The organism is Kitasatospora sp. UYEF31 (genome assembly GCF_057291755.1).
Genome location: NZ_JBXAWK010000014.1, coordinates 1 through 54,430, shown reverse-complemented (window position 1 = coordinate 54,430; position 54,430 = coordinate 1). Strand labels below are relative to the sequence as shown.

Genomic DNA, 54,430 nt, shown 5'->3' with positions numbered 1-54,430 from the left:
GCCGGGCCACCGACGTCCAGCCGAAGGACGACAGGACGACGATCAGCACCAGGCCCCGCTTCCACGAAGCGGTCTCCTCGTTCGCGGTGGTCATGAAGGACATGACCACCGGGGTGAAGGCGATGAAGAACAGGGTGTTCGGGAACGACAGCATCACGTCGATCACCCGGCTGATCACGAAGTCGGCCTTGCCGCCGAGGTAACCGGCGGTGACTCCGAGCAGCACCCCGACGACGGTGGTGATGACCACCACCGCCAGGGAGATCAGCAGCGAGGTACGGATGCCGTACGCGAGCTGGGTCAGCACGTCCCGGCCCAGTCCCGGCTCAAGGCCGAACCAGAATTCTCCGGACATGCCGCCGGCGTCGCCGACGGGGAAGCCGTAGTCGTTCAGCAGTCCGGGGGTGTTCTGTCCGTACGTGGCGTACGGGTCCTTGCCGTAGAGCTCCGACAGGAGCGGTGCGCCGAAGCCGATCAGGAAGAACAGGGCGACGACGACGCCGGCGGTGACACCGGTGCGGTCGCGGCGGAACCTTCGCCAGGCCAGTTGCGCGGGGGAGCGGCCGAGCAGTGCCTTTGCGACTGCGGGTTCCACAGAGGGTTCGGGCGGCGCTGCGGGCTCCGGCGCACTGGGGACGACAGGTTCCAGGGCAGCCCGGGATGGCGTGGTCATCGTGGGGGTTTCCCTGCGGGAGGTGGGGCTCAGCGGTTGTCGCCGAGCCGGTGATGGGACTGTGCGGCACAAGCTGACGCAGGGTCAAGAGTAAACGGCATCACATTTCGTGTGTGACATTGCATTTACTATCTCTTTAACATTCGACGTCGGCGCAGGACCGTCGCGCCGCGACCCGGTCACCTTGGATGGGCAGTGCCGACGGGAACAGCGCGCGGAGATGATCTGCCGTCAGATCTCTAGGCAAACCGCTCTGCCATGTGACATTGTACTGATGTGACTGGTACTCAGACATGCGATGTCGTCGTCATCGGCGCCGGCCTGGTCGGGGCCGCCTGCGCGCTGTACGCAGTGCGGGCGGGCCTGACCGTAACCCTCGTCGACCGGGGCTCCGTCGCCGGTGGCACAACCGGCGCGGGCGAGGGGAACATCCTCGTCTCCGACAAGGAGCCGGGCCCCGAACTGGATCTCGCCTTACTGTCCAACCGGCTGTGGCGCGAGCTGACGGAAGGCCGATCCTCCAGCCTTGAACGGCACAGCGCTGAGTCCCGCGGCGCTGAGTCCCGCGGCGCTGAGTCCCACAGTGTCGAATCCCGCGGCGTCGACCCCTGCGCCGTCGAATTCGAATCCAAGGGCGGCCTCGTCGTCGCCTCGGACGAACAGGGGCTCGACGCGCTGCGGAAGTTCGCCGCCCGGCAGCGGGGAGTGGAGACCATCCCCGTGGCCGCCGGCGAACTGCGCACGCTCGAACCCCACTTGGCCGAAGGACTGGCCGGCGGTGTCCTCTATCCACAGGACGCCCAGGTCCAGCCGATGCTCGCCGCGGCCCACTTCATCCGTGAGGCGCGGCGGACGATGCGGTTGACCGTCCTCACCGGGACCACGGTCACCGGCATCGGGACGACGAAGGACGGCCACGTACGGGAAGTGCTGACCGACCGTCAGCGCATCCCGACCGGCGCGGTGGTCAACGCAGCCGGGACCTGGGGCGGCGAGATCGCGAAGCTCGCCGGCGCACACCTGCCGGTGCTGCCCCGGCGCGGCTTCATCCTCGTCACCGAACCGCTGCCGCTCATCGTGCGGCGCAAGGTGTACGCGGCCGACTACGTCGCGGACGTCGCCAGCGACTCCGCCGACCTGCAGACCTCAGCCGTGGTCGAAGGCACGGCGGCCGGACCGGTCCTGATCGGTGCCAGCCGGGAGCGGACCGGCTTCGACCGGACGCTGTCGGTCCCGGTGCTGCAACGCCTCGCCGCCCAGGCGGTAGCGCTGTTCCCCGTACTCGACCAGGTCTCGGTCATGCGCGCCTACCGGGGCTTCCGCCCGTACATGCCCGACCACCTGCCGGCCATCGGTCCCGATCCACGGGTCCCCGGCCTGTTCCACGCGTGCGGTCACGAAGGCGCGGGCATCGGGCTCGCCCCGGCGACCGGGCACCTGATCGCGCAGAACCTCACAGGTGAGACCCCGGACCTCGATCTCACTCCCTTCCGTCCCGACCGCTTCCAGGAGGTGCCGGTGTGAACCCCCTTGAGTACGTCCACGCCGCACCGGGTAATCCGTACGAGATATCGATCGACGGCAGAGCCGTCGCCGTTCTGCCCGGTCAGACCGTCGCCGCCGCGCTGTGGAGCGCCGGGATCACGTCCTGGCGCAGCACCCGCCAGGACGCCCGGCCACGTGGGGTCTTTTGTGGCATAGGTGTCTGTTTCGACTGCCTGGTGACCGTCAACGACCGCCCCAACGTCCGGGCCTGCCTCGCCGAGGCCCGCCCCGGGGACGCCGTCCGCACCCAGGAGGGGACCGGGCATGACCACCTATGACCTCGCAGTCGTCGGGGCCGGACCGGCCGGGCTTTCGGCGGCGGTCACCGCTTCCGAGGCCGGGCTCTCCGTCGCCCTGATCGACGGCGCGGCCCGCCCCGGCGGGCAGTTCTACCGCACACCGGACCCCCGGCTCGGTGCGCGTCGTATCGATCGACTGCACCACGCGTGGTCGACGTACACCGGGCTCATGGCCCGCCTCGACCGCAGCACGGCCGACTGGCTGCCGGGCCGTCAGGTGTGGACCATCGAGCACGGGTTCACTGTGCGCACGCTGGTGGACGATGTCGAATTGACCGTCAGCGCACGGTCTGTACTGATCGCGACCGGGGCGTACGAGAAGCAACTCCCCTTCCCAGGTTGGACGTTGCCCGGAGTTGTCACCGCAGGTGGCGCACAGGCGATGCTCAAGGCCAATCTGTGCCTGCCCGGCGGGCACGTCGTGGTCGCGGGCACCGGGCCACTGCTGCTCACCGTCGCCGCCGGGCTCGCCGCTGCGGGCTCGAAGGTCGTCGGGGTCTACGAGGCCAACAGTGTCCTCGGCTACGCATCACACTTCCCCGCGATCGCAGCCAACCCCGGCAAGCTCCTCGAAGGAGCCGAATACGGTACGGGTCTGCTCAGGCACAAGGTCCCGCTCCGTACGCGGCACGCCGTTGTCGCCGCACACGGCGCGGACCGGCTCGAAGCCGTGACGGTGGCGAAACTGGACCGGGACTGGAACGTCGTTCCCGGCACCGCCCGCCGGATCGACTGCGATGCGCTGGCAGTCGGCTACGGTCTCACCGCGCAGCTCGACCTCGCGCTGGAACTCGGGTGCGCGACAACGGCCGACGGTGACGGTTCACCGGTCCTCGCCGTCGACGCGCAGCAGCGCACATCCGTCCCCGGAGTGTGGGCGGCAGGCGAGACGACCGGCATCGGCGGTGCGCAACTCTCCATCATTGAGGGCGAGTTGGCGGCCCAGTCGATCGCCGACCGGCAGCCCTCCGCCAAGGCTGTGCGCTCCCGCCGTCGCCTCAGAGCCTTCGGCGAGGCCTTGCACGCCGCGCATCCCGTACGCCCTGGCTGGACCTCCTGGCTGACGGACGACACCCTCGTCTGCCGCTGCGAGGAGGTCCCCGTATCAGCGGTCCGCGCGGCCGTCGAAGACCTGGGCGCGTCCGACGCGCGCTCGGTGAAACTGCTCACCCGCACCGGCATGGGCTGGTGCCAGGGCCGCATGTGCGGCACCGGCACCGCTTGCCTGACCGCGCACCTGTGCGGCCGGGAACCGACGCTCAGCGAGCTCACCGGCACCCGTCCGGTGGCCCAGCCCGTCCCCCTGGGCCTGCTCGCGTCCGCTCAGCCTGTGTCAGCTCACTCAGTTCACTCAGTTCAATCAGCCCGTTCAGCTCAGTCAGCTCAGTCAGCCCATTCAGATCTTGAGGAGTCACGATGACCACCACCTCCCGCAAGCCCTGGCACGGCGTCATGGTCGCCACCACACTGCCGCTGCGCGCCGACCTCTCCGTCGACTTCGACGCGTTCGGCGAGCATTGCCGGTGGCTGGTCGCCGAAGGCTGTGAAGGCGTAGTCCCGAACGGCTCCCTGGGCGAATACCAGGTGCTCACCGCCGAGGAGCGCGCGCAGGTCGTCCGTACGGCCGTCGAGGCCATCGGCGGGGACCGGGTCATGCCTGGCGTCGCCGCGTACGGCAGCGCGGAGGCCCGCCACTGGACCGAGCAGGCGGCCGAGGCCGGGTGCGCGTCGGTCATGCTGCTGCCGCCGAACACCTTCCGGGCCCCCGACGACGCCGTGGTCGCGCACTACCGCGAGGTGGCCGCCGCCGGGCTGCCGATCGTCGCGTACAACAACCCGATCGACACGAAGGTCGACCTGACGCCCGAGCTGCTCGCCGTGCTGCACGGGGAGGGGCTGATCCACGCGGTCAAGGAGTTCAGCGGCGACGTCCGCCGGGCCTACCGGATCGCCGAACTCGCCCCCGGTCTTGACCTGTTGATCGGCGCCGACGATGTACTGCTCGAACTGGCGATCGCCGGGGCCAAGGGCTGGGTGGCCGGCTACCCGAACGCGCTGCCGCGCACCTCGGTGGAGCTGTACAACGCGGCGGTGTCCGGTGACCTGACCACCGCGCTTCCGCTGTACCGCACCCTGCACGAACTCCTGCGCTGGGACTCGAAGTCCGAGTTCGTCCAGGCGATCAAGCTGTCGATGGACATCGTCGGCCGGCCCGGCGGACCGTGCAGGCCGCCGCGGCTGCCGCTGCCCGCGGCCACGGCGACGGCGGTCCGCCAGGCGACGGAGAAGGCCGTGGCCGAAGGCCTCACCTGACAAGTCCGGGGTGTGGGCGGGGTAACGCCCGCACCCCTCCCGCACGTCACAACTGCGAACCGGGGAAGGAACCCATGCGCACCCGCAACATCTTCCACGCCGTCGACTCGCACACCGAAGGCATGCCGACCCGCGTCATCACCGGCGGAGTAGGTGTGATCCCCGGGGCGACGATGTCCGAACGACGACTGCACTTCCTGGAACACATGGACAGTCTGCGCACCCTCCTGATGTACGAGCCGCGCGGGCACTCGGCCATGAGCGGCGCGATACTCCAGCCGCCGACCCGCCCCGACGCGGACTGGGGCGTCCTCTACATAGAGGTGTCCGGCTGTCTGCCGATGTGCGGGCACGGGACGATCGGCGTCGCGACGGTGCTGGTGGAGACCGGGATGGTGGAGGTGGTCGAGCCGGTCACGACGATCCGTCTCGACACTCCCGCGGGCCTGGTCATCGCGGAGGTGGCCGTCGAAGACGGTGCGGCCCGGTCGGTGACGATCCGTAACGTCCCGTCGTTCAGCCTGGGACTGGACCGCAGGGTGGACGTCCCCGGTCTGGGGGAGATCACCTACGACCTCGCCTTCGGCGGGAACTTCTACGCGATCCTGCCGCTGGACCGGGTGGGGCTGAAGTTCGACCGCGCGTACAAGCAGCAGATCCTGGACGCCGGGCTCGCACTGATGGACGCGGTCAACGAACACGACCGTCCCGTACACCCGACCGATCCGGCGATCGACGTGTGCCACCACGTGCAGTTCACCGCGCCGGGCTCGAACGCACAGGTGTCGCAGCACGCGATGGCGATCCACCCGGGCTGGTTCGACCGGTCGCCGTGCGGGACCGGGACCAGCGCCCGGATGGCGCAGCTGCACGCGCGCGGCGAGCTGGGCCTCGACACCGACTTCGTGAACGAGTCGTTCATCGGGACGCGGTTCACCGGGCGGCTGGTGGCGGAGACGGCTGTGGGCGGGCTGCCCGCGGTGATCCCCACGGTGACCGGGCGGGCGTGGCTGACCGGGACGGCACAGTACTTCCTGGATCCGGGCGACCCGTTCCCGGAGGGATTCCTGCTGTGACTGTTACTTCCATGTCCGACGCGCCCCCTGCCCCCGGAAGGCACCCCCGATGAACAGCACCAACCCAGCGGACCCCAGCGATGTAGTCCTCTCCTTCACGGCAGCGGGTGCGGAAGGCGTACGGTCCGCTGCCGCGCGGGCGCGCACCGCCCAGCGGGACTGGCTGGCCGCCGGTGCCGCCGCGCGCTCCGCCGCCCTCAGCTCCGCCGCCGACCGCGTCGCCGCCGCGTCCGACGAACTCACCGCCCTGGTCGTCCGTGAGGTCGGCAAGCCGACCGCCGAAGCCCGGGGCGAAGTCGCCCGTACGGTCGCCATCCTGCGTTACTACGCACAGACGGTGTACGACCCGGCCGGCTCCGTCCACGAGCCGGCCGCCGGGCCCGGACTGCTGTTCACCCGCCGCCGTCCGCACGGGGTGGCGGGACTGATCACTCCGTGGAACTTCCCGCTCGCCATCCCCGTGTGGAAGGCCGCCCCGGCGCTGGCCGCCGGGAACGCCGTACTGCTCAAGCCGTCCGAGGAGGCGACGGCGTGCGCGCTGCGCCTCGCCGAGCTGCTCGGGCTGCCGGACGGACTGTTCACCGTCGTCCCGGGCGGGGCCGCGGAAGGCTCCGCGATCGTCGGGGCCGCCGACGTGGTGTCGTTCACCGGCTCGACGGCGGTCGGCACGGTCGTGGTCGGGGCGGCGACCGGGCGCGGAATCCCCGTGCAGGCGGAGATGGGCGGGCAGAACGCGGCGATCGTGCTGCCGGACGCCGATGTGCACAAGACAGCGGAACAGCTCGTGGGCGCGGCGTTCGGCTTCGCCGGGCAGAAGTGCACGGCCACCAAGCGGATCATCGCCGTGGGCGACCCGGGCCCGCTGCGGGACGCACTGGTCAAGGCCGTCGGGAAGCTCGAAGCCACTCCGGTCATCACCGGGGCGGCCCGGCAGCGGGTCCTTGACGCGGTCGGCGGCACAGTTCTGACGGGTGGTCACGCGCCGGACCGACCCGGCTGGTTCGTGGAGCCGACCCTCGTCGAGGACGTTCCCGCCGGTCACGTCCTGGCCGGCGACGAAGTGTTCGGGCCGATCGCGCTGCTGTTGAGCGCGCCCGACCTGGACGCGGCGATCGACCTTGCCAATTCCGTACGACAGGGTCTGGTGTCGTCGATCCACACTGCGGACCTGAACGCGGCACTGGCCGCAGTTGACCGGTTGGACACCGGCCTGATCAAGGTGAACGCGCCGACGACCGGAGTTGACTTCCATTTGCCGTTCGGCGGCGAGAAGGTGTCCAGCCACGGCCCGCGCGAACAGGGGCGGGCCGCCCTCGACTTCTACACGAGCACCCGCACGGTTTCCCTGCTGCCGAGCGTCTAGTGCTTGATGAACACCCAGACCCCCGCCGTCCGGGAAGGGAAGCCTCCCCGGCATCAGCCCTCCCCGGGCGGCGGGCCCGATTCAGTCGGCGTCAGAAACAGGGACGGACTGAGCGGGTAAGGACCAGCCCCAGTCAAGACCGGCCCAGTCAAAACCGGCTCAGTCAAGAGGGGCTCAGTCAAGAGGGGCCCAATCAGAGACCAGCCCAATCAGTGACCAACCCAGTCGAGAACAGCTCCAGCCGAGAGCAGTCCAGGAGTCACCCCTGATGCAGACCGTCGAGAACGTCGACTACCACACCGTCGGCGAACCGTTCCGGATCGTCGCCGACGGCCTGCCGCCACTGCCCGGGAACACCGTCGCTGAGCGCCGGGTGAACCTGATCGGGCACCCGTACCACCCCGCGGACCAGATCCGGCGGTTGCTGTGCCACGAACCGCGGGGACACGCCGGCATGTACGGCGACTTCATCGTGCCCGCCGACGACGGCGGCGCGCACTACGCGAGCGTCGACGCCAGGACCCTGGGCATCCCGCTGGTCCCCGAACACCGCGACGACCTGATCCGCGCCGGACGGGAGACCAAGCGTGAACTGACCGATCTGCCGGAGGAACTGTACGGAGTGATCCTGTACGAGGAACGCCCCGACACCGCCGAAGGCCCCGCGCAGCGCAACGTCACCGTGTTCGCCGACGGCCAGGTCGACCGCTCGCCGTGCGGCTCGGGCACCTCGGCGCAGCTCGCGCTGCTGTACGCCGACGGGCTGATCAAACAGGGGCCGGCGCTGCGGCACGAGTCGATTATCAGAACGGTCTTCATCGGACGTGTTGTCGGTGATGGGCCCGACGGCGTGGAAACCGAAGTGGAGGGCACCGCGTTCCGCACCGGTGAGCACCGGTTCCTGCCCGACCCGTTCGACGACCTCGGTACGGGGTACACGCTGCGATGAGCCTCCCCTACGTGACCACCATGCCGGGCATGTCCGAGGCCATCGACACGATCGAGAAGATCCTCATCGACGGCTTCGACCCGGACTCCGACCCGGCCCGCACAATCACGGATGTGACGGCCGGGCAACTGCTGCTCATGCCGTCCGAGGCCGGGCCGTACGCCGGTGTCAAACTCGCCTCGGTCGCCCCGGGCAACCCCGCCAGGGACCTGCCGCGGATCACCGCGCTGTACGTCCTGTTCGACGCCGCGACACTCACCCCGATCGCGCTGCTCGACGGCACCGCGCTGACGTCCCTCCGGACACCTGCCGTATCCGCCGTGGCCGTGCGGCACCTGGCCACGGCCGACGCCTCCCACCTCGTGGTCTTCGGCACGGGACCGCAGGCGTGGCACCACATCGAGGCGCTGCGGGTCGTACGGCCGGTCACTGAGGTGACCGTGGTCGGCCGGGACGCGCGACGGACGGAGGAATTCGTACGGAGAGTGCGGGAAACCGACGTCGAGACCCGCGTCGGGACCCCCGCCGATGTGGCCCGCGCGGACCTGATCGCCTGCTGTACCACCGCCCGCGGCCCCCTGTTCGACGGAAGCCTCGTACCCGCCCACACGACCGTCGTCGCGGTCGGCTCGCACGAGCCCGATGCCCGGGAGACCGACACGGAACTCGTCCGGCGCGCTACCGTCGTGGTGGAATCAGTACCCGCCGCGCTGCGTGAAGCCGGGGATGTGCTGATTCCCCTGCGCGACCGCGCGATCAACCGTGATCATGTGGTCGGCTCGCTCGCCGACCTGGTGACGGGGCGTATCCCCGCAGCTCCCGCCCGTCCCCGCCTGTTCAAGAGCGTCGGCATGGCGTGGGAGGATCTTGCCGTCGCGGGGGCGGCGTACGAACGGGACCGGAGGTGAAGACGATCATGCGTCTGGGCGCTGGATCGGAAGCGGAACAGGGACAGATCCCGGCACTCACAGGGATGTCCGCACCCGGGCCGGCGATGCTCGGGCTCAAGGCCGTCGCCGAACGGCAGTCGCTGCGTGAACAGATCACGTACGCCCTGCGCGCCGCGCTCATCAGCGGCGAACTCCGGCCCGGGATCGTGTACTCCGCGCCCACGCTGGCCACCGAGTTCGGGGTGTCGGCGACTCCCGTGCGCGAGGCGATGCTGGACCTCGCGAAGGAGAACCTCGTCGAGGTCGTCCGCAACAAGGGCTTCCGGGTGACCGAGGTGTCCCCGCGCGACCTGGACGAGTACACCGCGATCCGGATGCTCATCGAGGTGCCGACGGTGGTGGCCGCGGCGAAGGCCGCGACGCCCGGGCAACTGGAGGCGCTGCGCCCGATCGCCCAGCTGATCGTGGCCGCCGCCGAACGCGGCGACCTGATCGGGTACATCGAGGCCGACCAGCGCTTCCACCTGGAGCTCCTCGCCCTGGCCGGCAACCGCCGGCTGGTCGAGGTCGTCGGCGACCTGCGCAGCCGCGCGCGGCTGTACGGCCTGCGCCAGCTGTCCGACCAGGGTTCGCTGGTGTCCTCCGCGCAGGAGCACGTGGCGATCGTGGACGCGCTGGTGGCGCGGGACGTCGAACGGGTGGGGGAGCTGATGCACGAGCACCTGACGCATGTGCGCTCGCTGTGGGCTGAGGACGCCAAGTAGGCGTTCGTGAACGGTCGTAGCCCGGCTTAGATCAGTCTCAGGCAGTCTCAGGCAGTCTCAGATCAGTCTTAGCCGGTCTAGATCAGTCTTAGTCGGTCTAGATCAGTCTTAGTCGGTCGTACGGAGAAGCCCCCGCCGAGTGCGGGGGCTTCTCCGTGTGCCGTGCGTTCCGGGTGCTACCAGGGCTTCAGCGGGCCCTCGCAGGTGTAGTTCGCGCTGGCCACGGTCCCCCAGTACAGCCGGGGCTTGTCGTAGTAGCAGTTCATGTCGGCCAGGTTGTCCTTCGCCTGACCGGCTCGCGTCAGGATGAAGTAGTCGGCGGTGGCCCGCAGGTCCTTGGCGACCTGGTCCGGGTTCGACGTGTCGGTGCCCGCCGAGAAGCCGCCCGTGCAGATGAACCGGGGGTTCGTGCCCTTGTAGGCCCAGTCGCACTTCGGGTTGTACTGGGTCGACTGGGCGAACTTGTCCTCGACCGTCTTGGCCACCGACGAGGAAAGCGTGGCGGGCGTCTTGTACTTGGTGTCGGGCACGAACAGCGTGTCGACCTTGGCGATCTGCTCGTCGAGGTAGGTGTTGAACGCGGCCTGGAGCGCCGGGTCGGCGCTCAGCCGGTTGCGGAAGGCGTCGAAGCCGGCCACGTCGTTCGCCCGGAGGTAGCCGTACATCTCCGTCAGCAGCGCGGGCCGGTCACGGCCGAGCATCGCCCAGAACGAGCCGGAGTAGGAGTAGTAGCGGAAGAACGACGTGTCTTCGGTGTACCGCCAGTGCAACGTGTCGTACAGCGACGGACGGCCGTTGGTGCGCTGGTCGGAGATGACCGACCGGATGAGCTCCTTGCGCTGCTTGACGCCCTCGTCGCGGGTGGACCCGGCCAGGTACTCGGCCATGCCCTCGTCGAAGGCCTCGCTGCGCCCGGGGGTGCCCCACGCTCCGACGCCCCAGCTGCCGGGGATCGCCCAGCGTCCGTTGAGGTAGTGGGTGTACTCGTGGCGGAACAGCTCCTCCAGACTCAGCGAGGAGTCGATGCCCACGCGCCGCTGGAAGGTGTAGAAGGTGGCTCCCTGCTCGATGTACATGCCGCCGTTGTTGGTCCCGTAGCCGTACAGGTAGGTCTGGTACTGCTTGTAGTCGGCCTTCGTCCCGTACACCTTGATGTTCAGGACTGCATTGGGGTCGTCCGGCACCGGCTGGTCGGTACCCAGGAGGCGCAGGAACTGCGTCTTGACCTGCTTGGACGCGTAGTACATCTGCTCGATCTCGGCCCGCGACAGCGCGGTGCGGACGAGGATCTTCCCGTCGTCGAAGCTGTAGCTGTTGGGGAAGACCCTGGCTTCGAGGTCGGCCTTGCAGGCGTTGAACTGCGCGCACATGCCCAGGTAGTCCAGCCAGCCGGCGGGGGCGGTCCAGACGTAGGACCACTTTCCGTACAGCTGCTCGGTCTTGGGCAGGAGCTCGACCAGTCCGGCGACAATCTGCGGCTTGAGATCGTCGATCCAGATCAGCCGGCCGTACTCGTTGAGTGTGTCGTGGATGACCCAGGCCTGGCCGATGTCGGCCAGGTGCTTGTAGTCGGCCACGGCCTTGAGCTGGGCGACGTACGCGGGGGTCGCCTTGACGGCCTGCTGGAAGGCCGGGTCGAGGTAGCCCCGGAAGTTGATGTTGAGAGCGTCCAGGGCCAGGTTGCGGCGGCCGCTGTCCTTGTACTGGTCGGTGGTGCCGTCCATGTTCTTCAGCAGCTGGCTGTACAGGCCCATGTGCTTCTCGCGGATGCCCTTCTCATCCAGCACGATCATGAACTCGTGGGCGACCCACGCCGCCGCACTGGTCTGGGCCAGCGCGTTGGGGCTGGCGAGGAACGCGTCGACCGCGCCGTTGACGGCGTTGAGGGTGTCCGTGTCGTGCAGGCCGAAGACGTCGCGCCCCCACGAGTGGTACTCGACGACGTGCAGGTAGTACCAGAGCTCGTACATCCGCTTGGAGTTCGTGCCGTCGTACGTGGCGGAGTCCGCGGCGATGCGGTTGGCGACGGCGATGGTGTTCTGCTTGGTGATGTACTTCCCAGCCTCGGCGTCACCGGACGTCCACATCAGCGGGCCCAGACACGTGAAGGCGTCGGGGTGTGCGGGGTCCGTGAGCCAGGCGATCAGTTTGTCGGGGGTGTTGAGCCCGAGCAGCGTCGCGCGGTCGCAGTCGGTGGCGACTGCGGCGCGGAGCCGGGGCGCGCCCTGTGCCTGGGCCGCCGGCTCGGGGGTGGGGGAGCCGGTCTTCTTTCCGTTGAGGGCGGTCTTCTGCTTGTCGCCGCCGGGGCCGACGTCGAGGGGACTGTTGGGAAGTGCGGCCCGGCGTTCGGTGTGCTCCGCGGCTTCGTCGGCTGCGCCGGCGGAGGCCGCGGCCGGGTTGGGAGCGGCCTGGAAGGCCGCCGGTATGCGCTGTTCGGGGGCCGCGTTCGCGCTGGCCGCGAGATTCGGCAGGAGACCTGCGCCGAGGGCGAGGGCCGCGATGGACGCGGCGGTGAGGGTGCGCCGACGACGGGTGACAGCAGCAGACATCCATGCCCTCCAGGGCATCTGGGGCCCGCCGGGGGGAGACGGGTCCTTGGGTGGATGGCCAGTACTGTGTTACATGTCACGCATGGGACAACAGGGACTTTAAGTCAAGAGAGAGCAAAGCTGTCGTGTCCGCGACATGAAATCCTGACGAATCGTCAGCAACAGGGCGACAAAAAGGCGCGGCCCGTACGGGGCCGCGCCTTCTCAGGTCCTTACAGCAGTCAGATTGTTAAATCGGCGGAGTCACAGTCGACCGGGCAGCGAGACCGCCTCCTCATTCCCGCCCACGACCGGCCCCGGGGTGGTCAGGTGCTTCACAATCCGCTCATGCGCCGCCTCGGCAGCACCGTCAATCCGTACGGGTGACCCCGTGACGACGTACGACTCGTCGGCGCCGGTGTACATCACCCGCACGTCGGCTTTGTGGTTGTGGTGCAGCGTGCTCGTGACGTCCACTTCGCCGGTGATCGCGCCGACGTCGTCGGTCATGATCCCGCCGTCTGTGGTGGTGACTGTGCTGGTCTGCTTCGGCATGGGGGTGCTCCGATCACAAGGGTTCCTGGGGTTCCTGGGGTTCCTGGGTTTCCTGTCGACCGGGAGCGGGGTTCTGAAACCGGGCGCGGGAAACCGTTCAGCGCAACAGCCGCTGCTCCGTCGCCGCCGCGACGGCCGCCGTGCGCGTGTCCACGCCGAGTTTGTCGAAGATCCGGCCCAGATGCGTCTTCACCGTGGCCTCGCTGATGAACAGCGCGCGGGCGATCTCCCGGTTGCCCAGGCCGAGTGCGAGCTGCCGCAGGATGTCGGTCTCCCGGGCGGTCAGGGACGGCCGGGGGGTGCGCAGTCGCGCCATCACCCGGCCCGCGACCGGTGGGGAGAGGGTGGTGTGCCCCTGTGCCGCCGCGTGCACGGCCGTGAAGAGTTCCTCCGGCTGCTCGGCCTTGAGCAGATAGCCCGTCGCCCCTGCCTCGATGGCGCGGGTGATGTCGGCGTCGGTGTCGTACGTGGTCAGGACCAGGACGTAGGGCGCGCCGGGCAGGGCGGTGATCCGCCGGGTTGCCTCGATCCCGTCGATGCCGTTGCCGAGCTGGAGGTCCATCAGGACCACCTGGGGGCGCAGTTTGGCGGCCATCGCGACGGCCTCCTCGCCGGTGCCGGCCTCACCGACCACCTCGATGTCGTCGGCGCTGGCCAGGAGCGCGAGCAGCCCGGCGCGGACGACCGCGTGGTCGTCGCAGACGAGGATCTGAACCGGCATGTCAACTCTCCAGGGGTACGGAAGCGGAGACCGCGGTGCCTTCGCCCGGGGCGCTCTCGACGGTCAGGGTTCCGCCGAGCTGGTGCAGCCGGGCGCGCATCGCGGACAGTCCGTGACCCCGTGGTGTGGCCGGTTCGTCCGGTGTGGGCCGTACGGCTGGCGTTCCTTGGTCTGTGACCGTGAACCCCCGGCCGTTGTCGGCGATGTCGAGGGCCACCTGGTCGCCGAGGTAGGACAGCGTCACGGTCACGCTGGACGCCCCCGCGTGCTCGCGGACGTTGGCCAGCGCACCCTGTGCGATGCGCAGGAGCGCCGACTGCACGGGGCCGGGAAGGCGTTCGGACTGGCCGTCGGTGGCGAAGCGGACCGTCAGGCCGGTCCCGGCGCTTTCCGCGCTTTCGGCGTTCTCCCGGGTGGCGAGTGTGCGCAGGGCTTCGTCCAGGCTTCCGCCGTCGGCGAGTTCGGCCGGGGCGAGGTCGTGCACGAAACGGCGGGCCTCGGCGAGGTTGCGGGCGGCGATGTCGGCGGCGGTGTGGACGTGTCTGCGCGCTGTGTCCGGGTCGGATTCCCACGTACGGTCCGCTGCCTGGAGAAGCATGCGCTGACTGGACAGGCCCTGGGCGAGGGTGTCGTGGATCTCCATCGAGAGCCGCTGCCGCTCCAGGAAGATGCCCGCGCGCCGCTCGATGGCGGCCAGCTCACGGCGGGTGCTGACGAGGTCGTCGATCAGGGCGCGCTGCCGCACACTCTGCCGCTGCATGTGCAGGAACACCGCGGTGGCCAGCGCCGCGACGGCGGGCGGGGCGAGCAGGAGGTTCGGGTCGAACCCGTCGGACAGTTGCAACTGCGCGGCGACGACGAACACGGTCAGCAGACCGACGAGCGCAACGGCCGTACGGGGTGGGAGCGTGCGCAGCGCGGTGTAGAGCAGCGGCACCGCGCACCACGCGAAACTCGGGGCCAGGACCACCAGGGCGACCCACACGCCGACGACCGCGGGGAGCCGGGCCCGGTGCGCTCCGGCGGCGGTCTCCCACAGGTGCAGCAGCGCGAGGGCGATGCTGAGCCCGATGATCCACGGGGTGCGTTGGTCGCCCGGGTGCCGGATCAGGAAGCGGCTGAGCGACGCGGCGAGCAGCAGGAAGAACGCGGTGTGCGCGACCACGCCCAGCCAGCGTTCGTCGGGGGCGGGTCGCACGTGGGACATCTCCTTGTTGATCAGGTCTTTTGCGTACATCCTGACCTGTCGGGGCGATGCCCGCATCAACCGATCGGCCGACACCACCCTCAGCCGCCCGGTGAGCCGGGACCAGCCGGTCCGCTGAGGGGCCAGTGCCGGTTCCGGACCCAGGATTGGGAGCAGAGCCGGAAGCACCCCGCTTCCCCGTCGCCCCGAAGGACCCACCATGAAGAAGATGTCCGTCCGCACCCGCATCGTCACCGGTGTCGCCGCCGCAGCAGCCCTCGGCGCAGGCACCTTCGGGATGGTCTCGGCCAACGCCGCGACTCCGGCCGCGTCGGCCGCCCCCGCTCCTGCCGCTGCGCAGGCGGCCGACGCCCGGCACGGCGACAACGTGATCGACACTCCTGTGCTCAGCATCGACGCCGCGACGAAGGCCGCGCAGGCCGCCCTCGACGCCGCTGAGAAGGAGGGCCAGAAGGTCACCGTCGCCGTGGTGGACCGCAACGGCATCACCCGGGTGTTGCTGAAGGGTGACGGTTCGGGCCCGCAGTCGCCGGAGTCTGCCGAGCGCAAGGCCTACACGGCCGTGTCGTGGAACGCCCCGACCTCCGAGCTGGTCAAGCGGCTGACGCAGACGCCGAACCTGAAGGACATCCCCGGCACGCTGTTCCTCGCCGGTGGTGCCCCGGTGGCGGCCAAGGGCGCCCCGATCGCGGGCATCGGCGTGGCCGGCGCGCCGAGCGGCGACCTGGACGAGAAGTTCGCCCAGGCGGGCGTGGCGGCGCTGGGCCGCTGAGCCCCGGGCACGCGTGTGACGGGCCCGGGCCTTCAGAGAACCGGGCCCGTCGCAGCTTCGCCCGTCAGCCCTTGGGGATGTCTTGCGTCGACGGGATGACCGCGTCGATCAGGCCGTACTCCGTGGCCTCCTCCGCCGAGAACCAGCGGTCCCGGTCGGCGTCCTTGGTCACTTGTTCGAAGCTCTGTCCGCAGTGCTGGGCGGTGATCTCCGCGATCTTCCGCTTGCTGCGGATCAACCAGTCCGCCTGGATGCGGATGTCCGTCGCCGAGCCACCCAGACCCGCCGACGGCTGGTGCATCATGATCTCCGCGTTCGGTAGCGCGAACCGCTTGCCCGCCGCGCCGCCGGTCAGCAGGAACTGTCCCATCGACGCGCACATGCCCATACCCACGGTCACCACGTCACTGGCGATGTACTGCATGGTGTCGTACACCGCCATGCCCGCGGTGACCGAACCGCCCGGTGAGTTGATGTGCAGGTAGATGTCCTGGTCCGACTCGGCGGCAAGGAGCAGCAGCTGTGCGGAGATCTTGTTCGAGATCTCGTCGTCCACCTCCTGCCCGAGGAAGACGATCCGTTCGTTCAGCAGCCGGTTGTAGACCTGGTCACTGAGACCGTATTCATTCGCCATCGTGTCTCCGTATCGCATCGCGGGCCGGTAGGTATTCCCGAAGATAACTCCCGTTTCCTGCACGTCAGTTCGGATTACGCTCTGAGCAACATCCGCTCTGAGCGAAGGTCCGCGGACGCGCGCTGCCCCGACGCGCGGAGCTCTAACCGCTTCCTGACAACATCCGTCAGCAATACGCCCTACCGTCTCGACCATGCTCACCCTCAGACAGCTCAACCGCGCCACGCTCGATCGGCAGCTGCTGCTGCGCCGTCATACCCGTTCCGTCGAAAGCACGTTGGAACACCTGGTCGGGATGCAGGCCCAGGCGGTCGACCCGCCGTACTACGGCCTGTGGACCAGACTTGAACAATTCCGTACGGACGATCTCGCTTCCATGCTGAGCGACCGGACGGCCGTGCGTATCGCGCTCCACCGCTCCACCATCCACCTCGTGACCGCGCGGGACTGCCTCGCCCTGCGGCCTCCGCTACAGGTGGTGAGCGAGCGCGGGCTGCGCGGTTCGTACGGTCGGCAGCTTGAGGGCGTCGACCGCTACAAGCTGTTCGCGTTCGGCCGGGCGCTGCTCGACGAGGAGCCGCGGTCGTTCGCCGCACTCCAGCCGCTGCTTGAAGAGCAGTTCCCCGACTGGGACGGGCGGGCCCTGGCGATGGCCGTCCGGGTGGGGGTTCCGCTGGTGCAGATCCCCCCGCGCGGGCTGTGGCGGACCCCGGGCGCGCCCGTGGTCACCTCCGCCGAGTCGTGGCTTGAGGCAACCTTCACCGCGTCGGCCGCCCCCGACGCGCTGATCCCGCGCTACCTCGCCGCGTTCGGCCCCGCGTCCGTCCGCGACATGCAGGCCTGGTCAGGGCTGACCGGTCTGCGGGAGGTCGTCCGCCGGCTGGACCTCCGTACGGAGACGTCCTTCGACGGCCAGGAACTCTTCGACCTGCCCGATGCGGTGCTCCCCGATCCCGATGTGGAAGCACCCGTCCGTTTCCTGCCGGAATTCGACAACATCCTTCTGTCGTATGCCGACCGGACGCGCATCATCGCCGACGAACACCGGTCAGGTCTGGTGACCCGGAACGGAATTGTCGCGGCGACTGTCCTGGTGGACGGCTTCGTCCGGGGAATGTGGCGCATCAAGCGCACAAAGGAATCAGCGGTGCTGCACATCAAACTCCTTGAACCACTCGCCGACCGCACCGCAGTGATGGCGGAAGGGGAGCGGCTTCTGCAATTCGCCGCACCGGAGTTGACGGAGTCAGACATCGTTTTTGACTTGTTGTCCGATAGCTGACCCGGCAACCAGGCGGGGTGGCAGAGCACCGCCGCTTTCCCCAGGGCACCTGCGCACAGGCCCCCGCGGCGGCTAACCTTTGGCGCCACGTTCAACGGGGGAGCGCGTATGGAGCCATGGAACGCAGCAGATCCGGACGGTCGGGGCCCTGGGTCGCCGCCGCCCCGACCTGCCTTTCCGCCGACAGTGGGGGGAGCGATTCCCCCGCCACCGGCCCGTCGGCCGGCGGTCGGGCCGATCCCGCCGCCGCCGGGGAAGCCACCGAAACCACCTGCGGTGAACCGCCGCCGGTTCCTGGCCGCGGCCGGGACCGGCGTTGTCGCGGTCGGCGGTGGAGTGGGCGCCTGGCTGGCTCTCCGGTCCGACGGCGGCGACCCGGTTGCGGCGCCCTCGCCGACCCCGGTGCCGGTGGTTCCCGGACCGGTGACGCGGCCCCGCCCGGTGTACAGGATCGGCGTCCAGGCCGGGATGACCGGTTCGAGCCCGGAGATCGGGGTCAGTGTGGCCGACGGCGTAGCGCTGGCCGTCGAGGAGGCGCGGGCCCGCGGCGGCCTCCCGTTCGACCTCGACGTACGGACCGCCGACGACATGTCGGCACAGCCGCAGGCCACCCTCGCCGCCCAGCTGCTGCGCGACGACCCCTCGGTGCTGGCGGTGGTCGGCCCGGTCTTCGCCGGCCCCGCGCAGGCGGCGCTGCCGCTGTACGCGGGGGCTGGACTCGCTGCGGTGTCCCCCTCCGCGACCAACCCGGCACTCACCGAACCGTCCGCCGGGAACACCTCGTTCCTCCAGGCCGTGGCCGATGACACCGCACAGAGCACAGCCATCGCCCGGCACCTGACCGGGAACCTCAAGCCCGCGAGTGTGCACCTGGTGGACGACAAAAGCGTTTACGGCGTACGGATGGTCGGCACCGTGAAGCGGCTGCTCGACCAGGTCGGGATCCCTACCGTCTCCCACAGCGTCCCGGCCGGTAGCGGCGCGTTCGGGCCGGTCGCCCAGGTGGTCCGCGACGCCGTCGTCTACGGCGGTTTCTACCCCGACACGGTGAAGTTCGCCCAGGCACTCGCCGCCGTCGGATTCACCGGCCACCGGTTGTCGGGCGATGGCAGCGCCGACCCGGTGTTCGCCCAGCAGGCAGGTCCGGCGGCCGAAGGCTGGGTGATGACCCTGACGACGGCGGACGCCGCCGGCACACCCGCAAAACCCGGGGTGGACGCGTTCGCCGCGGCCTACCGGAGCAGGTTCGGCCGGCCGGCCGGGGCCTACAGTGCCGAGGCGTACGACGTCACCAACCTGATCATCGACCGGATGCGCGGATCCGACACTCCGGTGACCCGGGCCGGTCTGCTCCAGTCGCTGCGGGGCGCGGACTTCGCCGGCGTGACCAAGACCTACCGGTTCGACGGGCAGGGCAGGCTCGCCACCGCAGGAGTGTTCCTGTACGAGGTCACCGGCGGGCGGATGGTCTGCCGGGGGCTCGTCGACTCCGCGGGCGTCTGACAGGGCTGCGTGGAACTCGGGGTTCCCCCACCGCAGACATCTGCGGCGGGGGAACCGGGGCGGGCTTGCAGTCAGCCGGTGGGCGTCGGCACCGTCGCGATCCCCAGCGTGCTCTCCAGCGGCAGCAGCCCGGAGTTGAACGCGGCGCCCAGCATCAGCCCGTTCAGCTGCGCGAACCGCTCACACGCCTCAGCTCCCAGCAACTGCCAGGGCGCCAGGGCGAGTTCATCGGTCAGCCGCTCGATGTTGTCGCGCTCCTTACGGCCCTTCCCGGTGGCCTGGCCTTCGGCGTCGAGCCAGCCGCGGGCCGTCAGCCGCTCCTGCGCGGCGGCCCACTCCTGCGCCGTCCAGCCGCGCCCGGCGAAGTTCTCCAGCGGTGCCGCGCCGATCCCGGCGAAGGAAACCAGCGCCTCACACCCGTCGAGACCCGCGGTGAGCAGCGCCGCCAGGTGTCCGTCCCCGCGGTGCTCCCGCAGGACCGTGGCGGCCTGCCACAGCACCAGGTGCGGCTCGTCGGGCCAGGGGAGTGCCGCGTTCGCCGCGGCCATCGGCCGGCCTGCGGTGTCGACGGACTCCGCCGCCCGGCGGGCAAGCCGCGCCGCTTCGGCGATCTCCTTGCTGCCGAGTTCGTCGCCGAGGAGTGTCCGGTAGAGCCGGTCCATCGCCCGCAGCCGCGCGTCGAGCACAGTTTCCGGTGCGGCGGTCGTCCACACGTTCCCGGTGTTCCGCTCGATCATGCGGGGGCTGAAACTGTAGAACGCCGCTGTGATGACTCCGGCGCCTACGGCCCCAAGCGGGGAACTCCGCAGGGCGCAGTAGCTGGGCCAGCGTTCCTGCACGTCGTACCCCAGTGTGGCGGCCTCCTCCAGCGCTTCCGGGGCGAAGTAGAGCAGTGCGTGCACCGGCTCGACCTGGTGCCACATGCGACGGGCGAGTGCGGAATCCTGGGACATGGTGTGCCTTTCGGTACGGCCAGGGTTGTCCGGGGGAGTATGACCCGGATCCAGCCGTCTGGGGAAGGTGTCACGTCCCGCAGGTGGGTGCCGCCGGGAAGCCTGGTGCCCCACCGCACCTGCCACCTAAGGTTTCCGACGCAACAGGCGGAGTCGAACAGGCGGGGAGCCACATGAGCGCGGGCGGGCTGGCCACGGCGCGGGCGCAGCGCGTCCAGGAGGCCGGGCTGATCGTCGTCTCCGTCACCCTGGCCCAGATCCGCGACAGCGGACCGCAGTTGATCGCGCACCTCACGGGGATCCTCCGGCAGGCTGAGGGCAGGGGGTCGCCCGGCCTGCCGGTCCGTCCGGCTGCGGCTGGGAAGTGACCGTTGAGCTCGACGCCGACTGGCTGCCGCCCGGTGCCGCCATCGCGCGATCTTGAGTGGCGGGTGACGCCCAGCCGTCACCCGCCACTCAAGATCCAAACGCGCACGCCAGACTGGGACGCCCCGAGGACAGGTGGCCCCATGAGCAGCACGCCCCGCCCCCGGTTCGCCTCCCCGCGCCGAGTCCGACTTCCGCTTCGCGTACGAGACTGCACTCGCCCAGTGGCCCGTGCAGGCTGAGCCCGTCGAACTGGAGTCGGAGTACGGGACGACCCGCGTCAACGCCTGCGGGCCAGCGGACGGGACGCCACTGGTGCTGCTGGCCGGGGGTGGAGCCACGTCCACCGTGTGGCTGGCCAACGTGGAGGAACTGAGCCGTACCCACCGGGTGTACGCGGTCGACCTCATCGGGGACGTGGGCGCGAGCGTCGCGTACGGAAAACCCGTCAGGACCGCCGACGACCTGACGGCCTGGCTGACGACTGTCCTGGACGGGCTCGGGATCACTGAGGCGCAGCTGTGCGGGCACTCGTACGGGGCCTGGATCGCGCTCGACTACGCCCTGCGCTCCCCGGACCGCGTGGAGCGGCTGGCGCTGATCGACCCGACACAGTGCTTCAGCCGGATGAGTCTGAACTACCTGTTCCACGCGGCCCCGGTACTCGCCCGGCCCAGCAGGCGGACGTGGCTGGACTTCCTGCGCTGGGAGACCGCCGGAGCCGGCCTCAGCTCAGGCTGGCTGGAGCTCACCTCGCTCGGCGCAGAGCACTTCCCGAAGTCCAAGACCATCGTGGCGACGCGCCCGGCACCGGAGCGACTCCGTACGCTCACCGCCCCGACGCTGGTCCTGCTCGCCGGACGGAGCCGGGTGCACAACGTGGAGAAGACGAAGGCCGGCGTACGGAACCTGCTGCCGCACGCGGTCACCACCATGGTGCCGGGAGCCACCCACCACTCGCTGCCGCTGCACAACGCGGACCAGCTCAACCGCGAACTGTCCGAGTTTTTCTGAACGGGTTGGATAGACGGGTTGGATAGACGGGTTGGTTAATGAGTCAGTCGCCCTTAACGCCGTCCACCAGCTCGCGCAGGATGTCGAGGTGCCCGTTGTGCCGGGCGGTCTCCTCCGTCAGGTGCAGCAGGACCCACCGCAGCGTGACGTGCCGGCCGTCGCGGATTGTCCGCTTGGTGAGCGAGTCGAAGTCGTGCGACGTGAGCATTTCCCGGTACCGGGCCGCCTGCTCCTCGTAGTCCCGCACGACATCGGCGATCGGCCGCTGTGCGCCGAGGGTGTATTCGGCGTCGGGGTCCTCGTCGGTCCACGGGTACTCCGGGTCCTCGCCGAGGAAGACCGACTCGATCCACCAGCGCTCGACGTAGTGGAGATGGCTGATCAGTCCGCCGAGCGTCATCAGCGGCGACGTCGGCAGCGGGGCCTGGTGCGCGCCCTCGTCGCTGACGCCCTCGCACTTCAGGACGGCGGTGGCGCGGGCGTAGTCGAGCATGGCGAGAATGCTCGAGCGTTCGTCCCACGCGGACGGAATGTCAGTTCGTGTCATGCGCGGATCATGTTCTACCTACCCGGGCGGGTTCAAATGGTTAACGCAGATGGTTAACGCAGATGGTTAACGCAGATGGTTAACGCAGATGGTTAACGCAGATGGTTAACGCAGACGGTTAACGCAGACGGTTGTCGCAACGGTTGTCGCCGTAGCCCGCCTGGCTGAGCGTGCGGCCTGGCTGAGCGCGGAGCCCCGCGCGTCACTCCGAAGCGATCCCGCGCATCCTCCTATGGTTGCTTCAGGTGATCATTTGATTACCTGAGGTGATCGATTGCGGTGTTTTCTGAAACACTCACCGCAGCCAACCCCAAGGAGTCCTCCAGTGCGTGTCCGTACGCTGTCGTCCCTCCTCCTGTCCGCCGTCTTCACCGTCGTCGCCGCGACACCCGCGCACGCGGTCGCCGTGACCTCCGAGGCGAAGAACGCCTGCGGAAGCAGCGGCTACCGCGTGGTGGACGGGCCGCATTTCCTGGGCACCAACGCCAAGGCGGTCCTGCTGTTCAACGGCAGTCACTACTGCGCCGCGTCGGTGAAGACCGCCGACCGGGGTGACAAGACGGATCTCATGGCGGCCCTGCGGATCGGCGACGGCCCCACGGCGCAGGACCTCGGCCACTTCAAAAAGTGGGCCGCCGCCAAGATCGCCTCGACGAACCCGAACGCGTGCGTGATCTGGAACGGCTGGGACGGCAGCATCACCGCGCACGAGTTCAGCACGCCCAACGCATGTCAGTGAGGGCTTGTACGGTCGGCCCACCTGCTGCCTGATGGAGTCACCGTGGACCTGACCGACGCCGACGTGCGCCGTATCGCCCTCTCACTGCCCGAGACGACGGAGAAGACCACGTGGGGCATGCCCACGTTCCGCGTCCGCAACAAGATCTTCGTCGCGCTGGGGGAGGACGACACCACAATCGGGATGAAGTGCCCGGTCGAGGAGCGCGGCGAGCTGATCGCCGCCGAGCCGGAGAAGTTCTTCATGAACGACGGTCACGACACGAACTTCGCCTGGATCAGGGTGCGGCTCGCCGCCGTCGAGGACGAAGGCGAGCTGCGCGCGATGCTGACGGACGCCTGGCGGCTGACCGCGCCGAAGCGGCTGGCGGCCGGGTTCGACGCGGCTGCCTGACAAGGCACCCGTTCAGCTGTACGCGGTCTCGGTGAACGTCCGCCCGGTCCGCTCCGCGGTCGCCTGCCCGTCCGTCAGTTCGGCCAGGCGACCGCCGAAGGCCTCAATCGAAGACTCCGGGACACACACCTGGAGCCGTACGTCCGCCCCGTACTCAACACCCCGCACTTCGTAGTTCAGGCCCCGCAGGTCGTTCTCCAGACGTCCGGCGCGCAGGTGGTCGACCGCGACCGTCATGACGAGTACGGGGTTACGCCGCACGATGCCGACGTCGTCAACCGCCGTTCCGACAGCGGAGCCGTAGGCGCGGATCAGCCCGCCGCCGCCGAGTTTCACCCCACCGAAGTAGCGGGTGACCACTGCGGTGACGTCGGTCAGGCCGCGGTGGCGCAGGACCTCCAGCATCGGCATCCCGGCGGTCCCGGACGGTTCCCCGTCGTCATTGGTCTTCTGCCGCTGCCCGCCCTCGCCGACGACGTACGCCGTGCAGTTGTGCGTCGCGGTCTTGTGCAGCGCCCGCCGCTGCGCGATGAAGGCCCGCGCCTCCTCCTCGGTCTCCGTGCGGGCGAGCGCGCACAGGAAACGCGAGCGGCGGACCTCGGTCTCGGTTTCGCCGCCGTGCGTGATGGTGAGGTAGGGGGTGGACATGCGCCCGAGCTTAATCGGGACGTACGGGACGGCTCCGGTCCGGCACCGCGGAAGGCCAACCGGAGAGAACCACCGGGGCTGCCGGGTCAAGACCCGGCAGGCCGACAATCCCGACCGCTGTCTCCGCTGCGTCCAGCACAATCCGGAAGCGGGAGAACCCGTCGAACACGCCACACACATTGGCCAGTCCGACGACTTGGTCCGGCCCGAACAGTTCGACCAATCGCGTACGGTCGGCATCCGTGACCGCCGCCGGGTCCAGGACAAACTGCTCGGCGAACAGCAGGCGCGCCTGGTCGACCCGGTTGAACCCGATGTCGTCGGAGCCCCTCTGTCGCCGGTCAGGGGTGGTCACCCTAGGGACCAGCCGACGACGTATCAAGAGAGCCGCCCCTTGTTCCTTGTCTCGGCTTCTGCCATACATACCCCCTGATCAACACCCACGAGGGAGCACTGGCATGGCGGATCGACAGCTCGGCATCGCAGTCATCGGGACGGGTTTCGGGTGCCTGACCCACGTGCCCGCGTTCCGCGATGCGGGATTCGACATACGGGTGCTCATCGGACGCGACCCGGTGCGTACGGCGGAGCGGGCCGCGCGGTTCGGCATCCCGCACGCGGCGACGTCGATAGCCGAGGCGCTGACACTGGCCGAACTCGACGCCGTATCGATCGCGACCCCGCCGCACACCCACGCCGCGCTGGCCAAAGAGGCCGTCGGGGCCGGGCTGCACGTCGTGTGCGAGAAGCCCTTCGCCGCGAACGCCGCCGAGGCGAAGACCATGCTGGACGCCGCCGAGAAGGCCGGTGTCGTCCACCTGATCGGTACCGAGTTCCGTTGGTCGACTGAGCAGGCGTTGCTCGCCCGGACGATCGCCTCCGGCGCGATCGGCGAGCCCCGGCTCGCCACGTGGATGCTGCACATCCCCGTCCTCGCCGATCCCGCTGCCGAGACCCCCGCGTGGTGGACCCGGGCCGAAGACGGCGGCGGCTGGCTGGGCGCGCACGCGTCGCACTGGATCGACCAGATCCGGCACACGCTGGGTGAGTTCGAATCGGTCAGTGCGGGGCTGCCGCGCCTGTCCGACCGGGGGCAGACCGCCGAGGACTCCTTCATCGTGCACTTCCGCCTGGTCACGGGCGTGGAGGGTGTCATGCAGAGCACCGCGGGGGACTGGGGTCCGATCGCGATGACCACCCGGATCGCGGGCACGCTCGGCACGGCGTGGATCGCCGGGGATGTGGTGTGGGTGGGGGACGCCGACGGCGAACGGCGCATCCCCGTACCCGACGACCTGGCCAACCCCGCCCCCGAACCGCCGCCCGGGGACCTCCTGCACACGGCCTACGACCTGCTGCACTCCATGGGCATCGACCGCGCGCCCTACGCGAAGCTCGCCGAAACGTTCCGCAGGCTGGTCCTCGGCCTGGACGTCCCCGCCCACCCGGTTCCGGCGACGTTCGCCGACGGCGTGGCCGGACAGGCGGTCCTGGACGCGATCCGGCAGTCGGCCACCGAGCGCAGGTCGATTGCCGTACAAGCACCTGTAATTTAGGTGCAACTAACACCTACGTACGGAGCGCCATGAGCGCCACGACCGTCCACGGGCCTAAGGACATCCGCGTCAAGACTGTTCCGGACGCGGTGGTCCAGATGCCCTACGACGCGGTGGTTCGGGTGACTGTCGCGTGTATCTGCGGCAGTGACCTGTGGCCGTACCGGGGTGTCGCCGCGCGCTGAAGGCTCTCATCCGGATGTAGTCGGCCTCCGCCGCGTCGATCATGTACAAAATTCCCCTCTAGAGCTCGTTGAGGGGCTTTTTGTACATGATCGACGCGCTGTTTCCCGACTATTTCCCGAGCAGCTCCACCAGCTTGCCGACCGTCCGCCAGTTGCGCATGGTCACCGCCACCCCGAGCTGCTTCTCCCAGCCGGCCTTGGCCAGCGGCGACGCGAGGATGCCCTCGGGACACCACATGTAGACGTACCGGCCGACCACCCGGACCCAGTCGGGCTCAAAGTCGATCGCGTTGACCGCACAGACCCCCGCCGGGTCCGGGTCACCCTCAAGGAACCCGACCATGTACCGGGAGGGGTCCTTCATGTCCGCAAGGCGCGGCGCCCCTGCGGCGGCGGCTTCGAACTCCGCCGCGCTGCGCACGATGACCGCGCACTCGACCTTCAGCTCCCGGGAGACGGCCAGCCGGATGTCCTCGGCCGCCGTCCGCGCCTCGGTCGGGGTGCCGCTGAACACGGCGTTGCCGCTCTGGAGGTAAGTCGTGACGTCGGTGTAGCCCAGTCCGGCGAGGAGGCCACGCAACTGCGCCATCCCGACCCGCTTGTTGCGGCCGACATTGATGCCGCGGAGCAGGGCCACCATCCGGATCGTCATAGGGCGCAGCCTGCCAGATCTTGAGGTGCGGGGGCGAAGAAACGGCAATGCCGGGCAGGGATGCGACCGTTCGGCGGGGGGGTCCGCGGGCAGCCGCGACCGCTTGACGGGGTACGGGCGGGCAGCGCTGGGTTGGGGACATGCCCCTGGGTGACGACGGAGCCCGGCCGGACCCGACGTCGCACCGGATGGATTCACCAGGTAGCCGTGGTCGCCTGATGATGGGCGGCCAGGACGTCCAGGCGGAGCCGGCTCTCCGGCGGGATACGTAGCGGTTTTCCGTCCAGCTCCTCGTAGATGGCGTGCCCGGCCAGTCTGGGAGCGATGTGGACGATCAGGTCGTCCGGGCTGACGGACAACAACCCTTTGTCGAACAGACGGTGGATGTCCGACCGGAGCAACAGCCCTTCCTCAGCCCGATGCTCCCCGGTGATGGCAAAAGAACAGATGTGCGCTGCATCCAGGACTTCCGCCGGTGCGGGCCCGGTGACGGCACAAATCAGTCCGTACCTGTGAATCAGCGCCTTCCGGAAGGCGTCCTGCCCGCGGCGGACGGTCACCTCGGCACGTCGGTGGCCTCCGGTCAGTTCCGCGGGAGGGCTGGTCAGTTCCGCGGGAGGTCCTGTCGGTTCGGCAGGACGTCCGTTGTCGACCTCAGACGCCGGTCCAGGCCGGGGAAGGCGGACGCCCTTCGACGTCATTGCTGTGAGAGTCCCCGTAAGGTGCATGGCTCTGATCGACTGCTGCTCGGAGTTGCCCATACTGAGTTCGGACAGGTCGCCCTTGTCGAAGCAGCCGTCGAGGGCCTGCCAGGTCCGTCCGTAGTGGGCCTTGTACGCGGTTACTAGGATGGTTTCTTCGGTCGGCTGGTCAAACTTGTTCTTGCACTGGGTGCAGTGGTAGCGCGGTGTCATAGTCGTGCGTTTTTTGTAGCCCGTGTTCCTACAGTGCGGGCATCTGCTCCGTGTTTTGGGCCGGTTGTGGGAAAACTCCAGCCGCTCGATGTAACCGGTGCCCAGTGCCTCACGGCTGTTGCGAACGATCACCAGGTCGCCGACCGCCACTCTGCGGTAGTTGCCCACAGTGTTGTCGAAGGTGTACGACTCCTCCGGGACATCGGCGTACCCGTCGTTCCCTTGGAACTGACGCTCGTCACCGGCGACCAGGAATGACCACGCCGACCGCACGACACCCTCGGCAGTCTTTTCTTCATACATATTCAGAAGCGTAAGCGTTGACGCCGACAACGATCCGATATGGACAAGGAGTCGCACGGTACGCGCCGCGGTGTCGTGTGATCCGGGGAGATCCGATCCCGCCAAGCGCAAAACCCCTGGAGCACCTGCCGAGTTCGCCCGGGAACAACGCACCGTTGACTGCAACCCACAGTCACCGCAGACCGGTGAACCACCCCAGCGTCGCCGCGATGTCCGTTGTCACCTCGTCAGCCAAGACGTCGTACGGAGTCGGTTCCGCGTTGGCGATCACCAGTCGCGCGCCGGACTGAACGGCGAGTGCGCACAGGCCCGCAGCCGGTTCGACCCGGAGCGAACTCCCCAGCCCCAGCAGGAGATCACAGCCACGCACGAGATTGGCCGCGCGACCGTACACATCCCGGTTGAGGTGCTCGCCGAACAGGATCGCGGCCGGTTTGAGGATGCCGCCGCAGGCAATACAGGGTGGGTCCTCCTGCGGTCGCGAGAGAACATCGGCGGTCGCAGACCGAGCCCCACAGCGCAGACAGACCACCTCGGCGAGCGTGCCGTGGAGCTCCAGGACGTTCGCCGAACCGGCCTGCTGGTGGAGCCCGTCCACGTTCTGCGTGAGCACGCCGGCCAGCAGACCCGAACGCTCCAGTTTCCGCCAACGCGCGGTGGGCAGCCGTCGGTTGCACAGCTGCCATACCGTACGCCCTGAGAGTTTTCCAGAAGGTCACCCGCACAGCCCGGTCGCCGACGAAATGCTTGCGGTGGAAGAGCCGTTCACTGTCCGGATCGCGCGTCCAGATGCCGTCGGGGCCGCGGAAGTCCAGGATGCCCGCGGCGGTTGAGGTGCCCGCGCCGGTCAGCGCGACGATGCGGGTGGCGTTCTTGGCCCAGCCTGGAGTGGTCACAAACGGACGTTAGAGGTCGGGCCGAGTCGGTAGCGAGCGAATTACCGCGGGTGGGATCCGCCCTGGGAGAAGCGGATCCCACCCACCGCTATCAGTGCTGCATGCCGGACATACTCGGCATCGGCATCGGCGTCCGCACGGGCGACGCCGCCCCGCCCAGCAGCTGCTTCATCTGTGCGACCTCAGCCGCCTGTGAGGTCTTGATCTGCTCGGCGAGCTTGCGGGCGTCCGTGTTGGTGCCCTTCTTCAGCTCGGCGTCGGCCATGGTGATCGCGCCGTTGTGGTGGGCGATCATCATGGTGAGGAACTGCTTGTCGAACTCCGCGCCCGTGGACGCCTTGAACTTGGCCATGTCGGCGTCGGACATCATGCCGTCGCCGGCGGGATTCATCGAATGCGGCATCGCACCGGACATCGCGGCGGGCTTGCCCCAGGCCGTGAGCCAGCCCTTCATCTGCGCGATCTCCGGCGCCTGCGCGGCCTCGATCTTCGCGGCGAGCTTCTTGACATCGTCGCTCTTAGCCTTGGCCGGGGCTTCCTTGGCCATGTCCACGGCCTGCTCGTGGTGGGGAATCATCATCTGTGCGAACACGACGTCCGAGTCGTTGAAGGCCGCGGCCGAAGAGGCGGCCGACGGGGGAGCGGACGGCGAGTTCATCGCGCCGACGTCGTGCTTCTTCCCTCCATCGTCGCCGCACGCGGCGAGCAGGAACGTGGCGGCGACGGCGAACGCGAACGTACGCGGGACATGCTTCATGAGGTTGTCTCCAAAGGTGTGTTGCGACGCGGGACGGCAGAGCGGAACGCCGTCGTTCTAAATGCGCAGCACCTGGAGAGCGGCGCGGCCAGGCGGTCGCGGTGGTGACAGCCCCGAAGCGAAGCACCGGCCCCACACCGGCAGTTCGGAAAATGCCCGGTCGGTACGGGAGACCCACAGCGCAGCGGCGATCAGCAGGTAGCCGACCCCGGTGGCCAGCACCGCGAGGCACATGGCCGACGGGTCGGTGCCGTGGCCGGAGCCGTGGTCGTCCGCCGGCGGCATGTCGTGCGTCCCGTGCGCCATGGACGTGTTCGACATCGGCTTGTCCTGCGGGTGCCCGAGCGTGTGCATGCCCACGACCCCCAGCGTCAGGAGCATGAGCAGCACCAGGCGGGCGAGCGTTCTCTGCGTACGGCTGATGACTGTTCACCTCCCTTCCACCAAACACCCTAACCCCCTATAGGTACGGGAGGGCGAGAACGCGCCAGGACGTCGTTTTCCAGCCGACCACCGTCGACCTCTTGGGAATTAATACCCACTAGGGGTATGTTCAGCCAGCCAGATACCCCCTCCCCGTATGGAGTGATCGCGATGTCCCAGCTTGAGACACCACTTAATCCGCGCCGCTGGACAGCGCTCGCACTGATCGCGATGGCCCAGTTCATCGTCATCATGGACACCTCGATCATCGGCGTGGCACTCCCCGAAATGCAGACCGACCTGGGCTTCTCGCAGGGGAACCTGTCCTGGGTCTTCAACGCGTACGTTGTCGCCTTCGGCGGACTGCTCCTCCTCGGCGGCCGGCTGTCCGACCTCTTCGGCGCCAAGCGGCTGTTCAGCACCGGCTGGGCGGTCCTGGCGGTCGGCTCCCTGGCGGCGGGCCTGGCGAACGAGGTGTGGATCGAACTGGTCGGCCGCGCCGTCCAGGGCATCGGCGCCGCACTGATCGCACCAGCCGCGCTCACCCTGCTGATGATGCTGTTCGGCAATAGCCCGAAGGAGCTGACCAAAGCGTTCGCGCTGTACGGGGCGGCCGCACCGGCCGGCGGCACCGCGGGCGTGTTCCTCGGCGGCCTGATCACCCAGTACGCCAGCTGGCCCTGGGTCTTCTACATCAACATCCCGGTCGCGCTGATCGCCATCATCGCCACCCCGTCGCTGATGCCGGACGCCCCGGCCCGGCGTGGATCGGTCGACATCTTCGGCGCGATCACCGTCACGGCCGGTCTGGGCACCACGGTCTTCGCCGTCGTCCGGGCCCCCGAGACCGGCTGGGGTTCGGCTGAAACGTTGCTCACCCTGGCCGCCGGGATCGCGCTGACCGCACTGTTCGTCGGCATCCAGGCCAAACGCAGCGAGCCGCTGATGCGGCTGAGCATCCTGCGTACGCCGAACCTCGCCGGCGCCAACCTCGCGCAGCTGCTGATGGCCGCGGCGTGGATCCCGATGTGGTTCTTCCTCAACCTCTACCTCCAGCAGGTCCTCGGCCTGGGGGCGTTCGCCTCCGGTTCGGCGCTGCTGCCGATGACCGCGACCATCATGGTGATGATGCTGGTGCTGGCGCCGCGCCTGATCGCCCGGTTCGGGACGAAGCCGCTCATCGTCACTGGTCTGGCCACGCTCGCCGCCGGGATGGTGTGGCTGTCCTTTATCCGCGCCGACGGCAACTTCTGGGTGGACGTCCTGCCCGCGTCGCTGCTCGCCGCGGTCGGGATGTCGCTGGCCTTCATTCCGTCCCTGGGCACCGCGATCTCCAGCGCCCGGCCGGAAGAAGGCGGCCTCGCCTCGGGGATGGTCAACACCAGCTACCAGATCGGCTCCGCGCTCGGCCTGGCCGCGATGACGGCGATCGCCGCCGCGCACGGCGCGGACAAGCTGGGGGACCCCGGCGCGCTGACGGACGGTTTCTCGGCCGCGTTCCTGGGGGCCGCGGGAGTCGCCGCGGCCGGTGCGCTGCTCGCAGCGGTGACACTGTGGACCAGGAAGCCGGCGGCGGACTCCGAGCTGGTCTCCAACTGACGGACCGGCTCCTCCTGTTGCCGCAGGAGGGGCTTTTCAATCTCTGCGAATCGGGAGTTCACATGAACGTCCGCCGGACTCTGGACCACCCCGCCGTCCGTTGCCTGCTTGCCTGCCTGCTGGCGGCGGCCGCACGACGGCTCCACGGACCGCCCTAGCCCGAAGATCGACATCCCCAGAATGGTGACCATCTGTCAACAATGGTCACCATTCTGGGGATATCGATCTTCAGAGCGTTCAGCGCATCGCCGCCAACTGCCCGCGCAGCCACCCGAACGACATCTTCGGCGAGCGCTCCTGCGTCCCGAAGTCCACGTGCACCAGCCCGAACCGCTGGTGGTAGCCCTCGGCCCACTCGAAGTTGTCGAGCAGTGACCATACGAAGTAGCCCCGTACGTCGACCCCGGCCCCGATGGCGGCGTGCACGGCGCGGATGTGCCCGTCGAGGAAGTCGATGCGCTCCTGGTCCTCGTGCACCTCGGGGTACGAGCAGCCGTTCTCCGTGATGTGGACCGGCGGCAGCGCCGACCCGTACTCCTCCTTCAAACCGACCAGCAGTGCCGTCAGACCTGCGGGGACAACGGGCCAGTCGAATGCCGTACGGGTGACCCCGTAGATCCCGGCGTCGAGGAAGGGGAGCGGAGCCCCCGCTTCCGGCGCGGCGATGCGGGTCGGGTTGTAGTAGTTGACACCGAGGGCGTCGAGCGGCGCGGCGATGATCTCCAGGTCACCGTCGAGCACGAACGGCATCTCAGCGATCCCGTACGCGCTCATATCGGGGTAGGTCCCCCGCAGTAGCGGCTCCATGAACAGCTTGTTGTGCAGCGTGTCGTACGCGTCCGCCGCGGCCGTGTCCTCGGCGCTGCCCGACGCTGCCTGTACCGGCGTCAGGTTGTTGGCGATCATCACCGAAGCGCCGGACTCCCGCAGCTGCCACGCAGCCAGGCCGTGCCCGAGCAGCTGGTGGTGCGCGGCCGGCAGCGCGTCCATCATGAGTGCCCTGCCCGGCGCGTGGATGCCCATCGCGTAGCCGAACGCCATGTGGATGAACGGCTCGTTGAGCGTGATCCACTCGTGCACCCGGTCACCGAGCCGCGCGGAAACGACCTGCGCGTAGTCGGCGAAGCGGTAGGCCGTGTCGCGGTTGAGCCAGCCGCCCTCGTCTTCGAGCGCCTGCGGCAGGTCCCAGTGGAACAGCGTCGGCACGGGGGTGATGCCGCGTGCGAGAAGTCCGTCCACCAGGCGGTCGTAGAAGTCGAGCCCGGCCTTGTTGACCCGGCCGCCGGGCATTACACGGGGCCAGGCGACCGAGAAGCGGTACGCGTCCACTCCCAGGTCGGCCAGCAGCCCGATGTCCTCGGCGTACCGGTGGTAGTGGTCGCAGGCGACCTCGCCGGTCTGCCCGTCGCGTACGCGCCCGGGCTCCGCGCAGAAGGTGTCCCAGACCGACGGGGCGCGGCCGTCTTCCCGTACAGCCCCTTCGATCTGGTAGGCGGCGGTGGACGTTCCCCATCGGAACCCGTCGGGGAAGCGGGGGAGCTGAGTCGGCATCGGGCCATGGTCGGGGAGGCGGGGGGAGAAGTCCACGGGTGGAAGGTGGAATTCCCCTCCGGCCGCGTCGAGCATGCTCGGAATGTCATAGATTGATCTTCATCCACGACATTCCGGGCATGCTCGACGCGGGCCTCAGCGCCAGGCCCGCATCGCCATCTCCACGACAGACTCCAGTACGGCCCGGCTCACCCCGTCCCGCGCCTGCTGCGACAACCCTTGGAGGACCGCGCCGGCCCAGTGCCCGGTGGTGGTCGCGTCAGTCCCAGCGGGAAGCAACCCCGCATCGATGTCTGTCTGAACCCGCCGCACGATGACCTTGACGCTCTCGTTGCGCAGGGCGCGCATCGCCTGTTCCACATCCGCCGACGCGGCGGTGCAGTTGGTCGCGGCGCTGATCGCCAGGCAGCCGCGTGGACGCCCCGGGGTCGTGAACCGGACCGCTGCTTCACTCAGGATCCGCTCGACGGCCTGACGGGCCGTCGGCTCAGTCAGGGCGTCCGTGACGGACGCCCCGTACTGCTCCCCGTAGTGCTGCACAACCTCGCTGAACAGCTTCTTCTTGTCCCCGAAGGCCGCGTAGAGGCTGGGCGCGCCGATGCCCATGACGCGGGTGAGGTCGGCGATGGACGTCGTCTCGTAGCCGTGCTCCCAGAAGGCCAGGGTCGCCAGCTCAAGCGCCGCCTCGCGGTCGAAGGAGCGGGGCCGTCCGGGCACTTTCTTTGCCGGACCGGCCACCTTCTCCGTCGAACGCTGGCTCTGGCTCTGGCTCTGACTCTGCATGTCGCCAATTCTATAGCGCTCGCTAGAGAACCTGCTAGCGTTCCTTCTGTAGCGACCGATACAGAATCTTTCGGGGAGAAAACCATGAGCGTTCTTACAGGTAGGACGGCACTTGTCACCGGCGGCAGCCGAGGTATCGGGCGCGGGATCGCCGAGCGGCTCGGCCGTGACGGCGCACTCGTCGCCGTGCACTACGGCAACAACGAGGCGGCGGCCAAGGACGTCGTCTCCACGATCGAGTCATCCGGCGGCCAGGCGTTCGCCTTCCGTACAGAACTCGGGGTCCCGGGCGACGCCGAAACGCTGTGGACCGCATTCGACGAGCGGATCGGGGAGTTCACCGACCGGCCCGGACTCGACATCCTGGTCAACAACGCGGGGATCGGCCTCATGGCCCAGATACAGGACGTCGGAGAGCCCGCGTACGACGAGGTCTTCGCGGTCAACGTGAAGGCGCCGTTCTTCATCATCAAGCACGGCCTGACCCGGCTGCGGGACGGCGGACGCATCATCAACATCTCATCCGGGGTCACCCGCATCGCGTTCCCGATCACCGTCGCGTACTCGATGACCAAGGGCGCGCTCAACACCCTCACACTGACGCTCGCCCAGGACCTCGGAGCACGCGGCATCACCGTGAACTCCGTCGCCCCGGGAATCGTCGACACGGACATGAACGCCTGGCTGGCGGATCCGGAGGAGCGCAAGGGGGCCGCCGCCTACTCCGCCTTCAACCGGGTGGGCGAGGCGAGCGACATCGCCGACGTGGTCGGCTTCCTCGCGTCGGACGACGCGCGGTGGGTGACGGGGCAGAACATCGACGCGACCGGTGGCTCCAGCTTCGGAGTGTGAGCCCGAGCGCATCATGACCGCCGGGTGCCGGGCGCCTCTTTCCCGGCACCCGGCACCCGGCACCCGTCGGTCACGGCTTGTCCGGCCGGCCTCCAGGCTCCGGCTTCGTGGTTGGCTCCGCGCCCGGCTCCGGTGCCATCGGCACCAGGAAGTCCTTCAGCAGCCGGTCCGCGTCCCGCACCAGCGGCCGGAACACCTTGTACTTCGACAGCGACATCGCCCGCGCCACCATCGGCGTCGTGCGTTCCACGAACTGGCGGGTGCGCTTCGATCCGGGCGTACGGTCGTACACCCAGAACAGCACGATCCCCATCTGGTGCAGCCACAGAAGCTCAGGCAGCTTCTCCCGCAGCTCCAGGTCCACCTTCAGGCCGGAGCCGGCCAGCACGTCACGGTAGACGTTCACCACGGTCGAACGCACCGGCAGCGACTCGGCGGAGAACGGACTGAGCGGGCTGTCCGGGTCGGCGGCGTTGCGGAAGAACTGGGTGGAGAAGTGGTGGTAAGGCTCCGCGACGTCCAACCAGGTCAGCAGCGTGATCCGCAGCCGGTCGCCGAAGTCGCGGTGCCCGACCAGGGCTTTGTGCGTGGCCTCGACGTGCGCGTGGGCGATCTGGTCGTAGAAACCCTGGATCAGATGCTCTTTCGAGCCGAAGTAGTAGTAGGCGTTACCGACCGAAACCCCGGCCTCCTGGGCGATGGCGCGCATCGTCGTCTTGTCGTAGCCGCGTTCGCTGAACAGCCGCATCGCGGTGTCCAGGATCGCGGCCCGGGTCTGCTCACCCTTGCTCAGGGCCGGCTGCTCGGAGTCGGGCTGCTCGGAGTCGGGCTGTGCGGAGCCGGGCTGTGCGGAGCCGGGCCGCGCCGACCCGGGTAGTACGGAGTTCGGCGGTTCTGGGGTCTCGGTCGGTTCGTCCACGTCCTGCACCTTAACCAGCGGGCTGGCAGCGGGCGTCACAGACATCCCCGGGAGCGGCGTACGGGTCGTCGGCGCGGGTGCGCAGTTTCGCCGCGGCGAGCACCGCGGCCTTGGCGAACGGCATCCCGGCGGGAGTCGCGAGCCGGTGTGCGGTGGCGCGGTGCCCGCGCAGCGCCCACAGGCAGGTGATCCACGCGCCCGCTCCGGTGTAGACCTCGCCGCTGCCGCCCACGACCGTGATCTCGTCGAACGTCGCCTCGTGGTTGAGTTCCGGGTAGCGGTTGCGGGCCCGCGCAGAACCGGCCGCGATGAGGTCGACGCGGATGTATGAGGACTGTCCCGCGATCCAGGTGGCGGCCCGCCGGCAGAGCGGGCACTTCGCGTCGTACAGCACGGTGATCCGGGTGAGCGGGGGCCGTTGTACAGCGGCGGTCATGGTCAGACCCCGACAGCCGGGCTGGTCCAGCCCTGCGGCGGGAGCGGCGGCAGGACCTCGCGGTCGTCCATGCCCCGGCGGCGCATGCGGTTGAGTACGTACACGTTGCCCAGGTGCAGGACGCCCAGGACCAGCAGGACCGTACCGACCTTCATGGACAGTGCCTCGAAGGTGCCGCGCACGTTCTCCACTTCACTGCCGAGCTTCAGGTAGAGCGCGACGAACCCGAAGTTGACCAGGTAGAAGCCGACCACGAGCAGGTGGTTGACGGCTTCGGCGAGCTTCTCGTTGCCCTTCAGCACGTCGGCCAGGAAGATCTGGCCGTTCCGGCTGAGGGTCCGGGCGACCCAGACGGTCAGCCCGATGCTGATGACCAGATAGACGGCGTACGTGACAACGGTCAGGTCCATGAGACACCTCTTGTCGACACCGGCACAGTATGGGTCCGGCATAATTTGAACGCGTTCAACTGACTGCGCACGGATGACGGTAGACCTGTTTTTGAACACGTTCAACTGTGTGTGCCAACACCATCTAAGAAGGCACGACCCCGCTCGGAGCGCCCTCCGCCCCGCCCCTCCCCGCAGCCGACGGCAGCGCCATCGACGGACTGCGCCGCAGCGTGTGCCGCTTCAGCAACGGCCCCGAACACACCCGCCGCCGCGCGATCGTGGAACGGGAACTCGCCCACCTGGACCCCGCGCGACTGCGCGAAGCAGCCCGGGAACTGACCCTCCACACGGGGTGCGCCGACATCCCCCGCACCGTCCCCCTGTCCGTCCTCGGCGCGGCGCTCGGCGTCAAGGACGAAGATCTGCCGATCCTTGTCCGTACGGTCCGCGTCATCGGCCCGGTATACCTCCCAGGCGGCGAGAAGGACTCTCCCGCAGTCGAGGGCGCCATCCGGGAACTCGCCGCCCTGTTCGCCGGCGCGGACGAGCAGACCACCACCGCCAGGATCTGCGTCCTCGCCCAGGCCGGTGAATCAACGGCCGCGCTGATCCGCAACACCCTCCGCCACACAGCGGCGCACAAGGCGTCGTCCGACGCCCTCGTACGGGAGACCCCGCGCTTCGACCCGCCCGTCCCCGCCATGCGCCGCAAGTCACCCGACGGGAACATCTCCGTACTCGACCTGGTTTCCGCCAACCGGGACCCGGACGTGTTCAACGATCCCGACCGCTTCGACGAGGACCGCTTCCCCGTACCGCATCTGACTTTCGGTCAGGGCCAACGCCCCTGTCCAGGTTCGGACTTCGCATTGGCCCTAGCCTGCGGTGTACTTGACGTCCTGCTCACATCGCCGGAGGCTTCCGCATGAACAGCACGAACAGCACGAACAGCAAAGAGAGTTCGAGCCGTTTCGAACAGTTCCGCGCCCTGCACCACGCCGAAGAACCATTGTTCCTGCCCAACGCCTGGGACCACGCGTCCGCCGCCGCGCTCGTCGAGCGCGGCTTCACCGCCGTCGGCACGACCAGTCTCGGCGTAGCCGTCGCCGCGGGGCTGCCCGACGGGACCGGTGCGACCAGGGACGAGACAATGCGTCTCGCCCTCGGCCTGGTCCGGCTGCCCGCGCTGATCAGCGTCGACATAGAGGGCGGCTTCAGCGAGGACCCGGACGAAGTCGCCGCGTACACCGCCGAACTCGCGCGGGCCGGGGTCGTCGGCATCAACATCGAGGACGGGCGGGACGACGGGTCGATGGTCCCGGTGAAACACCAGTACGACGTGATCCGGGCGATCAAAGCCGCCGCACCCGAGCTGTTCGTCAACGCGCGCACCGACGCCTACTGGCTCCCGGACAGCACCGATGCGCCGAACGAGGCGACCCGGGAGCGCGCCACGGCCTATCTCCAGGCGGGCGCCGACTGCATCTTCGTGCCCGGCGTCACCGACGCCTCCACCATCTCCTCGCTGGTCAACGACATCGACGGCCCGCTGAACATCCTGTTCAGCACCCAGGGGAGGCACAGCCGCCAGGTCCTGGCAGGCCTCGGCGTACGACGGATCAGCACCGGCTCGCTGCTGTTCCGCGCAGCCGTGAACTGCGCGGTCGAGCTCGCCTTCAGCCTGGCGAACGACAACGAGCACGGCCCGACCGACGTCCCGACCTACAACGAGACGCAGGACCTCTCGACGGCCTTCACCCCGGACGGTGGCCCGGAACGATGAGCACCGCGCCGTGCGCGGATCCCGCGACGGCCTTCACGCCCGACGGTGACCCAGAACGTTGACCACCCTGCCGTTGGGGTCGAGGACGAAGAAGCGGCGTACGCCCCACTCCTCATCGGTGAGCGGGTGGACGACCTCGGCCCCGGCCGCGGTCATCGCGGCGTACGCCGCGTCCACGTCGTCGACCTCGATGCTCATGTCGGGCGTGACCGGGCCGGTCGTGTCGTCGCCCATCAGCGTGATCTGCGCGGTGGGGTTGCCGGGTGCGGCCAGAGTGACGACCCAGCCCTGGTCCATCACCTTCTCGAAGCCGAGCCGCTCGTAGAACTCACAACTCTCGGCGACGGCACCGGACTTGATGTCCGGCACGACACGACGGATTCCCATGGAGGTGGACCCCTTCTCTACGAAGACACTCGCGCAAGGAGTCAACACCCTCCCGCCGACACCCTTGATGTCCGTGGCGTCGCCACCTAGGCTCCTCAGCTGAGACAGCAGTCGACAACTTGTTCCATTCCCTCGGGTCCTGACCCTGCGGTCATGACCCTGTACGGAAGGCACATGCGCGATGCCAGCTGAAGCACCCGTCCTCTTCGAGAGGCACGGCCGTACGGCACTCATCACGCTCAACCGGCCCGAGGCCCTGAACGCCGTCAACCCCGAGCTCGCCGGGGCACTCGGCGCGGCCCTTGAGGAACTGACCCAGGACGACGACCTGTGGGTCGGTGTGGTCACCGGTGCCGGCCGGGCGTTCTGCGCCGGGGCCGACCTCAAGGCCATCGCCGCCCGTCGACGCCTGGACGCGCCCGACCACCCGGAGTGGGGGTTCGGCGGCTTCGTCCGTCACTATGTCGACAAGCCCATCATCGCCGCAGTCAACGGCATCGCCTTCGGCGGCGGTGCGGAGATAGTGCTGAGCAGCGACCTCGCCATCGCCGACGAGCACGCGCAGTTCGGCATCCCCGAGGTGAAGCGCGGGCTGATCGCCGGAGCCGGCGGGGTCATCCGGCTGCCCCGGCAGATCCCGAACAAGATCGCGGCCCGGCTCGCGTTCACCGGCGAACCCGTCACCGCGGTCGAGGCCGCCCACTGGGGCCTGGTGAACGACGTCGCCCCCGCAGGCACCTGCGTGGAGGCTTCACTCGCGCTGGCCGAGCAGATCTGCCGGAACGCCCCCCTGGCCGTCCGGGCCAGCAAGCGCATCATCCAGCACGGCGCAGCCCTGGGCGGCGACTGGGAACCGGCGGTCTGGGACTACAACGACGACCAGTTCCGCCAGGTGCTGCGCAGCGAGGACGCGAAGGAGGGCCCGCGGGCCTTCGCCGAGAAGCGCGACCCCAAGTGGCAAGGTCACTAACTGGCCTGCCCACCTGCGTCGATCATGGACAAAATGCCCTTCAACGATCGCCAGAGGGCACCTTTGTACATGATCGACGCGATGGATTCCGAGGAGACGAAATGACCAACGCAGTCATCGTGGACGCCGTCCGTACGGCCTCCGGCAAAGGAAAGCCCGGCGGCGCGCTGTCCGGGATCCACCCGGTCGACTTGCTCGCCCAGACGCTCAAACAGCTGGTGGAACGCACCGGCATCGATCCGGCGGGCATCGACGATGTGATCACCGGCTGCGTTTCGCAGGCGGGGGAGCAGGCGCTCAACATCTCCCGGAACGCGGTGCTCGCCGCCGGGCTGCCCGAGTCGGTGCCGGCGACTACCGTCGACCGGCAGTGCGGTTCCTCGCAGCAGGCCGCGCACTTCGCCGCGCAGGGTGTGATCGCGGGCGCGTACGACATCGTCATCGCGGCGGGCGTCGAGATGATGAGCCGGGTGCCGATGGGGTTCAGCGCCAAGGGCGCCGATCCGTTCGGCAGCATGATCGGCGAGCGGTATCCCGAGGGGCTGATCCCGCAGGGCTATTCGGCTGAGATCATCGCGGGCCGCTGGAAGCTGGACCGTACGGCCCTGGACCGCTTCTCCGCGCGCTCGCACGAGCTGGCCGCGCACGCCGCCGAGCGCGGTGAGTTCGCCAACGAGATCGTCCCGGTCACACTCCCCGACGGGACCGCGCACACCAAAGACGAGACCGTACGGGCGACCACCACGGTCGACGGACTCGCCGGTCTCAAGCCGGCGTTCTACAACGAGGCCATGGGGCAGCGGTTCCCGGAGATCGACTGGCGGATCACGCCCGGCAACTCCTCACCGCTGACCGACGGCGCGTCGGCGATGCTCATCATGAGCGAGGAGCGCGCCGCCCAGCTGGGGCTGACGCCGCGGGCCCGCTTCCACGCGTTCTCCGTCGCCGGTGACGACCCGGTCATGATGCTGACCGGTGTCATCCCGGCCACCCGCAAGGTCCTGGCCAAGGCCGGGCTCAGCATCGACGACATCGACGTGTTCGAGGTCAACGAGGCGTTCGCGCCGGTCCCGCTGGCCTGGGCGCAGGACGTGGGCGCGGACCTGGACCGCACCAACATCCGCGGCGGCGCGATCGCGCTCGGCCACCCGCTGGGCGCGTCGGGCGGGCGGCTGACGGCGACGATGCTGAACATCCTGGAGTCCACCGGCGGTCGGTACGGCCTCCAGACGATGTGTGAGGGCGGCGGGATGGCCAACGCGTTCATCCTCGAACGACTGTAAAGCGATGATCTTGGAGTTTGCAGGTCGGCCCGTGGTGTTCACAGTGGCCTGGAAACTCCAAGATCATTACAGCGGATCCGACGCCCCATCATCCGGAAAGGATCCTGATGCGCCCCCTGGACGGCTTCCGCGTACTCGACTTCACCATGAACGTCGCCGGCCCCCTCGCCGGGCAGATCCTCGCCGACCTGGGTGCGGAGGTCATCAAGATCGAATCGCCGCAGGGGGAGGCGTCCCGCCGGATCACCTCCACAAAACCGGGCCTGGAACACCTCCAGCCCTATTTCCTCCCGAACAACCGTGGCAAGAAGTCCGTGGTCCTGGACCTGACAACTGATGAGGGCGTACGGAACGCTCTTGCGCTCGTCGACTCTGCGGACGTGTTGCTGGAGGGCTTCCGTCCCGGCGTGATGACCCGCCTCGGTCTGGGTTCCGAAGCCGTGCAGAGCCGGAACCCGCGCTGCGTTTACGCGTCCCTCTCGGCCTACGCGGACAGCGGACGGCCGGGTATCGACGTCATCGTGCAGGCCGAAGCCGGCTGTCTCACCGGCCTCCAGGACGCGGACGGCACACCGCGGTTCATCAACTTCCAACTCATCGACGGCGCGAGCGGACACGTGTTCGCGCAGGCCGTACTCGCCGCGCTGCTCCAGCGCGAACGCCACGGAGTCGCCGAAAAAGTCGACGTAGCGATGTACGACGTGGCCTGCAGCCTCCAGTCGAACCACCTCACACACCGCCTCAACGGCGCGCCGACCAGGAAGCGCCCACCGGGCAAGCCGGTGACCAAGAGCATCGCCGTCGAACCCTCCGGCGCCTACCGGGCCGCCGACGGGCATGTGGTCATCGCCGCGTACGTCCCCAAGCACTGGCAGGCCCTCACCGCCGTACTCGGCCGCCCCGACCTCGCCGCGGACCCGCGCTTCGCGGACCAGCGCTCCCGTACGGTCCACTCGGTCGAACTACGCGCCGAACTGGAGAAGGAGTTCGCCGCCCGGCCGGTGGCCGACTGGATCGGGGTCATCCAGGCCGCGGGGTTGATGGCCACCCAGGCCAACACCTGGTCTGACGTCGTGCGCACACCGGTCTTCGCGGCCAGCGGCCTCACTGTCGAAACCGAATACGAAGGCCGTACGGTCACCACGCTGCGCACCCCGGCCCGCTTCTCCGGCTTCGACGCGATAGCCGACGGACCGGTGCCGGGGCTGGGGGAGCACACAGAAGAAGTGCTGGGAGCAGTCGGCGACAGGTAGGGGGCCGCAAGCCCTCAGTCGCCGAACACCGAGCTCACGATCGCCCTGCTCGTCTCCCCGTACGGCGGCGCGAAAGCGTCGATCAGGTCATCCGCCCCCCGGACGAACACCCCGCGCGGGTTGGTGAACTCCCCGAACCCGTCGATGCCGCGGTGCCGGCCCGTACCGCTGCGGCATCCGCCGCTCAAGCCGGTCCACCGTGCCGACCTTCTCCAGGTCGACCACCTCGCACCCGGCTTCCCGCGTCTCGTCGAACAGACCGGTGAACAGGCCAGGGTGGACGGCGAAGTCGGCGGTCATGGACTCTCCAAGCGGGAAGTGGCGTCACAGGTCCGTACCGGCCGACGGTTGTGCCCGGCCGCCCGAAACCGTCCGCGCTCGGAGCACGGACGTACAGCGGGGAATCAGGGACACCGTCGTCCGGTGCGCAGCCTTGACCTGCCGCCCTGACGAGTCAAGGGAGTTCCCGGACGTCACCGGCCCTTGACGGTGATCCCCATCTCGGCTGCCAGCATCGGCGCGATCTCCATCAGCTGGAGGTCGCTGATCACCACACCCCGCAGGGCGTCGTAGCCGGCCTTGATGCCCAGCCGCGCCCCGCGCAGGTCGACCTTCTTCAGCACCGACTTGGTGAAGTCCACATCGCTGAGCTTCGAACCGCTGAAGCTGACCTTGGTGAGTCTGGCCCCGCCGAAGTCGACGTCGCGGAGCACGCAGTCCTCGAACACCACGTCGGTGAACGAGCAGTTGCGGAAGTTCACCGAGTCGAGTTTGCAGCCGGAGAACACCACCCGCTCGAACCCGCTGTCGAACATCTGCACACCCGCGGCGATGCCGCCGAGCACGGTGGCGTCCCGCCAGCGCGTCCGGGCCATGTCGGGGCCGACGAGCCGCACCTCCTGCATCCAGGTGTCGACGAACCCCGCGCCCCGGAACTTCCCGCCCTCGATCGACCCGCCGGTGAACGCGCACTCCATGAAGGTGCTGCCGATGGCCGACTCGTCGACGAGGTCGATCCGGTCGAAGTGCAGCAGGTCGTAGTTCTCGTCGCCCGCCAGGAACGCGGCCCCGGCCCGCAGGTCGGCGGCGTACGGGAGTTCGGCGAGGGTGGTGGGGTGGTTTGGCATGGTCCTCAGGAATCCGTCGGGTGCGGGGGTTGTGCCACGCTACCCCGCGGCACCGACACGGATCTTCAGCCCGATCGCAGCAGCATCCGCAGCAGCCGGACGGTACGGTCGCCGACCACCGGGTCTGCCCGGTCGAGCAGCCCGTCGAGCCCGTCCCGGCCGCCTTCCGCCACCGTCGCAGGCCGCCAGGAGTCCACCGCGCTGAAGGCACGCGCCCTGATCTTCGGCTCGGGATCGTGCAGCCCCGTCAGCGCGGCCCTGAGCTGGACGATGCTCTGCTGCCCGTTGAGCAGCCTGAACGCGGCGATCCGGTGGTGCCTGGGTTGATTGGCGGACAGCAGCAGCAGAAGTCGGTGCTCCGGGATCTGCGGCGCGAACGGCAGCAAGGCGGTGGAGACCTGCCGGACGACCGCCGACGAAGGATCGTCGATCATCCGTACGAGACGGCCCACCGGGACCGCGTCCAGGATCCGCAGCGCTTTGACCGCCGCCGCGCGGACTGCGGGCCGCTTCGCTGACCGGTCGGGCCCAGTCGGCGCACCGGATGATCAGCAGGGGAAGCAACTCGTCGGGGGCCTTCCGCAGCGCCCGTTCACGCACCCGCCCGTCCGGGTGGCACAACGCCAGGACGACACCCAGGCGGGTCGGCTCGCCCGCCGCCGGGGTTTCGTCCGGCTGGGACCGCCGGTACCAGAGGTGATCCCGTACGGCTGAATCAATGGTGATCCAGATACCCGGACCGGCAGCTGACAACAACCGCATCGCCTCGTCAGCCAGAGTCGCGTCAGTTGCCGCGCGGAGCAGTGCGACGTTCAGGTCGTCATGGGAACCGCCGGTTTTCACGGCTGCGGCGATCAAGGACGCCAAGGAGTCCGGTGTGTCCGTCCCGGTCATCGCTCCCCCTCCGGATAGAACGACCGCACCACTTCGACGCGCCCCACGATGTGCGCGTTGAACTCCGCCAACTCCTCAGCCGGGACCCACAGTTCGAGGATCTCCCGGCCGCCGGCCCGCTGGACCGGGTAGCGGGACAGGAACCCGGAGTCCACCTCGAAGCGGGTCACAAAACCCGAGCCCGACGCCGGTACGTTCCACTCCTCCGCGATGCGTACCGCGTACGCCTCGTTCAGCACGGGGTAGAAGATCGGCTGGTCGGGGAGCCTCGGCGGCCAGGCGCGCCAGTCGGCGGCCTCGACCAGCGCCAACTCCTCCGGTCCGGTGGGGCGCCACAGGGTGGTGGTGTCGGTCATAGCGGGAAGAATCCTTGATCGGATGTTCGGGCGGGGCTCTGAATGCTGCCACTCGGCAGGGCTGAGGGCATCCGGATTTAGGGCCTGTTCTGGGTTTCCCGCCGGGGCCGCGCCGCCCGGCACCACCACTCGCGGCGTTGCCGGATCCTCCAGGTACGACCGATACAAGTCCGGATCCGGCGCCTTGCGACGCACGGCGCCGGACAACGCGACCTGGTCCGGCGGAAAACCCAGAACAGGCCCTGACTCAGCCACTCACAAAATGTGCCGCAGCTTGTCCGGGTTCCGGATCAGCCGGATCGCCGTGACCTTCCCGTCCTCGACGTCGAGGCAGCCGACCGTGTCGGGGACCCCCGCGACCAGGACCACCACCCCCGGCTGCCCGTTGACCTCGACCGGGCGGACCTCCACGTCGGTGATCTTCCCGTCGAGCACCCCGAGGATGAACCGGGCCACCTTGTCCGCCCCGTGCAGCGGCCTGATCGCCGCGCGCACCTTGCCGCCGCCGTCCGTCCACGCGGTGACGTCGGGGGCCAGGAGCTCCAGCATCCGGTTGAGGTCGCCCCCGAGCGCCGCACTCAGGAATTCATCGGTCACCCGCTGGCGTACGGAATTGTCCGTGTCGAACCGGGGCCGCCGGGCCTGGACGTGGTTGCGCGCCCGGTGCCCCACCTGCCGGACGGACGCCTCCGACTTCCCCAGCGTCTCCGCGATGTCCTTGAACGAGAAGCCGAAGACCTCCTTGAGGACGAAGACCGCCCGCTCCAGGGGCGACAGCGTCTCCATGACGACAAGCATGGCCAGGGAGACCGATTCGGCCATCTCGGCATCCTCCGCCACGTCGGGTGTGGTCACCAGCGGTTCGGGCAGCCACGGGCCGACGTACGTCTCACGCCGTACGGCCGCCGAGCCGAGCCTGTTCAACGCCAGGTTGGTGACCGTACGGGCGAGGTAGGCGCGGGGTTTGTCGACCTCGTCGGTGACCGTGCTCCAGCGCAGCCACGCGTCCTGCACGATGTCCTCGGCGTCGGCGACGCTGCCCAGCATCCGGTAGGCGATACCGAACAGCGTCCGCCGGTGCTCTTCGAATGTCTCGGTGCGTCCATCGGTCATGGGTTCGACCGTACTGGGGACCATGGCAGCCACCTCCGCCCCGTACGACCGAAGGCGGCCCGCGGCTGTGACACCGCAGCGCGCTACGGCACCAGCGCGGTCCACTCCGGGGTGCCGAACTTCGTCGCCACCAGCTCCCGCGCCCGCGCCATCTCTTCTGCGGTCACCCCACCGGTGGTCAATCCGTACCGCCCCCGGAACGAATCCACCATCCTGTCGATGACAGCCTCACGCGGCAGCCCCGTCTGGCGGCGCAGCGGGTCCACGCGCTTCTTCGCGCTCTTGGTCCCCTTGTCGGAGAGCTTCTCCTTGCCGATGCGCAGGACCTCGAGCATCTTGTCCGCGTCGATGTCGTACGCCATGGTCACGTGGTGCAGCACCGCGCCCTGGTCGCTGAGCATGCGCTTCTGCGCCGCGCCCGCGATCTTCCCTGCGTCGGTGGCGATGTCGTTGAGCGGTTGGTACCAGGCCTTGACGCCCATGTCGCTGAGCGCGCCGAGCACCCAGTCGTCGAGGTAGGCGTAGCTGTCCGCGAACGACAGTCCCTGGACCAGGGCCGCAGGCACCGACAGTGAGTACGTGATGGTGTTGCCGGGTTCGATGAACATGGCTCCGCCACCGGAGATCCGGCGCACAACCTCGATGCCGTGCCGCTCCGCGCCCTCCGGGTCGACTTCGTTGCGCAGCGACTGGAAGCTGCCGATGACCACGGCGGGCGCGCCCCATTCCCACACCCGCAGGGTCGGCGGGCGCCGTCCGGCCGCGACCTCGGTGGTCAGCACCTGGTCGAGCGCCATGTGCAGGGCGGGGGACTGCGGCTCGTCGTGGATCAGCTGCCAGTCGTAGTCGGTCCAGTCGGTGGCGTTGGACAGTGCCCGGCGCACAGCGATACCGATGCCTTCGCTGGTCAGCCCGTACATCACGGTGCCGGCGGGGAGCGCCGCGTCAATCCTGGCCGCGAGCCCGGCCGCGTCGGTGTCGGCGGGGGCGCCGTCCAGTGCGGGGCTGAGCGCGCGGAACGCCTCGTCGGGTTCGAGGAAGAAGTCCCCGGCCACCTGGACGTTGTGGAGCACTCCGTCGTGGACGTCGAGGTCGACGACAACGAGCTTTCCACCGGGGACCTTGTATTCACCATGCATGCCAGCCAGCGTAATGCCCGGTTGGAGTGTGACGTGGCAGCTACCGGTCCCGTACGCGATGTCCGACAATGCCCGCCATGGGAAAAACCTACGAACGCATCGATGGCCGGCTCCGCACCTTCATCGAAGAGCAGAAGATCTTCTTCGTTGCTTCGGCCCCGCTGGCTGAGGACGGCCACGTCAACCTCTCACCGAAGGGAAGGTCGGGGTCGCTGACCATCCTGGACGAGCAGACCGTGGCCTACCTCGACTTCGGCGGCAGTCACGCGGAGACCATCGCCCACCTGCGGGAGAACGGTCGGATCACGGTGATGTGGTGTGCCTTCGAAGGCCCGCCGAACATCGTCCGGGTGCACGGCACCGGCGAGGCGGTGTTCCGCGACGATCCGCGCTGGGCTGACCTGGTCGCGCGGTTCGATCCGGCTGAGGCCAAGGCTCCGGCCCTGCGGGCGATCATCATCGTGACGGCCAAGCTCATCACCGACACCTGCGGCTACGCGGTCCCGTTCCTGGATTACAAGGAGGAGCGCACGCTGCATTCTGATTTCTTCGGCCGCAAGAGCGACGAGGAGTTCGCGGCGTACTGCGAGTCCAAGCAGTACATCGGCACGAGCATGGACGGCCTGCCGGCGATTCCGCTGCCACTTCCCCCGCGTACGGCCTGAGACACGGCCTGAGACACGGACTGAGACACGGACTGGGTCGCGGCCTGGGACCGGAACCACACGGCCCGGGCCCGACGCAGGATCAGCTGACGCACCGGCACACAGTCGTTTCTCATACTTTCCACCATTCAGTCAGGGTCGTTCGTCCCCCGTAAGAGGGCCGCGCTTCCCCCGTAAAGAGTCGATCCTCGACCTCCCGGTTTCCGTACTGAAACGATCCCACCCGATCGAGCGATCCGAATCCGACGATCCGACAAAACCGGCACGCGGCCAGATCCTTGACCACTTCCGGCCTCCGCCGCCACTTCCGGCCAACACCTCGAACAGCCATCCTGGAGAACGGAGGGCACCCGCCGCTCTGCCCTCCCGCGCACGGAGTAGCACCTGCGGTACTGCCCCCGGGAACCGGCGTGTCATCCTGTGGCGTCACACCAACGCCGGACACTTACGGCGAGCACACAGGTCGGGAGAAAACCGCAGATGAGACTGTGCTTCCTGCTGGAGGAGCACTACCGCCGCGATGGCATGCCGCAGGACGTCGTGCAGCAACTAACCACCTGGGGGCACCAGGCCGACGTACTGCGTCCGGGTGGATCGCTGATCGACCTCGCCACCGTCATCCAGTCGGGCACCTACGACGCCTGGGTGCTCAAGACGGTGTCCGGCGGGCCGGGGCTGACACTGCTGGAAGCCGCCGCCGGATCGGGGCTGACCACGGTCAACGACGTACGGGCCATCAGGTCCGTGCGCGACAAGGCCGTCGCCGCCGTCATCGCCGCCCAGCGGGGCATCCCCATGCCGCCGACATACTTCGCGGCGACACCGGACCTGCTCGCCGGTCTTCCGGAGTTCCTCTACCCACTGGTGGTGAAGCCCGCCGACGGCAGTTCGGGGCGCGCCGTACGGCTGCTCGGCTCACCGGGCGAACTGGCTGTGGCCGACCTGTCCGGCGAGGGCTTCCTGCTGGCCCAGCCGTACATCGCGAACTCCGGAACCGACCTCAAGGTCTACAGCCTGGACGGCGAACTCCACGCGACCGTACGGCGGTCCCCGCTGCACCCCGGCCACGCGGTCCGGGAGCAGAGCGTGCCGCTGCCCGCCGAGGTGGCGGCGATGGTCGAACGGGTGGGCGAGGTCTTCCAGCTCGACCTGTTCGGCGTGGACGTCGTATACGGGCCCGACGGGCCGGTGATCGTCGACATCAACGACTTCCCGAGTTTCCGGCGGGTGCCCGACGCGATACCCCGCGTCGCCCAGGCAATCCTGCGACTCGCGGCGGCCGGGTCGGCCGTGGTCCGGAAACAGACCACGGTCCCGAAACAAGCCACGATCCCGGAACAGACCACGGTTCCGATACAGACCACAGCCCCACAGCATTCCGCAGTCCCACAGCATTCCGCAGTCCCACACCAGGAACATGCCAGGACACCTGCCGAGCGCTTCACCCTGGCCGGCCCCGGGCGGCTGACCGCGTGAGGATCCGGCTGCTCACCGACAAGCCCGACCATCCGCTCCTCGCCGAGGCCTGCGCGCTGCTGACACCGCAGCACCAGGTGGACGCCGTCGACCCGGACGTAGAAGCACTGCCCCCGACCCCCGGGGACGCGGACGTCTACCTGTTGAAGGCCCACACCCCACGCGCGCTGGCCTACGCCCGGCAGGCCGAACTGATCGGCGCCCACGTCGTCAACTCCGCCGCAGCCACCGCGCGTTGCCAGGACCGCGTCACAATGGGCCGGCTCGCCCGCCGGGCGGGACTGCCCTTCCCGGTGAGTCGTTCGTACGATCGCCTCGCCGACCTCGCGCCGACCCGTTTCCCGATCATCGTGAAAAGCCGGATCAGCCGTCGTTCCGACCTGGTCACTCGTGTCGACGGGCCGGATGAACTCCGCGCACTCGCCGGTCAGTGGCCAAAAGAGCCGGTCATCGTCCAGGAGTTCGCGGACAACGGCGGCTGGGACCACAAACTGTGGGTCATCGGCGGCTCCGTGTTCGCCGGGCTGCGCCGCAGCCCGCTGGGCAGCACCGCACCCATGGGAACTCTGCAACTGGACCTCGACGACCTGCCGACGGGCTGGGCCGACTTGGCCCTGCGCGTCGGCCAGGTGTTCGATCTCCAGGTGTACGGAGTGGACATCCTCGACCGCGCCGAGGGCCCCTGGATAGTGGACGTCAACGCGTTCCCAGGCGTGCGGGGAATGACCGGCGCGGCACAGGCACTGGCCGATCTGGCCACCGCTTTCACACCCGCGCTCAAGGTCAGAACTTATTCTTGACCGATCGTTCTCGTATGGCTAAAGTCGTGGCCATGGCAAGGACCAAGGCGTTCGACCCGGACGCGGCGCTCCAGGCCGCGCTAGAGCTTTTCTGGGAGCGCGGCTTCGAAGCGACGTCGATGGCCGACCTCGTCGAGCACATGGGCGTCGCACGGGCGAGCATCTACGCGACGTACGGCGGCAAACAGGAGCTGTACTTCAAAGCGCTCGACCGCTACAAGGAGCAGCACAACCCCGGCCTGGTCAGGGGCCTGTCCCAGCCGGGCCCTGCGCTGCCGGCCGTCCGGGCGCTCGTGGAGAAGTTCGTCACCGAGTCCACCCAGGGCGTGCCGCGCCTCGGTTGCCTGGTGACGAACACCGCGATCGAGATGCCGCAGGAGCCGGAGGCCCGGCGCCGGGTCGAGTCGGCCTGGGAGTCGATCGAGACCGCCCTGACCTCGGCGCTGATCCGCGCCCAGGCACAGGGCGAACTGGCGCGGGACAAGAGCCCCCGAGCGATCGCCCGGATGATCCTGGTGCTGATCCAGGGGATGCGCGCGATGGGCCGGGGCGGCTGCTCGCAGCAGCTGCTGCGCGACGCCGGAGACCAGGCCCTCACCGCGCTCGACTGATCGGCCCCACGTAAAAGCAGCCACTTCCCGCAGGCTTTTTTCGACCTCAAACAAGAACGATCGGTCCAATTAGGGTTGCCGTACGGAATTCTCACGCTGCAAAACATCACAAAACTTCGCAAAACACCACACCGCGTCACTGCACATCACTGCACATCACCGCACGTCATAGCTCGGGAGCTTGAACCATGACCGCAGATCGCTTCACCGGCAAGGTCGTCCTCATCACCGGCGGCGGGGCCGGCATCGGACAGGCGACAGCCCGGGCGTTCGCCGCAGAAGGCGCGACCGTCGTCGTCGCCGGCCGGCGCGCCGAGCCATTGAAAGAGACCGTCGCACTCATTGAAGCGGCGGGCGGCACCGCGACCGCCCTGACGGCCGATGTCACCGACTCGGCGTCCGTGGCAACGCTCGTCGAAGGCACCGTCGCACTCCACGGCTCCCTTGACATCGCCGTGAACAACGTCGGCCTGTTCCCCACCCCGGCCGCCGTCGGCGACATCAACGAGGCCGACTGGAACGCCGCACTGACCACCAACGTCACCGGCACGTTCTTGTCCATGCGGCACGAAATCGCGCAAATGCGCAAGCAGGGCGGCGGTGTCATCGTCAACATCGCCTCCCAGCTCGGCGCGCACAAGCGGGTGCCGGGTCTCGGCGCGTACGTCGCCACCAAGGCCGCCGTCGCCGCACTGACCCGCAACGCGGCGATCGACCACATCGGCGAGGGCATCCGCATCAACGCCGTGAGCCCGGGATCCTCCGACACTCCGATGTCCATGCGGCCCGGGGAGACCGAAACGGACCGCGCGGAGCGGCTGAAGGGCGCCGTGCCGATCGGCCGGGTCGGCTACCTGGAGGAGATCGCCGCAGCGATCCTGTACGCGGCGTCCCCCGAGGCGGCTTTCCTCGTCGGCTCCGACATCGTGATCGACGGCGGCTCGACCGCCTGAGCCACCCGGACCGGGGGCCATGAACACATTGGCCGGCGGTCCCGACACCGGGGCCACCTCGCCGGAGCGCGCCACGCCACCCGGCCCACGGACGCCTGGGCCACATGCCCGGACTCAGCCACCCGACCGGAGCGGCCCACGGACGCCCGGGCCACTCGATCGGATGATCAGGCCATCCGATCGAGTGGCTCCGGCTGGTCTCCGTGCCGCGGACCGGGCACGCTCACGGGCTATGGCCCGACCTTCCTTGCCGGTCCCGCACCAGTTGCGCGGCCGCGTTTTCACCTCCGCCGAAGCAGCCAGGCTCGGGGTGACCCACAATCAGCTGCGTGGCCCCGCCTACCGCAGGGTCGGCCACGGCCGGTACGCCGTCGCCGGGGACCGGGAACCCGATGTACTTCAGCAGTGCTCAGCGGTCGGGCTGCCGCCGTCGGCCGCCTTCAGCCACTGGACGGCGATCGGACTGCTGAACCTGCCCGAACCGACCCCGCGCCCACCTGGCGACGGACTGCACATCACCTGCCCGCCTGGCACCCCGGAGCTTCGACAGCGGCAGCTGACAACCCATCGGATGCCTCTCGGCCCAGCCGACACCATGCGCTGGTTCGGACTGCAAGTGACGTCAGCCGAGCGCTTGTTCGTGGACATGGCGACGCTGCTCCAACCTGCCGATCTGATGGCCGTGGGCGACGCCATGCTCTCGTCGTACCTGACCAGCGGCGAATCACTGTCCGCGTACCTCGCGCGGAAGTCCGGACGCAGAGGTGTCACCCGGGCGCGGAAACTGGCGCCCTACCTGAACGGCCTGTCGGGATCCCCTATGGAAAGCCGGGTCCGCTGGCTGTTCCTCACCGCCTGGCTCCCGACGCCGGCGCTCCAGTACGAAGTCCGGGACGCCACCGGGGGTTTCATCGCCCGCTGCGACTTCGCCTGGCCGCACGTCCGGGTCTGCGTGGAGTACGAGGGCCGCCAGCACGCCGCCGGCGCGCAGTTCGCCCGGGATGTCGAGCGGTACACGGCACTAACCAGGTGCGGCTGGGCGTCGCTGCGCTACACCGCGGCGCAGGTGTACGGGAACCCTGGCGCGGTCGTGGCCGAAGTTGCGGCGCTGTTGCGGTCCCGGGGGCTGGACTGGCCATCGACCAACTGAACAGACGGGAGAGATCTGGTGGTCATTCGGCGAAAATGACCACCAGATCTCTCCCGTCTGTTCAGTTGGCACGGCTCTTGAGTCGCACGGCGACAACGCCGGCCACAGCAAAGGCGACCGCCGCGGGTTCCCCTGACGTGGCGGCGGGGTCTTCGCGCCAGGCGTCCCGTACGCCGCCGTACGCCGCCGTACGCCGCCGTACGCCGCCGAGTCACCGCCGAGTCACCGCCGAGTCGCCGCCGCCGAACAGGGCGCTCAGTTCGTCCATCCTGGCCGGGCTCCGGATGGCAGCGCAGCACCCGCGCCGGTGTCGGGTAAACCCGAACACCGCCCCAAGAAACGGTCAAAGGTCTCTAACGTCCCCTTAAGCGACAAACCAACGGGGTAGGTCACCAGGTATGAACAGCAACCGCCTCTCCCGCAAGTACGTCCGCACCGCCGTCGCACTGGCCGCTTCGGCCGCGCTGCTCGGCGTCCCGACCGCCTACGCCGTCGCTTCCCCGGGCCCCGTGCCCGCGGTCGCCGCGCAGGCGGAGCACCGTACGCCCGTCTCGACCGTCAAGGCCTTCGTATCGAAGTACCTCGCCGCCGTCGACGGTGGCGACCCGCGCGCCGTCCGCGGCCGCTACCTGACCGCCGAGCTCAACGACCGGCTCGACGTGTGGGCTGACGAGAACCACGCCGACCCGGTGCTGCGCGCGCAGAACACGCCGAACAGCTGGGACGTCCGCTACGCGGGCAGCGGCGCCGGACACACGACCGTGGTCGTCACCGAGCACTTCGGTGACGACACGGTCGAGGTCTGGTATCAGGTGCGGCTGGACACCCTGGTCATCGACGACCTCACGGGCGGTACGGCATAGGTTCGATCGCTTCCACGGACCGCAGTCCCGAGGCGAGGGCATCGCTGTCGCCGGTCCCGGCGTAGACGTCCAGGACCGTGTCGACGAGCTTGACCGCATGCTCGTCGCCGTGGGCTGCGGCCCGTTCCATGACCTCGACCGGGTCGTCCGACCGCTGCGTCGGTGGTGCCTGGCCGGGCTTCGCGTAGGCGGCCGTGAACGCGGCCGTCGCCGCCCAGGCCGCCGAGTAGGACTCCGCCCACAGCTCCCGCGGCAGGACGGGCAGGACCCGCGCCACCGCGCTCGGTGTGGTCACGGCGTGGACGAACATGACGCTGCTGCGGTGTTCCCTGCGCAGGAAGGTGAGCGACACGGCGTGGACGAGCGCGTCCAGTTCGGCCGCGGTGTCGGCCGGCGAACGGGCGTCCCCGACCGCCGTCGACCACTCGTCCCAGGCGCCGAGCATGTCGAGCCGCTTGAGGATGTGTCCGGCCTTCTCATCGGGGAGCGTCGGAACGAACCCCAATGCCGTACGGGGGTCCCGTACGCCACGGGTCGCAAGCTGCGGCGGCAAAGCTTTGTACGCCGCCGCGAAGTAGCCCATCGCATGCTCGAACTCGGCTTTGCGCACCGGCGATTCGCCGTAGTCGCGGAGCGCCCGCACAGCGTGCCCGACCCGGATAATCCCGTGTCCGGCGGCTCCGACGAGGCCGGGCAGGAGGCGCGGCCACCACAGCGCGAGCACGTCCTGCCACGGCTGCTCCGCGGTCTCGTTCCGGAAGAACGCCGTCCAGTCGGCCGTACGGTCGCGTTCGCCGAGGGCCTCCTTCCAGTCGGTGATGACCGCCCGCGGTCTGTCCGCGTCTTCGAGACGTTCGAGATACGTGTCGAGCCAGCCGGGCACGTCGTCGCCGTGTCCGGCGCGGACGAGCGATTCGACCACCATGGGGCCGTGGTTCGACATGCAGTCCTCGTACTCGGCCCCGGTGCCGTGCAGCCGCTGCCACGCCTCGTCCAGGATGTCCACTGCCTTGGTGTTCATCACTGTGTCTCCCTTGTTTTTTGACGGCGGTCAACAATGGGGCCGACGGTGCGTCAGATTCCCATGAGCCCGCGCAGCAGACAGAATTCGTTGCCCTCCGGGTCGGCCAGGACCGTCCACCCCCGGGTCCTGCCCTGGCCTACGTCGACCTTCTTCGCCCCCAGCTCCAGCAGTCGCCGCAGTTCGCCCTCGTAGTCGCCGTCCTCCGCGACCAGATCCAGGTGCAGTCGGTTCTTGATCTGCTTGGACTCGGGCACCTTGAGGAAGTAGATCTTCGGCGGGTGCGGTTCCGCCCGGACTTCCTCGGGCGTCCGGGCGCGGTCGGCGATGGACCGGTCGCCGTCGGTGTCCACGTCGACGACCCGGTAGTCGAGCACTTCGGCCCAGAACCCGGCCAGGAGCCGCGGATCATGGCAATCGACGATGAGTTCGCTCCACCTGCTGACCATGGGGGAAGTCTGCCGGACCGCCGGGCGGCCGCGTGAGAATTTTCAGTGCGGACTTCATTACTTACTTTTTGGCGTGTATCAGACTTTAAAGGTAACTGTTTAGGGGTTTCAGCTGGTTGTGGGCAGCATCCATGACCGTCCGGCGAAGAGGTCGCGTAGGGCGGTGAGGGGGTTGATGCCGTGTT

At 68.8% G+C, this 54,430-nt stretch carries 59 protein-coding genes and 3 pseudogenes (1 of these 62 cut by a window edge); 32 read left to right on the top strand and 30 right to left on the bottom strand.

Annotation, left to right across the window (positions count from 1 at the left end; all coding sequences use genetic code 11):
* Positions 1 to 673, bottom strand: the 5' portion of a protein-coding gene (locus AC0Z36_RS09735) for an ABC transporter permease (RefSeq protein WP_485462350.1). It extends 368 nt beyond the left edge of the window; only the first 673 of its 1,041 coding nucleotides appear in the window; the start codon lies at positions 671 to 673; the stop codon falls past the left edge of the window.
* Positions 674 to 949: 276 nt separating this feature from the next.
* Here AC0Z36_RS09735 and AC0Z36_RS09730 point away from each other — a divergent pair, with 276 nt between their 5' ends.
* The 9 genes from AC0Z36_RS09730 (at position 950) to AC0Z36_RS09690 (ending at position 9,872) form a co-directional block, all read left to right on the top strand.
* Positions 950 to 2,197, top strand: coding sequence for an NAD(P)/FAD-dependent oxidoreductase (locus tag AC0Z36_RS09730; protein ID WP_485462349.1), 1,248 nt, complete (start codon positions 950 to 952; stop codon positions 2,195 to 2,197).
* The gene (locus AC0Z36_RS09725) at positions 2,194 to 2,496 is read left to right on the top strand and encodes a (2Fe-2S)-binding protein (protein ID WP_485462348.1); all 303 of its coding nucleotides are present in this window, start codon (positions 2,194 to 2,196) and stop codon (positions 2,494 to 2,496) included. Before AC0Z36_RS09730 ends, AC0Z36_RS09725 begins: the two co-directional genes overlap by 4 nt.
* On the top strand, positions 2,483 to 3,937 hold the full coding sequence (locus AC0Z36_RS09720) for an FAD-dependent oxidoreductase (protein WP_485462347.1): 1,455 nt from the start codon (positions 2,483 to 2,485) through the stop codon (positions 3,935 to 3,937). Before AC0Z36_RS09725 ends, AC0Z36_RS09720 begins: the two co-directional genes overlap by 14 nt.
* On the top strand, positions 3,934 to 4,830 hold the full coding sequence (locus AC0Z36_RS09715) for a dihydrodipicolinate synthase family protein (RefSeq protein WP_485462346.1): 897 nt from the start codon (positions 3,934 to 3,936) through the stop codon (positions 4,828 to 4,830). The genes AC0Z36_RS09720 and AC0Z36_RS09715 overlap by 4 nt, the downstream gene beginning before the upstream one ends.
* Positions 4,831 to 4,904: 74 nt before the next feature.
* Positions 4,905 to 5,906 (top strand): proline racemase family protein, encoded by a 1,002-nt coding sequence (locus AC0Z36_RS09710; RefSeq protein WP_485462345.1) that lies wholly within the window; start codon positions 4,905 to 4,907, stop codon positions 5,904 to 5,906.
* 49 nt (positions 5,907 to 5,955) lie between these two features.
* Positions 5,956 to 7,269: an aldehyde dehydrogenase family protein gene (locus tag AC0Z36_RS09705; RefSeq protein ID WP_485462344.1), complete on the top strand. Its 1,314-nt coding sequence runs from the start codon at positions 5,956 to 5,958 to the stop codon at positions 7,267 to 7,269.
* Between the two features lie 268 nt (positions 7,270 to 7,537).
* Entirely contained in the window at positions 7,538 to 8,218 is a 681-nt protein-coding gene (locus AC0Z36_RS09700; protein ID WP_485462343.1) for a proline racemase family protein, read from the top strand.
* A 20-nt stretch (positions 8,219 to 8,238) separates the two neighbouring features.
* Entirely contained in the window at positions 8,239 to 9,126 is an 888-nt protein-coding gene (locus tag AC0Z36_RS09695) for an ornithine cyclodeaminase family protein (RefSeq protein ID WP_485462410.1), read from the top strand.
* Between the two features lie 65 nt (positions 9,127 to 9,191).
* The gene (locus AC0Z36_RS09690) at positions 9,192 to 9,872 is read left to right on the top strand and encodes a GntR family transcriptional regulator (RefSeq protein ID WP_485462342.1); all 681 of its coding nucleotides are present in this window, start codon (positions 9,192 to 9,194) and stop codon (positions 9,870 to 9,872) included.
* Between the two features lie 176 nt (positions 9,873 to 10,048).
* Here the strand turns inward: AC0Z36_RS09690 and AC0Z36_RS09685 are convergent, their stop codons facing one another.
* The 4 genes and pseudogenes from AC0Z36_RS09685 to AC0Z36_RS09670 all read right to left on the bottom strand — a co-directional run bounded on the left by AC0Z36_RS09685 (position 10,049) and on the right by AC0Z36_RS09670 (position 14,932).
* Positions 10,049 to 12,421, bottom strand: coding sequence for a collagenase (locus tag AC0Z36_RS09685; RefSeq protein ID WP_485462341.1), 2,373 nt, complete (start codon positions 12,419 to 12,421; stop codon positions 10,049 to 10,051).
* 243 nt (positions 12,422 to 12,664) lie between these two features.
* Complete coding sequence (locus tag AC0Z36_RS09680; protein WP_485462340.1) at positions 12,665 to 12,955, bottom strand: hypothetical protein; 291 nt, start codon at positions 12,953 to 12,955, stop codon at positions 12,665 to 12,667.
* A gap of 97 nt (positions 12,956 to 13,052) precedes the next feature.
* On the bottom strand, positions 13,053 to 13,676 hold the full coding sequence (locus AC0Z36_RS09675; protein ID WP_485462339.1) for a response regulator: 624 nt from the start codon (positions 13,674 to 13,676) through the stop codon (positions 13,053 to 13,055).
* A gap of 1 nt (position 13,677) precedes the next feature.
* Positions 13,678 to 14,932: pseudogene (locus AC0Z36_RS09670) on the bottom strand (sensor histidine kinase).
* 150 nt (positions 14,933 to 15,082) lie between these two features.
* On the opposite strand from AC0Z36_RS09670, the gene AC0Z36_RS09665 reads away from it, so the two are divergent.
* A complete protein-coding gene (locus AC0Z36_RS09665; RefSeq protein WP_485462338.1) occupies positions 15,083 to 15,655 on the top strand; it encodes a GlcG/HbpS family heme-binding protein in 573 nt (190 codons plus the stop codon).
* Between the two features lie 64 nt (positions 15,656 to 15,719).
* On the opposite strand, the gene AC0Z36_RS09660 is transcribed toward AC0Z36_RS09665, so the two are convergent.
* Positions 15,720 to 16,289, bottom strand: a complete 570-nt coding sequence (locus tag AC0Z36_RS09660) for an ATP-dependent Clp protease proteolytic subunit (protein ID WP_485462337.1) — start codon at positions 16,287 to 16,289, stop codon at positions 15,720 to 15,722.
* Between the two features lie 193 nt (positions 16,290 to 16,482).
* Between AC0Z36_RS09660 and AC0Z36_RS09655 the strand changes: the two genes are divergently transcribed.
* Both AC0Z36_RS09655 and AC0Z36_RS09650 read left to right on the top strand, forming a co-directional pair.
* Complete coding sequence (locus AC0Z36_RS09655) at positions 16,483 to 17,571, top strand: winged helix DNA-binding domain-containing protein (protein ID WP_485462336.1); 1,089 nt, start codon at positions 16,483 to 16,485, stop codon at positions 17,569 to 17,571.
* Positions 17,572 to 17,847: 276 nt separating this feature from the next.
* Positions 17,848 to 19,074 carry a branched-chain amino acid ABC transporter substrate-binding protein gene (locus AC0Z36_RS09650; RefSeq protein ID WP_485462335.1) on the top strand — a complete coding sequence of 409 codons (1,227 nt, stop codon included), beginning with the start codon at positions 17,848 to 17,850 and terminating at the stop codon, positions 19,072 to 19,074.
* Between the two features lie 71 nt (positions 19,075 to 19,145).
* Here the strand turns inward: AC0Z36_RS09650 and AC0Z36_RS09645 are convergent, their stop codons facing one another.
* A complete protein-coding gene (locus AC0Z36_RS09645; RefSeq protein ID WP_485462334.1) occupies positions 19,146 to 20,027 on the bottom strand; it encodes an SCO6745 family protein in 882 nt (293 codons plus the stop codon).
* A 173-nt stretch (positions 20,028 to 20,200) separates the two neighbouring features.
* Between AC0Z36_RS09645 and AC0Z36_RS09640 the strand changes: the two genes are divergently transcribed.
* Together AC0Z36_RS09640 and AC0Z36_RS09635 are read left to right on the top strand one after the other, a co-directional pair.
* Positions 20,201 to 20,395: a hypothetical protein gene (locus tag AC0Z36_RS09640; RefSeq protein ID WP_485462333.1), complete on the top strand. Its 195-nt coding sequence runs from the start codon at positions 20,201 to 20,203 to the stop codon at positions 20,393 to 20,395.
* Positions 20,396 to 20,624: 229 nt separating this feature from the next.
* Entirely contained in the window at positions 20,625 to 21,407 is a 783-nt protein-coding gene (locus AC0Z36_RS09635) for an alpha/beta fold hydrolase (protein WP_485462332.1), read from the top strand.
* A gap of 43 nt (positions 21,408 to 21,450) precedes the next feature.
* Here AC0Z36_RS09635 and AC0Z36_RS09630 read toward each other — a convergent pair whose 3' ends face one another.
* Entirely contained in the window at positions 21,451 to 21,954 is a 504-nt protein-coding gene (locus tag AC0Z36_RS09630) for a DinB family protein (protein ID WP_485462331.1), read from the bottom strand.
* Between the two features lie 325 nt (positions 21,955 to 22,279).
* On the opposite strand from AC0Z36_RS09630, the gene AC0Z36_RS09625 reads away from it, so the two are divergent.
* On the top strand, positions 22,280 to 22,693 hold the full coding sequence (locus tag AC0Z36_RS09625) for a hypothetical protein (protein WP_485462330.1): 414 nt from the start codon (positions 22,280 to 22,282) through the stop codon (positions 22,691 to 22,693).
* 42 nt (positions 22,694 to 22,735) lie between these two features.
* Positions 22,736 to 23,086 carry an MmcQ/YjbR family DNA-binding protein gene (locus AC0Z36_RS09620; RefSeq protein ID WP_485462329.1) on the top strand — a complete coding sequence of 117 codons (351 nt, stop codon included), beginning with the start codon at positions 22,736 to 22,738 and terminating at the stop codon, positions 23,084 to 23,086.
* A gap of 12 nt (positions 23,087 to 23,098) precedes the next feature.
* Here AC0Z36_RS09620 and AC0Z36_RS09615 read toward each other — a convergent pair whose 3' ends face one another.
* Positions 23,099 to 23,734, bottom strand: a complete 636-nt coding sequence (locus AC0Z36_RS09615; protein ID WP_485462328.1) for a YigZ family protein — start codon at positions 23,732 to 23,734, stop codon at positions 23,099 to 23,101.
* 10 nt (positions 23,735 to 23,744) lie between these two features.
* A complete protein-coding gene (locus AC0Z36_RS09610) occupies positions 23,745 to 24,089 on the bottom strand; it encodes a carboxymuconolactone decarboxylase family protein (RefSeq protein WP_485462327.1) in 345 nt (114 codons plus the stop codon).
* 103 nt (positions 24,090 to 24,192) lie between these two features.
* Between AC0Z36_RS09610 and AC0Z36_RS09605 the strand changes: the two genes are divergently transcribed.
* Both AC0Z36_RS09605 and AC0Z36_RS09600 read left to right on the top strand, forming a co-directional pair.
* Positions 24,193 to 25,290 (top strand): Gfo/Idh/MocA family protein, encoded by a 1,098-nt coding sequence (locus tag AC0Z36_RS09605; RefSeq protein WP_485462326.1) that lies wholly within the window; start codon positions 24,193 to 24,195, stop codon positions 25,288 to 25,290.
* 29 nt (positions 25,291 to 25,319) lie between these two features.
* Positions 25,320 to 25,472: pseudogene (locus AC0Z36_RS09600) on the top strand (IMP dehydrogenase); the annotation flags it as partial.
* Positions 25,473 to 25,584: 112 nt separating this feature from the next.
* On the opposite strand, the gene AC0Z36_RS09595 reads toward AC0Z36_RS09600, so the two are convergent.
* From AC0Z36_RS09595 to AC0Z36_RS09570, 6 genes and pseudogenes are all read right to left on the bottom strand, one after another.
* Entirely contained in the window at positions 25,585 to 26,127 is a 543-nt protein-coding gene (locus tag AC0Z36_RS09595; protein ID WP_485462325.1) for a DUF1697 domain-containing protein, read from the bottom strand.
* A gap of 194 nt (positions 26,128 to 26,321) precedes the next feature.
* Entirely contained in the window at positions 26,322 to 27,344 is a 1,023-nt protein-coding gene (locus tag AC0Z36_RS09590; RefSeq protein WP_485462324.1) for an HNH endonuclease, read from the bottom strand.
* A 172-nt stretch (positions 27,345 to 27,516) separates the two neighbouring features.
* Positions 27,517 to 27,957: an SIR2 family NAD-dependent protein deacylase gene (locus AC0Z36_RS09585; protein ID WP_485462323.1), complete on the bottom strand. Its 441-nt coding sequence runs from the start codon at positions 27,955 to 27,957 to the stop codon at positions 27,517 to 27,519.
* 94 nt (positions 27,958 to 28,051) lie between these two features.
* Positions 28,052 to 28,240, bottom strand: a pseudogene (locus tag AC0Z36_RS09580) (hypothetical protein); the annotation flags it as partial.
* Between the two features lie 91 nt (positions 28,241 to 28,331).
* Positions 28,332 to 28,997, bottom strand: a complete 666-nt coding sequence (locus AC0Z36_RS09575) for a DUF305 domain-containing protein (protein WP_485462322.1) — start codon at positions 28,995 to 28,997, stop codon at positions 28,332 to 28,334.
* 57 nt (positions 28,998 to 29,054) lie between these two features.
* A complete protein-coding gene (locus tag AC0Z36_RS09570; protein ID WP_485462409.1) occupies positions 29,055 to 29,378 on the bottom strand; it encodes a DUF6153 family protein in 324 nt (107 codons plus the stop codon).
* Between the two features lie 213 nt (positions 29,379 to 29,591).
* On the opposite strand from AC0Z36_RS09570, the gene AC0Z36_RS09565 reads away from it, so the two are divergent.
* Positions 29,592 to 31,019, top strand: a complete 1,428-nt coding sequence (locus AC0Z36_RS09565; RefSeq protein WP_485462321.1) for an MFS transporter — start codon at positions 29,592 to 29,594, stop codon at positions 31,017 to 31,019.
* Between the two features lie 237 nt (positions 31,020 to 31,256).
* Here the strand turns inward: AC0Z36_RS09565 and AC0Z36_RS09560 are convergent, their stop codons facing one another.
* Positions 31,257 to 32,570 (bottom strand): GH1 family beta-glucosidase, encoded by a 1,314-nt coding sequence (locus AC0Z36_RS09560; protein ID WP_485462320.1) that lies wholly within the window; start codon positions 32,568 to 32,570, stop codon positions 31,257 to 31,259.
* Positions 32,571 to 32,705: 135 nt separating this feature from the next.
* The gene (locus tag AC0Z36_RS09555) at positions 32,706 to 33,353 is read right to left on the bottom strand and encodes a TetR/AcrR family transcriptional regulator (RefSeq protein ID WP_485462319.1); all 648 of its coding nucleotides are present in this window, start codon (positions 33,351 to 33,353) and stop codon (positions 32,706 to 32,708) included.
* Between the two features lie 84 nt (positions 33,354 to 33,437).
* On the opposite strand from AC0Z36_RS09555, the gene AC0Z36_RS09550 reads away from it, so the two are divergent.
* Positions 33,438 to 34,205 carry an SDR family oxidoreductase gene (locus tag AC0Z36_RS09550; RefSeq protein ID WP_485462318.1) on the top strand — a complete coding sequence of 256 codons (768 nt, stop codon included), beginning with the start codon at positions 33,438 to 33,440 and terminating at the stop codon, positions 34,203 to 34,205.
* A gap of 70 nt (positions 34,206 to 34,275) precedes the next feature.
* Here the strand turns inward: AC0Z36_RS09550 and AC0Z36_RS09545 are convergent, their stop codons facing one another.
* The 3 genes from AC0Z36_RS09545 to AC0Z36_RS09535 form a co-directional block, all read right to left on the bottom strand.
* Positions 34,276 to 34,998 carry a TetR/AcrR family transcriptional regulator gene (locus AC0Z36_RS09545; RefSeq protein WP_485462408.1) on the bottom strand — a complete coding sequence of 241 codons (723 nt, stop codon included), beginning with the start codon at positions 34,996 to 34,998 and terminating at the stop codon, positions 34,276 to 34,278.
* A gap of 136 nt (positions 34,999 to 35,134) precedes the next feature.
* Positions 35,135 to 35,560 (bottom strand): thiol-disulfide oxidoreductase DCC family protein, encoded by a 426-nt coding sequence (locus AC0Z36_RS09540; RefSeq protein WP_485462317.1) that lies wholly within the window; start codon positions 35,558 to 35,560, stop codon positions 35,135 to 35,137.
* Between the two features lie 2 nt (positions 35,561 to 35,562).
* Positions 35,563 to 35,970, bottom strand: a complete 408-nt coding sequence (locus tag AC0Z36_RS09535; RefSeq protein WP_485462316.1) for a hypothetical protein — start codon at positions 35,968 to 35,970, stop codon at positions 35,563 to 35,565.
* A 212-nt stretch (positions 35,971 to 36,182) separates the two neighbouring features.
* Between AC0Z36_RS09535 and AC0Z36_RS09530 the strand changes: the two genes are divergently transcribed.
* Entirely contained in the window at positions 36,183 to 36,881 is a 699-nt protein-coding gene (locus tag AC0Z36_RS09530) for a cytochrome P450 (protein WP_485462315.1), read from the top strand.
* Positions 36,878 to 37,735 (top strand): isocitrate lyase/PEP mutase family protein, encoded by an 858-nt coding sequence (locus AC0Z36_RS09525; RefSeq protein ID WP_485462314.1) that lies wholly within the window; start codon positions 36,878 to 36,880, stop codon positions 37,733 to 37,735. Before AC0Z36_RS09530 ends, AC0Z36_RS09525 begins: the two co-directional genes overlap by 4 nt.
* Positions 37,736 to 37,768: 33 nt before the next feature.
* Here the strand turns inward: AC0Z36_RS09525 and AC0Z36_RS09520 are convergent, their stop codons facing one another.
* A complete protein-coding gene (locus AC0Z36_RS09520; protein ID WP_485462313.1) occupies positions 37,769 to 38,122 on the bottom strand; it encodes a VOC family protein in 354 nt (117 codons plus the stop codon).
* A gap of 181 nt (positions 38,123 to 38,303) precedes the next feature.
* Here AC0Z36_RS09520 and AC0Z36_RS09515 point away from each other — a divergent pair, with 181 nt between their 5' ends.
* The 3 genes from AC0Z36_RS09515 (at position 38,304) to AC0Z36_RS09505 (ending at position 41,628) form a co-directional block, all read left to right on the top strand.
* Positions 38,304 to 39,092 (top strand): crotonase/enoyl-CoA hydratase family protein, encoded by a 789-nt coding sequence (locus AC0Z36_RS09515; RefSeq protein WP_485462312.1) that lies wholly within the window; start codon positions 38,304 to 38,306, stop codon positions 39,090 to 39,092.
* A 101-nt stretch (positions 39,093 to 39,193) separates the two neighbouring features.
* Positions 39,194 to 40,375, top strand: coding sequence for a thiolase family protein (locus AC0Z36_RS09510; RefSeq protein ID WP_485462311.1), 1,182 nt, complete (start codon positions 39,194 to 39,196; stop codon positions 40,373 to 40,375).
* Between the two features lie 107 nt (positions 40,376 to 40,482).
* A complete protein-coding gene (locus AC0Z36_RS09505; protein ID WP_485462310.1) occupies positions 40,483 to 41,628 on the top strand; it encodes a CaiB/BaiF CoA transferase family protein in 1,146 nt (381 codons plus the stop codon).
* A 14-nt stretch (positions 41,629 to 41,642) separates the two neighbouring features.
* Here AC0Z36_RS09505 and AC0Z36_RS09500 read toward each other — a convergent pair whose 3' ends face one another.
* From AC0Z36_RS09500 to lplAB, 6 genes are all read right to left on the bottom strand, one after another.
* Complete coding sequence (locus AC0Z36_RS09500) at positions 41,643 to 41,816, bottom strand: hypothetical protein (RefSeq protein WP_485462309.1); 174 nt, start codon at positions 41,814 to 41,816, stop codon at positions 41,643 to 41,645.
* Positions 41,817 to 42,101: 285 nt separating this feature from the next.
* Positions 42,102 to 42,755, bottom strand: coding sequence for a pentapeptide repeat-containing protein (locus AC0Z36_RS09495; protein ID WP_485462308.1), 654 nt, complete (start codon positions 42,753 to 42,755; stop codon positions 42,102 to 42,104).
* A 65-nt stretch (positions 42,756 to 42,820) separates the two neighbouring features.
* A complete protein-coding gene (locus AC0Z36_RS09490; protein WP_485462307.1) occupies positions 42,821 to 43,207 on the bottom strand; it encodes a hypothetical protein in 387 nt (128 codons plus the stop codon).
* 438 nt (positions 43,208 to 43,645) lie between these two features.
* Positions 43,646 to 44,005 (bottom strand): hypothetical protein, encoded by a 360-nt coding sequence (locus AC0Z36_RS09485; RefSeq protein ID WP_485462306.1) that lies wholly within the window; start codon positions 44,003 to 44,005, stop codon positions 43,646 to 43,648.
* Between the two features lie 255 nt (positions 44,006 to 44,260).
* On the bottom strand, positions 44,261 to 45,118 hold the full coding sequence (locus AC0Z36_RS09480) for an RNA polymerase sigma-70 factor (protein ID WP_485462305.1): 858 nt from the start codon (positions 45,116 to 45,118) through the stop codon (positions 44,261 to 44,263).
* A gap of 83 nt (positions 45,119 to 45,201) precedes the next feature.
* Positions 45,202 to 46,257, bottom strand: coding sequence for a lipoate-protein ligase LplAB (lplAB, locus tag AC0Z36_RS09475; RefSeq protein ID WP_485462304.1), 1,056 nt, complete (start codon positions 46,255 to 46,257; stop codon positions 45,202 to 45,204).
* 77 nt (positions 46,258 to 46,334) lie between these two features.
* Here lplAB and AC0Z36_RS09470 point away from each other — a divergent pair, with 77 nt between their 5' ends.
* The 7 genes from AC0Z36_RS09470 to AC0Z36_RS09440 all read left to right on the top strand — a co-directional run bounded on the left by AC0Z36_RS09470 (position 46,335) and on the right by AC0Z36_RS09440 (position 52,775).
* The gene (locus tag AC0Z36_RS09470) at positions 46,335 to 46,922 is read left to right on the top strand and encodes a pyridoxamine 5'-phosphate oxidase family protein (protein ID WP_485462303.1); all 588 of its coding nucleotides are present in this window, start codon (positions 46,335 to 46,337) and stop codon (positions 46,920 to 46,922) included.
* Between the two features lie 480 nt (positions 46,923 to 47,402).
* A complete protein-coding gene (locus AC0Z36_RS09465) occupies positions 47,403 to 48,398 on the top strand; it encodes an ATP-grasp domain-containing protein (RefSeq protein WP_485462302.1) in 996 nt (331 codons plus the stop codon).
* Positions 48,395 to 49,198: an ATP-grasp domain-containing protein gene (locus AC0Z36_RS09460; protein ID WP_485462301.1), complete on the top strand. Its 804-nt coding sequence runs from the start codon at positions 48,395 to 48,397 to the stop codon at positions 49,196 to 49,198. Before AC0Z36_RS09465 ends, AC0Z36_RS09460 begins: the two co-directional genes overlap by 4 nt.
* Positions 49,199 to 49,230: 32 nt before the next feature.
* On the top strand, positions 49,231 to 49,809 hold the full coding sequence (locus tag AC0Z36_RS09455; RefSeq protein ID WP_485462300.1) for a TetR/AcrR family transcriptional regulator: 579 nt from the start codon (positions 49,231 to 49,233) through the stop codon (positions 49,807 to 49,809).
* A gap of 188 nt (positions 49,810 to 49,997) precedes the next feature.
* Positions 49,998 to 50,762 carry an SDR family NAD(P)-dependent oxidoreductase gene (locus AC0Z36_RS09450; RefSeq protein WP_485462299.1) on the top strand — a complete coding sequence of 255 codons (765 nt, stop codon included), beginning with the start codon at positions 49,998 to 50,000 and terminating at the stop codon, positions 50,760 to 50,762.
* A 232-nt stretch (positions 50,763 to 50,994) separates the two neighbouring features.
* Positions 50,995 to 51,912 (top strand): DUF559 domain-containing protein, encoded by a 918-nt coding sequence (locus AC0Z36_RS09445; protein WP_485462298.1) that lies wholly within the window; start codon positions 50,995 to 50,997, stop codon positions 51,910 to 51,912.
* Between the two features lie 398 nt (positions 51,913 to 52,310).
* Positions 52,311 to 52,775, top strand: a complete 465-nt coding sequence (locus tag AC0Z36_RS09440) for a hypothetical protein (RefSeq protein ID WP_485462297.1) — start codon at positions 52,311 to 52,313, stop codon at positions 52,773 to 52,775.
* On the opposite strand, the gene AC0Z36_RS09435 is transcribed toward AC0Z36_RS09440, so the two are convergent.
* On the bottom strand, positions 52,756 to 53,796 hold the full coding sequence (locus AC0Z36_RS09435) for a questin oxidase family protein (protein WP_485462296.1): 1,041 nt from the start codon (positions 53,794 to 53,796) through the stop codon (positions 52,756 to 52,758). The genes AC0Z36_RS09440 and AC0Z36_RS09435 overlap by 20 nt on opposite strands.
* Positions 53,797 to 53,849: 53 nt before the next feature.
* Entirely contained in the window at positions 53,850 to 54,245 is a 396-nt protein-coding gene (locus tag AC0Z36_RS09430; RefSeq protein ID WP_485462295.1) for a VOC family protein, read from the bottom strand.
* Positions 54,246 to 54,430: the final 185 nt, after the last annotated feature.

Bases quoted from the DNA above. Each gene is read 5' to 3' on its own strand.
- AC0Z36_RS09430 (WP_485462295.1), bottom strand. From the start codon at position 54,245: ATGGTCAGCAGGTGGAGCGAACTCATCGTCGATTGCCATGATCCGCGG.
- AC0Z36_RS09660 (WP_485462337.1), bottom strand. From the start codon at position 16,289: ATGGCGAATGAATACGGTCTCAGTGACCAGGTCTACAACCGGCTGCTG.
- AC0Z36_RS09480 (WP_485462305.1), bottom strand. From the start codon at position 45,118: ATGACCGATGGACGCACCGAGACATTCGAAGAGCACCGGCGGACGCTG.
- AC0Z36_RS09540 (WP_485462317.1), bottom strand. From the start codon at position 35,560: ATGACCGCCGCTGTACAACGGCCCCCGCTCACCCGGATCACCGTGCTG.
- AC0Z36_RS09565 (WP_485462321.1), top strand. From the start codon at position 29,592: ATGTCCCAGCTTGAGACACCACTTAATCCGCGCCGCTGGACAGCGCTC.
- AC0Z36_RS09700 (WP_485462343.1), top strand. From the start codon at position 7,538: ATGCAGACCGTCGAGAACGTCGACTACCACACCGTCGGCGAACCGTTC.
- AC0Z36_RS09450 (WP_485462299.1), top strand. From the start codon at position 49,998: ATGACCGCAGATCGCTTCACCGGCAAGGTCGTCCTCATCACCGGCGGC.
- AC0Z36_RS09665 (WP_485462338.1), top strand. From the start codon at position 15,083: ATGAAGAAGATGTCCGTCCGCACCCGCATCGTCACCGGTGTCGCCGCC.
- AC0Z36_RS09590 (WP_485462324.1), bottom strand. From the start codon at position 27,344: ATGTATGAAGAAAAGACTGCCGAGGGTGTCGTGCGGTCGGCGTGGTCA.
- AC0Z36_RS09560 (WP_485462320.1), bottom strand. From the start codon at position 32,570: ATGCCGACTCAGCTCCCCCGCTTCCCCGACGGGTTCCGATGGGGAACG.
- AC0Z36_RS09680 (WP_485462340.1), bottom strand. From the start codon at position 12,955: ATGCCGAAGCAGACCAGCACAGTCACCACCACAGACGGCGGGATCATG.
- AC0Z36_RS09655 (WP_485462336.1), top strand. From the start codon at position 16,483: ATGCTCACCCTCAGACAGCTCAACCGCGCCACGCTCGATCGGCAGCTG.
- AC0Z36_RS09605 (WP_485462326.1), top strand. From the start codon at position 24,193: ATGGCGGATCGACAGCTCGGCATCGCAGTCATCGGGACGGGTTTCGGG.
- AC0Z36_RS09440 (WP_485462297.1), top strand. From the start codon at position 52,311: ATGAACAGCAACCGCCTCTCCCGCAAGTACGTCCGCACCGCCGTCGCA.
- AC0Z36_RS09720 (WP_485462347.1), top strand. From the start codon at position 2,483: ATGACCACCTATGACCTCGCAGTCGTCGGGGCCGGACCGGCCGGGCTT.
- AC0Z36_RS09485 (WP_485462306.1), bottom strand. From the start codon at position 44,005: ATGACCGACACCACCACCCTGTGGCGCCCCACCGGACCGGAGGAGTTG.
- AC0Z36_RS09455 (WP_485462300.1), top strand. From the start codon at position 49,231: ATGGCAAGGACCAAGGCGTTCGACCCGGACGCGGCGCTCCAGGCCGCG.
- AC0Z36_RS09645 (WP_485462334.1), bottom strand. From the start codon at position 20,027: ATGTCCCAGGATTCCGCACTCGCCCGTCGCATGTGGCACCAGGTCGAG.
- AC0Z36_RS09495 (WP_485462308.1), bottom strand. From the start codon at position 42,755: ATGCCAAACCACCCCACCACCCTCGCCGAACTCCCGTACGCCGCCGAC.
- AC0Z36_RS09525 (WP_485462314.1), top strand. From the start codon at position 36,878: ATGAACAGCACGAACAGCACGAACAGCAAAGAGAGTTCGAGCCGTTTC.
- AC0Z36_RS09690 (WP_485462342.1), top strand. From the start codon at position 9,192: ATGTCCGCACCCGGGCCGGCGATGCTCGGGCTCAAGGCCGTCGCCGAA.
- AC0Z36_RS09575 (WP_485462322.1), bottom strand. From the start codon at position 28,997: ATGAAGCATGTCCCGCGTACGTTCGCGTTCGCCGTCGCCGCCACGTTC.
- AC0Z36_RS09595 (WP_485462325.1), bottom strand. From the start codon at position 26,127: ATGACGATCCGGATGGTGGCCCTGCTCCGCGGCATCAATGTCGGCCGC.
- AC0Z36_RS09570 (WP_485462409.1), bottom strand. From the start codon at position 29,378: ATGCTCCTGACGCTGGGGGTCGTGGGCATGCACACGCTCGGGCACCCG.
- AC0Z36_RS09505 (WP_485462310.1), top strand. From the start codon at position 40,483: ATGCGCCCCCTGGACGGCTTCCGCGTACTCGACTTCACCATGAACGTC.
- AC0Z36_RS09715 (WP_485462346.1), top strand. From the start codon at position 3,934: ATGACCACCACCTCCCGCAAGCCCTGGCACGGCGTCATGGTCGCCACC.
- AC0Z36_RS09510 (WP_485462311.1), top strand. From the start codon at position 39,194: ATGACCAACGCAGTCATCGTGGACGCCGTCCGTACGGCCTCCGGCAAA.
- AC0Z36_RS09675 (WP_485462339.1), bottom strand. From the start codon at position 13,676: ATGCCGGTTCAGATCCTCGTCTGCGACGACCACGCGGTCGTCCGCGCC.
- AC0Z36_RS09520 (WP_485462313.1), bottom strand. From the start codon at position 38,122: ATGGGAATCCGTCGTGTCGTGCCGGACATCAAGTCCGGTGCCGTCGCC.
- AC0Z36_RS09515 (WP_485462312.1), top strand. From the start codon at position 38,304: ATGCCAGCTGAAGCACCCGTCCTCTTCGAGAGGCACGGCCGTACGGCA.
- AC0Z36_RS09550 (WP_485462318.1), top strand. From the start codon at position 33,438: ATGAGCGTTCTTACAGGTAGGACGGCACTTGTCACCGGCGGCAGCCGA.
- AC0Z36_RS09445 (WP_485462298.1), top strand. From the start codon at position 50,995: ATGGCCCGACCTTCCTTGCCGGTCCCGCACCAGTTGCGCGGCCGCGTT.
- AC0Z36_RS09555 (WP_485462319.1), bottom strand. From the start codon at position 33,353: ATGCAGAGTCAGAGCCAGAGCCAGAGCCAGCGTTCGACGGAGAAGGTG.
- AC0Z36_RS09435 (WP_485462296.1), bottom strand. From the start codon at position 53,796: ATGAACACCAAGGCAGTGGACATCCTGGACGAGGCGTGGCAGCGGCTG.
- AC0Z36_RS09695 (WP_485462410.1), top strand. From the start codon at position 8,239: ATGCCGGGCATGTCCGAGGCCATCGACACGATCGAGAAGATCCTCATC.
- AC0Z36_RS09710 (WP_485462345.1), top strand. From the start codon at position 4,905: ATGCGCACCCGCAACATCTTCCACGCCGTCGACTCGCACACCGAAGGC.
- AC0Z36_RS09465 (WP_485462302.1), top strand. From the start codon at position 47,403: ATGAGACTGTGCTTCCTGCTGGAGGAGCACTACCGCCGCGATGGCATG.
- lplAB (WP_485462304.1), bottom strand. From the start codon at position 46,257: ATGCATGGTGAATACAAGGTCCCCGGTGGAAAGCTCGTTGTCGTCGAC.
- AC0Z36_RS09685 (WP_485462341.1), bottom strand. From the start codon at position 12,421: ATGTCTGCTGCTGTCACCCGTCGTCGGCGCACCCTCACCGCCGCGTCC.
- AC0Z36_RS09630 (WP_485462331.1), bottom strand. From the start codon at position 21,954: ATGACACGAACTGACATTCCGTCCGCGTGGGACGAACGCTCGAGCATT.
- AC0Z36_RS09705 (WP_485462344.1), top strand. From the start codon at position 5,956: ATGAACAGCACCAACCCAGCGGACCCCAGCGATGTAGTCCTCTCCTTC.
- AC0Z36_RS09535 (WP_485462316.1), bottom strand. From the start codon at position 35,970: ATGGACCTGACCGTTGTCACGTACGCCGTCTATCTGGTCATCAGCATC.
- AC0Z36_RS09640 (WP_485462333.1), top strand. From the start codon at position 20,201: ATGAGCGCGGGCGGGCTGGCCACGGCGCGGGCGCAGCGCGTCCAGGAG.
- AC0Z36_RS09470 (WP_485462303.1), top strand. From the start codon at position 46,335: ATGGGAAAAACCTACGAACGCATCGATGGCCGGCTCCGCACCTTCATC.
- AC0Z36_RS09615 (WP_485462328.1), bottom strand. From the start codon at position 23,734: ATGTCCACCCCCTACCTCACCATCACGCACGGCGGCGAAACCGAGACC.